This is a genomic window from Rhodococcus sp. NPDC003383 (assembly GCF_053589115.1).
Map to the genome: position 1 here is coordinate 1 of NZ_JBSFRG010000008.1, position 57,671 is coordinate 57,671.

Genomic DNA, 57,671 nt, shown 5'->3' on the forward strand with positions numbered 1-57,671 from the left:
TGGTCCCGGGGCGGGAGACCCCGCCCCGGGACCGGCGCTGTGGTTCGCGGTCGCGGACCTTCGGCTATTTCGCAACAGCCCGTCTGAGGAGACGAGCGGTACATTCGCTCGGAAAACCGCGGGCCACAACCACACCCACGACCCACAGCACGAGACGCCGAAGGGCCCCGCACCTTGCATAGGTGCGGGGCCCTTCGGCTACTGCCGTGTTACGCGAGGGTCTTGGCGATGCCTCGTTCGATGGCGGCGATGATCTGCGGACGCAGTTCGGCTGCCGGCACGATCCGGTGCACCGAACCGACCTCCTGGGCGCGCTGGATGTTGTGGATCGCCTCGAATTCGGCGGCCACCTCACCGAGCTTCTCCGACCGCACCGCGGTGCGCAGCGTCGCGAGTTCGACACCGAGGCGGGCCTTCTCGCCGTCCTCGGCGGCGGCGAGCTGAGCCTCGAGTTCGACGACACGGGGGTCCGACGCGGTGCGCTTGTTCACGTCGCGGGTGAACACGACCGCCGCGGCGGGTGCGCCACCGAGCACCGACGCGAACGAGCCCTCGACCGCGAGCACTTCCATGTTCTCGTTCAGTGCGCCGGAGAACACCACGAACGCGCCACCGTGGTAGCGGGAGACCACGACGAACACGATCGGGCCGTCGAAGTTGACGATGGCTCGGCCGATTTCGGCGCCGTTCTCGAGCTGCAGGTTGCGCAGCGACTCGGGGGAACCGTCGAAGCCCGACAGGTTCGCGAGCACGACCAGCGGCCGGTTACCGCTCGCCGCGTTGATCGCGCGGGCCGTCTTCTTCGACGACTTCGGGAACAGCGTGCCCGACGTCCACTGGTCCGGTCCGTCGGTCGGGAACCAGCCCTTGCGGGCGATCGCGCGGGACTCGATGCCGACGACCGTGACCGCGTGGCCACCGAGGTGGGCGTCGAACACCACGGAGGTGTCGGCGTCGGCCATGTCGGCCCAGCGCTCGAGCACCGCGTGGTCCTGGTCGACGACGGCGCGCATCACCGTGCGGATGTCGAACGGCTTCTTGCGATCCGGGTTCGTCTCCGAGGAGAAGATGTCCCCGACGGTCGTGAAGTCGCTGGACGGGTGCACGTGCGGGTACACCCGGACGTCGCGGTCGATCGGGTCGTTCGACTCGGCCTTGCGCGGGAAGCGTTCTCCCGGTGCGAGGTACGCGTGCTCGTAGTGCCCGAACAGGATCTCGACGGCGGCCGAGACGTTCGGTGCCCAGTACTGCGCCTGCCCGTTCGGGCCCATGACGCGGTCGTAGCCACCGATACCGAAGTTGTCCTCGGCCGAGACACCACCGGAGTAGTCGAGCGACTGCTTACCGGTGAGCACCATCGCGCTGTCGGGGGTCATCACGAGGATGCCCTTGGTGTGCATGAGCATCGTCGCTTCGGCGTTCCAGTACGGCTGCGCGCCGACGTTGATGCCGGTGACGACGACGTTGATCTCGCCGCCGTTCTGCGTGAACGTGATGATGCGGCGCAGGCCACGCGACACCCAGTCCATGTTCTCGGTGCCGGAGTCCATCGAGATGGTCGCGCCGGAGGAGAGGGCGAACCATTCGACCGGGGCGCCGAGCTTCTCGGCGAGGTCGATCGCGGCGACCATGCGGGAGCACTCGGCCTCGGCGACCGTGCCGAGCGCCTTGGTCGGGTCGCCGAACAGCGCGACACGGGTCATGCCCTCGGGGTACCGCGCGGTCTTGGTGGTGACGACGCCGACGATCAGGCCCGCGGTGTTGCGGCCGTACGGGCGGTCCACCGGTACGAGCTCGCCGGAGGCGTCGAAGTCGTATTCGACGAAGCTGCCGTTGCCCTTGGTGAGCAGCGGAACCAGCTCGTACGGGTACACCGTGCCGCGCGCCCGGGAGCGCTGGACCTTCTGGGTGTACTCGTCGAGCGGCTTCAGCGGCTCCTTCGGCGGCTCGGTCACCCGGGCGACGACGCCGGCGCCGGAGCGGTACGAGAACCGCAGCGCCACTTCGCGTGCCGGGGATTCCGGGTTGTCGCGCAGCCAGCCGATGACGGTGATCTCCTCGAGCCCGGCACCGACGGTGATCGGCGCCGCACCCTGCCCGACGCGCTTGAGCTCGTCGAGGGTCAGTTCGACGACCGGCCACACGAACAGCACCACGCGGTTCGAGTCGAGGCGGCGGTTGCCGCGGGCGGCCTGCGCCCGGCGCATGCCGTCGAGGCAGCTGGCCAGCGCCCGCTCGAACGCGGGCAGCGCCACGATCGCACCGGTCTCGTCACGCTGCGGCGCGATGTCGCGGACCTCGGCGAGCGCGATGAACCGCTCGTCGGACGGATTCTCGTTGGCGACAAGGTGGTACAGGTACGTGTCCGGGTTCGCGGGCAGGCGGGTGCCGACGAAGTTCTTCAGCCGCCACAGATCCAGTCGCTGACCGGTCAGCGGGTGGATGTCGCGGATGTTGTGCTCTTCGGCGTATCCGCTGGCGAACGGGCGGAACGTGAAGACGTGCTCCTCGGCGGTGTCGGTGTGGCACACCGTGACCGTGACGCGGCGAGCCGTGGCGGTGACCGGGCGGGCGAGCAGCTCGGTGCGCAGCGCCTCGGCCTGGGCGTCGGCGTCGGCCGGGGCGTCGTTCCACGCCACGTACAGGTCGACGACGAGGTTCTCGATGCTCGGCAGCGGCTTCGCAGCGGCCTCGACCGAGTCGAGCGCGGCCGACAGCTCGGCATGCCGTGCCTCGGCGGAGATGAGGTACAGGCGGGTGCCGCGCAGGTCGAAGTTTCCGGTGACGAACTGGCGGCCGTCGACCGTGTAGGACTGCACGTCCTCGAGGGTGCGGATCTTGTAGGCGCGGCGGGTGATCACCTCGAGCAGCGGTCCCGGCACCGATTCCGGGCGGGTGATCTGCTGCGCGAGCAGGTCGATCAGCGGCTCGGGCGTCGCGACGAGGGTCTCGATGCGCTGCGCGTAGTCGGCGGCCTGAGGGTTGTCGGCGAGGTACGCGAGGCTGCCGCGCACCCCGTCGTACACCTGCTCGCGGGCCTTGCGGATGACCGGCTCCTCGAAGAACCGGAACCGCAGGTTGCGGGCGGCGTCACCGATGAGCGGGTAGCGCACCTGGGTGGCGACGATCAGCCGGTCCAGGACCTCGTTGAGTTCGTGCGACAGGCGCGGGGTCTCGACGTTCGCGAGCCACCGCTCGAGCAGCGCCGACACCACCGGCACCGCGGTCTCGATGCGCTGCTGCGCCAGGAACAGCCGGTAGACGGCTTCCTCGAGTTCGCCGGTGCGGTCGAGCGAATCGACGTCGTAGTGACGCAGTGCGCGCGACAGGCGGGTGCGGAAGCTGTCCGGCAGGCCGCCGACCTCGACGTCGAGGGACTGCAGGTAGCCGTGGAAGTACTCGCGGGGGCTGTGCACCCGGTTGTCGCCCGACTCCTCGTCCTGCGTGGGCCTGTTGCGCGAGAGCTCGCACACGTCCGCGAACGTGGTGAGCAGCGACAGCTCGGCGCGGACCAGATCGCACTGCTTGCCGGCCTCGCTGCGCAGGCGGTCGTACTCGCTCAGCAGGGTCGCGGTGCGCTTGGCGGACACGTCGTAGCCGGTGATCAGCGCTTCGAGGGCGTCGATGCGCGCGAGGGCGTCGGCACCGGCGTCACCGGTGATCGCGGGCGCGGGGGCCGGGAACTGGACGCGTTCGACGACCGCGGTGACGGTCTCCTCGGCGACCTGGTCGACGCGCAGCAGCGGAGCGCCCGCGTCGACCTGCGAGTTCACGACCGCGAGGACTTCGCGGACCTTGCCGGCGAAGGGTGCGCGGACGGCGGTTTCCATCTTCATGGACTCGAGCACCACGAGCGTCTGGCCGGCCTCGACCTCGTCGCCGACGGCGACAGGCACGGCGACGACGACGGCGGGTGCGGGCGTGCGCACGACACCGGCCTCGTCCTGGCTGATCTGGTGGCTGACACCGTCGACCTCGACGAGGAAGTGCGCGGGTCCGGCGATGGAGACGACATGGTGGCGATGTCCGGCGACCGTCACGCGCGATTCGTACTCGCCGAGACGATCGACGTCGACATCCAGTTCGCCGCTGCCGGTTTCGACGCGGTAGCGGTGCGGGCCGACCTGGCCGACGAACAGCTCGTAGGCCTGACCCTGGTAGCTCAGCTCGATCTTGCGGCCGACGGTGTGGCCGGCGCGGGGGCGGCCGCCACGCGCGGAGGTGAGGAACGCGGCGCGCTCGCGGGCCTCGTCGGCGTCGTACACGTCGATGGCGGTGGAGATCAGCGCGACGTCCGCGACCCGGCTGGGGCCGGTGGCGGTGCCGGCGCCGGTGCGGTCGAGCCAGCCGGTGTCGGCGGAGGCGTCGATGACCTCGGTGCGGTCGAGCAGTTCGAGCAGGAACGACTTGGTGGTGGTGCCACCGTCGAGGACGACGGTGGTCTCGCGGAGCGCGGTGCGCAGACGGGCCAGGGCCTCGTCGCGGTCACGGCCCCACGCGATGATCTTGGCGACCATCGAGTCGTAGTCGGGCGGGATGACGTCGCCCTGGGCGATACCGGTGTCGACGCGCAGACCGGAGCCGAGCGGGAACTTCAGCAGCTGCACGGTGCCGGGCGCCGGAGCGAAGCCGTTGTCGGCGTCCTCGGCGTTGAGGCGGGCCTCGACGGCGTGCCCGAACTCGGTGGGGCAGTCGCCGGGCAGGGCCTCGCCGGCGGCGACGAGGATCTGCAGCTTCACCAGGTCGATGCCGGTGGTGGCCTCGGTGATGGGGTGCTCGACCTGCAGGCGGGTGTTGACCTCGAGGAACGTGAAGATCTTCAGGTCGGGCTGGTACAGGTACTCGACGGTGCCGGCGCCGCTGTATCCGGCGGCACGCACCAGGTCCGCGGACACCTTGCGCAGGTGATCGGACTGCTCCTTGGTGAGCAGCGGCGACGCGGATTCCTCGATGACCTTCTGGTTCTTGCGCTGGATGGAGCAGTCGCGCACACCGGGTGCCCACACGTTGCCGTGGTTGTCGGCGATGACCTGCACCTCGACGTGGCGGGCGTCGGTGACGAGACGCTCGATGAACACGACGGGGTCGCCGAAGGAACGCTCGGCCTCACCCTGGGTGCGTTCGAGGGCGAGTTCGAGCTCGTCCTCCGCGTACACCTTGCGGATGCCGCGACCGCCACCGCCGGAGCGGGCCTTGATGATCAGCGGGTAGCCGATGGCCTGGGCGTGGCGGCGGGCGTCGGCGCGGTTCTCGACCGGACCGCCGGACCACGGCGCGACGGGCACGCCGACCTTCTCGGCGAGGATCTTGGCTTCGACCTTGTCGCCGAGCAGGCGCATGGCTTCGGCGGACGGGCCGATGAAGGTGATGCCCAGCTTGGCGCACAGGTCCGCGAACGCGGGGTCCTCGGCGACGAAGCCCCAGCCGACCCACACGGCGTCGGCCTTCGCTTCGATGAGGGCGCGCTCGAGCTCGGCGTGGTCGAGGTAGGACGTCGCGGCCGTGGTGGACGGCCGGAGGGTGACGCCTTCGTCGGCCTGGCGGACGAACATGGCCCGCCGTTCGGCGTCGGTGTGCAGCGCGATCGTCTTGATGTCGTAGTTGTGCTCGGAGTTGAGCTCCCGGACTGCGCGGATGAGACGGACTGCCGCCTCACCCCTGTTGACCACTGCGATCCGCTTGAACATACTCGTTGCCACCGTTCTCCAAGGTTGTGCGCGCTCGTAGCGACGCTCGTCGAAACTCCGCCCCGATGAGGAAGACAAATTAACCGATCAGAACGCCGACAATGTCACGAATTGACAACGCGGACGTGTGCATGTGATCGATCGACTCCTCATGATGGGCAAGGCAGGTCATGGGTCCGAAGTGCCAGGACGACCCCGGCCCGGCGGACGGCTCTGCGGCAGGTTTCCCGCCACATTCGGCCATCGTCGTCGATGACCGCCCCTGCACGGGTAATCCTTCCGGTAACAAGCATGGACCAAACATGAGGGTTTGTCACGTTTTGGATGTCGACACCCTGGGGGTCTTGCGCATCCACCCTTCGTGTGGTGGAAAGCGTTGCGCAGAGCGCGAATTGGACTTTCGATGAAGGGTCAACCATGCGGAGTGTGGCGAGCGTCACGCACGTACTCCGGGGTAACACCGACGGGTAACCACGCGGCCGGTGCCGATCGGGAGGTTACCCGCCGGTATCGCCGTCACATGCCGTCGGCAACTTGACAAATTCATCCATCTGTCAAGAAAGAGCACGACAAATCGGGCGGAATCCGCGACTTCTGTGACCCATCTCACGCAATCCGACCCGGCGGTCTGCAAAACGACGGCACGTCGACGGGCCGCTTTCGGTGGCTCGCGGGCGGTGTCCGTGTCGCACCGTCACGGATTCTGGAACAGTGGAAGGGTCCGGACACCGCGAGGAGGCCCTGAATGATGTCCGACGAGCACACGTTCGACTCGCCCGCGCTGCGCCGCGAGCGCATCGACCGCCAGGTGCGGCAGTGGTGCGATCGCGCCCGCATCGACGGCCGGCACGCGCCGCTGAGCGACGCCGCAGCCCTGTGCCTGGCCGCCGGGCACCTCGACGAGGAAACCCGCGAGATCCTCGCGGTCCGACGCCGCACGGGCCGGCCCCTGCCCACCCTCGACGGCTTCGGAGACCTGCGCCGGCTCACCGACGAACACGCGCGCATCGCGTCGCGCGCTGCGGAACTGCGCCCCGGCGCGACACGGCTCGTGTTCGAGTACCGCGCACTCGAACTCGACAAGCGCCTGCGCGCCGCACACCGCGCGTTCGTGCACTCCCCGGCGCACTATGCGCAGGGCGTCCGGGCCGTGCGCCGCGACCGCCGCGACGGCGTGCACCTCGATCCGGCGCAGCGCGACGCGCTGTTCGCCGCGCTGCAGCGCACCCCCGTACCGGTGTCGGTGCCGGTCACCGCCCAGGCGCGCGGCGCCGTGCTCGGCGTCGCCGTCGAGCGGGTCGCCCGCTGGTCCGAAGGCACCCCCGCCGAAGCTGTGGGTCGCCGGGCCGCCGACGCGTTGTCCCGCCGGGTTCCCGAGGACGACGATCGATTCGTCGACCGTTACGACACACTTCTCTTTCTCGCGGGCAGCCTCTACGACCGCATCGAAATGTCTGCTGCGTGGAACTCCGAGCAACTCGTCGTCCAACGCGCACAACTGGATCTGGCCGACGAACTCACCCAGATCGCCGTCGACACCGTCGCCCTGCGCGGGCTGCTCGCGGAACTCGCCGACGCGGCACGTAGCGCGCCGGCCGCGCGCGCCGGGCTCGAGGCGAGGGCGACAGCGCTGGAGGCGGTGTGGGATCAGCTCGTCGACCGCGTCGCGGCGCTCGCGCGCATCGGTGATCTGCTCACCACGGCGGAGGAGCAGTTGCGTCACGACCGGATCGCCGAACGTACCGCCAGCCTGGACGAGCGCATCGACCGCCTCATCGGACGTTCGGGAGCTCGTGAATTGTCCGCGGAGAACACGCATTTCGTGGGGGATCAGGTCGACGCCGCGGCCGGCTCCATCCGGTCCCTGCAGGCAGCCCTGCGTGGCGACATCGCAGTGCTCACCGCGAGGGAGCGGCCTCCGGTCTGACCGCCCGTGGATTTGCTCCGGTCCGGGTGATAGCTTTCTCGCCGTCGTGGTGGGGGGCGAGTGACAGGAGTTACCGGAGTGGCGTCGTGCTGGGCGCGGAAGCTGACGATTCTGGGGCTGGCTGCCGCGGTGGCGGCGACGGGAGCGGCCTGCGGCGGCGGTCCGAACACCGTCGAGATCGTGGAGGACCCGGTCCTCGAAACCGCCTTCGAAAAGGTTCTGGCGGACGGAGAATCCCGCACACTCGGTGAGGTCGCCGAAGCCGCGGGCATCAGCGGATGGGACCGCATGTACTACTTCCGTGTGCCGCTGCTGATGAGCGAGGTGAACCGCAGCATCGGCACCGAGAGCACGCTCTGGGAGAACCTGCCCACCGCCGGCGCGGACGGCGTCATCATCTTCCTGTCCGGAAACTCCGTCGTGCGAGCGGTCCTCGACCATGCCCCGAGCCTCGACCTGCACGGCTACGCCACCGCCGATTCGGCCGTGACCGCTGCGCCCGGTGGGGCGCGCGGCACGATCGCTGTCGAAGCCAAGGGCAGATAGCGCGGTCAGAAGACGCGCAGGCCCAGGCGCCGACGGGTGCGCATGTCCACGAGGTAGGCCTTCCACAGCAGCGGCCACACGTGCGGGGTCACCCGGTGGAGTCGGCGGACCGCCCGGAGGTAGCGGTCGAATCGCCGCTGGTCGTCGGCGGTCCAGGGGTAGTGCATGACGTCGCGGAACTCCGGCGGCAGCGCGCCGCGTGTGACCAGTTCGAACGGCGTCCCGAGCGTGCGGTGGATCGCGCGACCCACCCGGCCGAGGCGCACCTGGAGAACAGCGAGATTGCACAGTGCGGTGAGGTATTCGCGCACTTCGTCGTTCATCGAGATCTCCGCGACCCCCTCCTTCCAGAGCCTCTCGTACTCGGTGCGGGTGGTCGGCCAGGCCTCGGGGCGCACGTTCAGCGTCGTCCCGAGGGTGCTGCCGTCGAGCAGGATCCGGTGATATTCCTCCTCGGTGAGCGGGCCGTAGAGCAGTTCGTGCTGGTCGATGAAGTACTTGAGCAGGCACAGCGCCACCCACCGCTGCAGCGCGGGGGAGTTGGCGCTGTACCGCACGACGGAATCGGGCTCGGAGGTGACACGCGCGTGGATCTTCTTCACGGATTCACGGATGAAGTCGCGGTCGTCCTCGGTGCCGAACACGGCGACGGCCAGGTAGGTGCCGGTGGTGCGGGCACGTTTGACGGGGTGCAGGTCGGCCCGGCCGGAGTCGACCTTGCTGTCGACCACGCCCTGCCCGACACCGGGATGAGCGAGTTGCATGATCACGTTGGCGGCGTTGATCGAGCCGCCGAGTGGAGAGACGAGATCTCCGAGTGTGTCGATGGTGCGCATACGCCCCCTCCATCTGATTACGACCGTAGTCAGTTGCTTTCCACTGTAGTCCTACAGCGGGGTGGAGGGAATCGGCCAGAGTCCGGCGACTCTTGCCGCGGGGACCGTCGATGTAGTACTAGCGTGAGCGTGTCCGACGACACCGAACGGAAGGCGCCACGCCGTGAAAGCTGCTGTGTTCGAAGGAAACGCACCGACCCTCGTCGTCGAGGACATCCCACGCCCGGCCCCGCGCCGCGGCGAGGTTCTGGTGAAGGTCTCCGCGTGCGGGGTGTGCCACACCGACCTGCACGTACTCCGGTCGGAGGTCGCGTTCCCGGTGCCCGCGGTCCTCGGGCACGAGGTCTCGGGCACCGTCGCCGAACTCGGTGACGACGTCGAGGGACTCGCGGTCGGCGACCCGGTCGTGTGCAGCTTCATCATGCCGTGCGGCACCTGCCGTCACTGCGTGCGCGGCGCCGAGGACCTGTGCGAGAAGTTCTTCGCGTACAACCGGCTCGGCGGCACCCTCTACGACGGCGAGACGCGGCTGTCCCGCGCCGACGGCACTCCGCTGGCCATGTACTCGATGGGCGGACTCGCCGAATACTGCGTCGTTCCCGCCACCGACGTGTTCCGAGTCCCCGACGGTGTGGGCCTCGGTGAGGTGTCGATCCTCGGGTGCAGTTCGTTCACCGCGTACGGCGCGGTCGCGAACGTCGCGCAGGTTGTCGTCGGCGACCGCGTCGCGGTGATCGCGGCCGGCGGGGTCGGCTCCAGCATCGTCCAGTTCGCGAAGGCCGCCGGTGCGACGCAGATCATCGCCGTCGACGTCAGCGACGACAAACTCGACGCCGTCACGAAACTCGGAGCGACGCACACCGTGAACTCCTCGGTCACCGATCCCGTCGAGGCGATTCGCGAACTGACCGGCGGCACCGGTGTCCGCGTCGCCTTCGAAGCGCTCGGCCGCGCCGACACGTTCGCGACCGCCCTCAACGTCCTCGACGACGGCGGACGTGCCGTCGTGGTGGGTATCGCCCCGGCCGGGTCGACCGGCGAGATCGACCTCGCTCGGCTGGTGCGGCGCAAGCTCGAGATTCGCGGCTCCTACGGCGCCCGCGCCCGCACCGACATGCCGGCCCTGCTCGCGATGGTCGCCGCCGGGACGGTCCGTCCCGAGAGCGTGATCACCCGCCGCTACGGGATCGACGACGTCGACGAGGCATACCGGGCCCTCGGACGCGGGGAGATCGTGGGTCGCGCGATCATCGAGTTCCCCTGACCTGCTCGGAAGCCACACACCCACACCGACGTATAGTTGCCCGCGCAACGAGAGGTTCTTGCGGAGGGAGCGGGTGGTGGCGCGGGTTATCGCGACGATCAACCTGAAGGGCGGCGTCGGGAAAACCACGACGACCGCGGCACTGGCGGAGTTCATGGCCGCCGACTTCGGGCAGCGGGTGCTGCTCATCGACCTCGATCCGCAGACCAACCTGACCACCATGATGGTCGGCGAGGAACGCTGGCAGGAACTCAACGAACTCGGCTGGACCCTCGCGACACTGTTCCGCAAGGCCGTCGATCCGTCGGCGCCCGACTTCGACATCGAGAAGGCGCTGCAGCGCAACGTCTCGTCCGTCAAGACGGTCAAGGGCGTGGACCTGCTCGCATCGTCGCTCGATCTCATGGACATCCAGGAGGGACTGAGCCACCAGCAGTACGCCGATCCGGTCTCGACCCGCCCGATCGAAGTGCTGTCCTCCGCGATCGCCCCGATCGCCGACGGCTACGACTACATCCTCGTGGACTGCCCGCCGAACCTCGGTATGCTCACCCTCAACGGCCTGCGGCTCGCCGACGGATACATCATCCCGACGATCCCGGACATCTTGTCCACCTACGGAATTCCGCAACTCCAGTCCCGCGTGAAGAAGTTCGCCGAGCGGGTCGGTCATCCGATCAAGGAGATCGGGCTGGTCATCACCAAGTACCGCAGCGCGTCGAATCTGCACCGCAGCACGATCGAGCGACTGCAGCGCGACGAGAAGACCGCCAATGTCGCACCGTCGTGGATCCCGGAGGCCACGCAGATCGCGCAGTCCGCGGACTTCGTGCCGTACGGCACGCTCAAGCGCAAGTACGGCAACAGCGGACAGTACGACGCACTGCGCATGCTCACCGAGGACGTGCTCATGAATGCGCAGGTAATGCTGTGACCGACATCGACCGAAGCGAGGCCCGACTACGCCTGCAACTCGGGGAGGCCGGTGCGGCCCTGCTGCGCCTGAGCGAGAGCACACCGGCCGTGGCGACCGCGTTGATCAAGCTCGTCCAGGTCGTCGCCGACGAGGCCTCGCGCACACCGAGATTCGCGAAGGCACTCTCCGGTGTCCTTGCGGCAGCGGCAGAACCGGCGAGCCCCCAGCCGGCGCCGGTCGCGGCGACGCCGGTCGACAAGCAACCGGCCGAGAGGAAACCGGTTGCGCGGCGCGGCAAGCGGTCCCCGGGCCCGTTCGACCCGTTCGCGGTGTACCGCACCGACGGTGAGGATGGACTGCGCGCGCGGCTGGCTCCTCTGGAACTCGAGCAGCTCAAGGACATCGTGGCCGAACACAACATGGACTACGACCGGCTCGCGATGCGGTGGCGCACAGCGTCGAAGCTGCACGACCGGATCGTCGAACGCGTCAAGGCTGCGTGGACAAAGGGCGACGCGTTCCGCTGAACGGCTGACTCACCGCGAGCCGCGTTTGCGCCACTCGATCGCCGGGCACGTATCCATGACCATCGGGACACCCGCCGCGATCGTCCGGTCGAACGCGTCCTCGTCCACGACGCCGAGCTGGAACCACACGGCCTTCGCGCCGACGTCCACCGCCTGGTCCGCGAACTCGCCGGCAGCCTCCGAACGCCGGAACACGTCGACGACGTCGATCGGGAACGGGACGTCCGCGAGGGTCGCGTAGCCCTGCTCGCCGAGGACCGTCGGCGCCGACGGGTGAATCGGCACGATTCGCTTACCGCGCGACTGCAACAACTCCGCGATCTCGTACGCGGTCCGGCTCGGATCACCCGACAACCCGACGACGGCCCACGTGTCGCACTCGTCGAGCATGAACTCGACGGCATCGGGGTCCTGCCACGAACTGGTCATGGCGGCAAAAATACTAGGGACTCGCCACCGCTGTCCCCGGTATGCACAGCGGCGGCGCGATCGGAATGCAGAACGGATCCGAAGGCGATGGGTTGGCCGGACCGTCGGTGAATGCGGCGGTCACGTCGGACGAAAGCTGCTCGGCCGAACCGTAGGTCGACGCGGCGACCACGAAATCCGGTCCGAACGACGCCGACGCGTGCGCGGAACTGCGATCGTCCGTCCACCCCCACTTGGTGCCGACCACTCCCGGCAACCGCGCGGTACCGAAGTTCTGGGCGGTTCCGTCCGCCGCCCGATCATTGGCCGACGACATCGCCGCGAGCACCGGTGATCCGGGGTCGGTCCGAATCTTCGTATCCAGATAGGTGACCATGTCGTAGGTCGAGGTCGTCGCGGTTCCCCAGTATCCGGAGGCGTAGGAGTCGACGAGCCCGAACTCGGCGATCGTCGCCGCGATCGCGCCCGGGTACTTCGAGGCCAGTCGCTCGGCGATCCCGTCGTGGGACGATCGGATCATCTCGACCGCGGCGTCACGATCCGCGGGATCACCGTGCCGGACCACGTACTCGGCGAGGTAGAGCTTGATGATCGACATCGCCGTGCGGGATTCGTGTTCGTTCGCCGTTCCGGTGCGGGCGCCGGACAGGGGAGCGAACGAGATCTGCGTGCGCGCGGGGGCGCTCACCGTCCCGTCGGGGGTCGGGACCGGTATCGGTGCTGCCCATGCGGACTGGGGTCCCACCATGATCGTCGTCAGTGCCGCAGCCGTCGCGAACATCTTCGCCGTCCTGCGCATACAACCGAACACTAGTCCTTCGGGCGTCCCGACGGGAGCCTACGGGTAGGTTGGGCCGAACCCAGAAGGCTCGAACCCTCTGAAAGGATGGGCGCCCGTGTCCGAGACCGGTACCGAGGAATCCGTTGTAGTCGAGCGCGACGGAGCCGTCGCGATCGTGCGTCTGAACCGCCCCGATCGGCTCAACGCATTCACCACCGAGATGTGCGACCGGCTCCTCGCGGCCTTCGACGAGATCGACGCCGACGACGACGTGCGCGCGATCGTGCTCACCGGAACCGGTCGTGCCTTCTGCGCCGGCGCGGACCTCGGGGCGGGTGGCGACACGTTCGTCCTCGACGACGATCCCGACACCGGTGGCGCACCCGCCGACACGGGCGGTCTGGTCTCGCTGCGGATCTTCCGCTCCACCAAGCCGGTGATCGCCGCGATCAACGGTCCCGCCGCGGGGGTCGGCGTCACCATGACGCTGCCCGCCGACATCCGGATCGCTTCGGACACAGCTAAATTCGGATTCGTGTTCGCACGCCGCGGGCTGGTACCGGAGGCCTGCTCCACGTGGTTCCTGCCCCGCGTCGTGGGGATCTCCACCGCCGTCGAGTGGACGGCCGGCGGCAAGATGGTGCCCGTGGACGAAGCGCTCGCGCGTGGCCTCGTGCGCGAAATCGTCCCGGCCGAGCGCGTTCTCGACCGTGCCCTCGAGGTCGCCCGCGAACTGGTGACCGGGACCGCGCCGGTCTCGGTGGCCCTGACCCGGCAACTGATGTGGCGGATGCTCGGTGCGTCGAGCCCGGAGGTCGCGCACCGGGCGGAGTCCATCGGCATCTACGTCCGCGGCACCTCCGACGACGTGCGCGAAGGTGTCGAGGCGTTCCTCGAGAAGCGGGAACCTCAGTTCCCGAACCGCATCTCCGACGGGTTGCCGGATCTGTTCGGCGAGCACGGCACCGACTGACCACGGACACCTCTTCGTGGGGTGGCCGACCAGGATTTCGTTCGGTCGGACGATGTTCCCGTGCCCGATCGCCTGACACCATCACCGGATGATCAACCCGGGCCCAGGGCGTAACGGATCGGGACGAGGAGCCTTGCTGATCGCAGCCCTCGCGGGAGCATCGGTGGCGACGCTCGTACTGTCGGTGCTCTACCTGCTCGTTCTCCGGGAGGAACCGGAAGCGCCGGAACCCGTGGCCGCACCGCCGTCGACCGTGACGGTCACGGCTCCCGCCCCGACGGTGACCGTCACCGCCCCCACCTCGCCGGTGCGGGTCGTCGCTCCGCCCACGAGTACCCCGGCCACCACACCGGTGACGACGACATCCACTCCCGGACCTCCGGCGATCGAGCAGGTCCGGGTGTTCACCGAGCGGGGCGGGCGCGGGCATCTGGTCGGACCGGACATGTACCAGGCGACCACCTACGGCACCGCGGGCGTGGTGTTCCGATGGCGATCCATCGACGAGTCCGGAGCCGAAATATGGAACGAGACCTGCCAGGTCGTGTCCACGGTGACCGGCCCCGGCGACTACAGCCACACCGACCGGAGTGCCGCGTGCTCGGGTCGCGTCCGCGCACACGAACTGGTCCTCGACGCACCGGGTGACTACACGATCACGACGACGGTGATCGGCGCCGACGGCGCCACCACCGTCGGTACCGCCGGCTTCCAGGTGATCCCCGAGTGAGGGTCGCGATCGATCAGATCAGGTAGAGCACCAGCACCGTCGCGATCAGCGTGACGAGCCAGCCGTCGGTCGCCCACTGCAACCAGCGCGGGGCCCCGCGAACCTCCATGAACGTCCGGATGATCAGGCGGCACTTCACGGCGGCCAGGGCGAGGACGAGCACGGTGATCGGTGCGCTGGCACCGACCGCGGTCGGCGAATGGCCGGGTGCCAGCCACCACGAGGCGATCGTGACGGCCGTGAGCACGAGCCACGTGACGGTGATCGTGCGCGTCGACGTTCCGGGTCGAGTGGTTGTTGTGGTCACCGGTCACCTCATGACGTAGAGCAGAGCGAAGATGACCACCCAGAGCAGGTCCACCATGTGCCAGTAGACCGCTCCGGATTCGACCATCGACACCCTGCGCCGGGCGGGATTGCGCAGTTCGCGCGCGACGACCCCGAGGACGACGAGGCCGATCAGCACGTGCAGCAGGTGGACGCCGGTGAGCACGTAGTAGAACGAGTAGAACATCTCGGAGTTGGTCTGCCCGCCGGTGATCTTGGTGCACCACTCGTAGAGCTTCAGCGCCGTGAACAGCACGCCGCACGCGCCCGCGGCGTACACCAGCCGGATCCCGTGTTCGTGCCGGCCGTTCCGGACCGCGGGGACGCTGAGTGCGACGAACCACGAACTAGTCAGCAGCACAACGGTATTGATCACCCCGATATCCACGTCGAGATGCTGCTGGGCTTCGAGGAAGGCTTCCGGCGTCATCGATCGGTAGATCATGAAGATGACGAAGTAGCCACCGAAGATGAGCATGTCGCCGAGCACCATGACCCACATGTCGCGATCGCCCGGCAGGTGCCGGCTCGGTGCGGCGGTGCGGGCGGTGACCGGGATGGCGGTCTGTGCCGGTACGGGTATCGAACTCGGACGGTTCATGACGCGGTTTCCTCGGTCCGACCCGGCGAGTAGGCGGGTTCACGTGCGGTCGCCTGTTTCAGCAGAACCATCAGCGCTCCCAGCCACACGCAGAACACGACGACGGCAAGCCAGAAGGCGATCGAGCCGTTCCAGGCGAACGGCCCCGACGCGAAGGCGAACATCTGGGTCGCGATCACCTCGGTGACGATCTGCCAGATGCTCACGTACGCAAACCATTTCGGGAAGATGTTGTTCCGGTCGTAGAGGATCGCGATCGCCAGGACCAGATATGCGGCGGAGAAGCAGCCGAGCGAACCGTTGTAGGACAGCATGCCCAGGTCGTAGAGCAGGCCGACGAGTTCGGGGTCGCGGTCGGGCCGGAAGGTCGCGGTGAGGAAGCACGCGGCGACGAGCAGGAAGCCGGGCAGCGCGCCGACCGCCATGCCGCCGATGTAGCCGTAGGCGAAGACGGAACCGACCGACATGCGTGTCATGTGGTAGGCGACCAGTCCGTTGGTGATCGCGGCGCCGCCGAGCAGCACGAGCAGCAGGCAGAATCCGATCTGGATCGTGGTGTGATGCTGCGCGAAGAACTCGACCTTCTGCGCGGTCGACACGTCCGGCCGCGGCGGTGGCGTCACCCGCGTCAGCAGGCAGATGATCACGCCGAACGCCGCGTAGAAGCCCGGGAAGATCCAGTAGACGAACCGGACGTCGGGCCTGCCGCCGCGTGCCGGCCGTGGGGTGACGTCGCGGTCCGGGATCAGGGTGCTCATCGGATCAGGCCTTCGGAGAGGGCCTGCCGGCGCAGCGTCCGGCGCAGCACGAAGAACATCACGATCATGAACAGGGCGAAGGCGCCGTTGCGCAACCAGAACGAGAGCAGTCCGTCCCACGCCAGCGGGCCGGTCTGCACGACCGCGGCACCGGCGGCCGGGATCATCGCGACCGCGGTCGCCAGCGAGTAGTGCCCCACCCAGCGCGGGAACACCGGGTCGGGTCCGTGGTCGAAGTAGATCGCGGCCGCCAGCAGCAGGAACTGGCTGACCACCATGCCGATCGGGGCGATGAACACGATCCACGCGAGGTCGTTGAGGAGCATCACCAGTTCGGGGTCGCGTTCCGGGCGGAACGCGGCGACGAGGAAGAAGATGTTCGACAGCGCGAAGATCGTTGCGCCGCTGACGATCGCGGTGAGGTAGCAGTAGGCGAACACGTGACTCTGCCGCATGCGTTTCATCTGGACCACGATCACCGTGAACAGCGGCAGGATCATGATTCCGCAGAGGTTGAACGTGACCATGCTGAACCGGATCCACGCGGTGTTCCCCCGGTAGAACGCGGCGACCTCGTCGGTGGGCAGGGTGGGGGACATCGGGGGCCGGAAGCCGGGGAACGCCAGGCATGCCACCAGCAGCACGGCCGCGACCGCGGGTGCGGTCCACAGGCTCACCCATTGCGCCTTGACGTTGCCCGCCGCGGGGGAGTCCTGGGCTTGTTCGAGTATCTGCACCGCAACCTCCACAGACTGACTTCAGTCGATTCGTGCGCGAGCCGCCCGACGGGCTTCCGGTGAACGGTAACCCGCGATCGACCTCGGCGGAAGGGATTTTCTGAGTTGAGTCAGTTTTTCTCGGCTGTCGTAAACTCGCCGCAGAGTCGAGAACGATCAGCCCTAGGCGGGCGGAAACGGGTTGTGGATGGCGACGAGCAAACCGCAGACGCGCGGATCGAAGGGGCTTCAGACGCGGGAGCGGCTGCTCGGCGCCGCGATCGCGGAATTCAAGCGCGACGGCATGGCGGCGGCCGACACCGGGGCGATCGTCGCGGCCGCAGGCGTCGCCCACGGCACGTTCTTCTTCCATTTCCCGACGAAGGAACACGTCCTGCTCGAGCTCGAGAAGCGCGAGGAGGAGCGCATGGCCGCCGAGCTCGAGCGGTTCTTCGCGACCGGGCACAGTGTGCGCGACACCCTCGCCGAAGCCGTCCGCATCCTGAAGGCGCTCGAGCGGCGCCTCGGCAACAGGCTGTTCAAAGACTTTCTGGCCCTGCATTTCTCCACCAAGCGACCGCCGTCCGAGGAGTGGCCGCACCATCCGGTGATCGTGGCGTTCGTCGACGAATTCGCGCGCGCACAGGAACGGGGCGAGATTCCCGCCGGGGTCGACACGTTCCACAACGCGGTCTCGTTCCTCGTCGGTCTCTACGCCCTGCTCATCACGATGCCCGACTCGGACGAGATCCGGACCCCCTTCATCGACCAGTACCTCACCACCTACCTGTACGGGCTGAGAGCCGTATAGAGCGGAAAGCCGGCCCGGGAGTCAGGCGCCGGGGGTGTCGCCGATCGTGTCGGACCGTCGGTCCAGAATGTCTCACTGTGCCGGGGTGCAGCCCGGCCGGGGACGAAAGGCCGGAGAGAACGTGATCGATACGCACACGACGACACTGCCGCGCGACCACCGGTGGGTCGTCGTCGACGTCGAGACCTCGGGTCTGCGTCCCAACGCCCACCGCGTGCTCAGCGTCGCGGCGCTGGTCCTGAGCGAGGACGGCACCGTCGAGCGTGAGTTCTCCACCCTCGTGAACCCGGACTGCGATCCCGGTCCCGTCCACGTGCACAACCTGACCCGCGAACGGCTCGCCGGCGCGCCCCGATTCGAGGACATCTCCCGCGACCTCGCCGAGGTCCTCGACGGCGGCACCCTCGTCGCCCACAACGCGACGTTCGACTACGGCTTCCTCGATGCCGAATTCCGCCGCGCCGGAACGTCGCTGCCCGTGCAGAAGCGGCTGTGCACGATGGCGCTGTCGCGGCGCCTCGAACTGGACGTCCCCAACTTCCGCCTCTCCACCCTCGCGCAGCACTGGCAGGTGCAGCAGCTGCAGGAGCACGACGCCTACGACGACGCGCGCGTCCTGTCCGAGGTGTTCGTGCACAGCGCCGCGCTCGCGGACAGCCTGCAACTGCCGCTGCCCGTCGTGAACTGCCGCGGCCGCAAGGCTGTCTATCCGGATTCGGTGCCGCGCGTGGCGTGCGACTGGCAGAACCCGGGCCGGCTCGCCGACGCCGGGCTCGTGCAGGGCATGAAGGTCGTGATCAGCGGCTCGACCACCACCCCGCGCCTGACGCTCGCAGCCCGCATGACCGACGCCGGCCTCGACGTGATGAACCAGGTCAGCCGCCAGACCAGTGTGCTGGTGTGCAACGACCCGCTCGTGCAGACCGGTAAGGTCCGCAAGGCCATGGCCCTGGACATCCCGATCATCGACGAACCGCAACTCGATCGGCTGCTCGCCGAGGTGCGGCCCGGTGTCCCGAAGGTCGCGACCGTCATCGACGTGGTGCCGCAACCCGTCGCGCACATCGAAACACCGATCGTCATCGAGCAGCCCGCCGCGCCGGCCGAGGCTCCGGCCCCGACATGGACGCTGGCCGGGCGGAAGCCGAAACTGTGGTCGGGACGCCGCGTGCTGCTGCTCGGCGGCACGCACCTCGACGGGGTACTGATGCGCTCGCGCATCACCCAGCTCGGCGCCCGGCCCGCGCTCAACTTCACCGCCGCGGTCACCGACGTGCTCGTCCTCGACGGCGGCCACGACGACAAGCGCATGCCGCGAGTCACCGCGCGGCAACTCCCGGTCCTGACCCGCGACGACGTCGACGCCGCGCTCGAGCGGGGTGTCGTGCCGCCGCACATGCGCCTCGAAGCGCAACTGTCCGCACCCGTGCTGGCCCGCGGCGAGGTCATCGACCTGCCCGCGAAGAACACGTCGTGGGCAGTGAACGTCGCGTGGAAGGCCGAGGCCGTGGGCAAGGAGTACGACGTGGACGTCGTCGCGTTCCTGCTCGGGCCGGACGACAAGGTCGACACCGACGACGATTTCGTGTTCTACAACAACCCCCTCGTCGACGACGGTGTCGTCGAGCTGACCGTCGACGGGCCCAGCGAACAGTGCGTGCGCCTCGACCTCGCCGGGCTCCCCGAGGACTGCCACCGCGTCGCGATCGCCGCCGCGATCGACGGCGACCGCACCTTCGGCGAGCTGGGGGCCGTGTCGGTGAGCGTCGACGGCGACGACACCACCGCCGCGACGTTCGTCCTCGACGCCGGCACCACCGAACGCACGATGGTGCTCACCGAGATCTACCGCCGCGCCGGCAAGTGGCGGGTGCGCGCGGTCGGGCAGGGCTACGACGACGGCCTCGCCGCGCTGGTCGCCCGGTACGGCGTCGAGGTCGACGAGGAAGATTGACCCCGAGCCCCGACCTCTTCGACCGACAGGACACGCCATGACCCTGGTCTCCGCGACAGAACTCGCCGACCTCCTCGCCTCGGACGAACCCGTCCGCGTCCTGGACGTCCGGTGGTCACTTGCCGAACCGGACGGCCGCGCCGCGTACGCCGCCGGGCACATCCCCGGTGCCGTCTACGTCGATCTCGAATCCGACCTCAGCGACCACACCGTGCCCGGTCGCGGCCGGCACCCGCTGCCGTCCGCCGACGCACTCGAGGCAGCGTTGCGCCGGTGGGGTGTCGACAACGGCGACACCGTCGTCGTCTACGACGACTGGAACCGCGCCGGGTCGGCCCGCGCCTGGTGGCTGCTGCGTGCCGCCGGGCTCGAGGACGTGCGCATTCTCGACGGGGGATGGGCGGCGTGGCGTGCGGCCGGAGGAGCGGAAAGCACGGAAGCGGTTCGGCCGCAGTGCGGTTCGATCACACTCGGACGCAGGGACTTCTACGCGGGCGCGCTCGCAACCCTCACCGCCTCGGAATCGGCGGACCTGGCCCGGGCCGGTGTGCTGCTCGACGCCCGCGCCCCCGAACGTTTCCGCGGCGAGGTCGAACCGATCGACCCGGTCGCCGGGCACATCCCGGGTGCGGCGAACCTGCCGTCCACGGCGCTGCTCGGGGAGGACGGCAGGTTCGCGCCCGCCGACGACCTGCGCGCGTTGTTCGCGGCGCACGGCGTCGACGGCGAACGCGGCGCCGGCACCTACTGTGGGTCCGGGGTCACCGCCGCGGTGGTCGTCGCCGCGGCCGAGGTCGCGGGCATCGATCTCGCGCTGTTCCCCGGTTCGTGGTCGCAGTGGTCGTCGGATCCGACCAACCCCGTCGAAACGGGCCCTGCGACCGCCTGAGCAACCTCCCGAACCACCGTGTGGCGGCGCCGGCCCGGTCCGACCGAAAACCGGCTCCCCATCACCCGCGGAGCCGGTCGAGGACGTACGGCCACGGGATCCGTTCCTGTTCGATCCGCAGGTTGTCGGCCCGGACCAGGTCGAAAGCCGCGCGTTCGGATTCGGTCAGGTGCTCGGGGACGTTCGAGTTCGGGGTCGGCTCGGGCACGCCCAGGTGCCGCCAGTTCTCGACGGTCACCGGGTCCATCAGCAGGCTGCGCACGTTCGGCAGGTGCCGGCGGAATCGGTCGAGGATCGCGAACCCGTGCGTATCGAGATCACCCCAATACACGACGTCCGACGCGGCGAGCCACGGCACGTCCGCGAGTTCGTGCACCGAATAACCGGCGCCGTGCAGCGCAACCGTCGACGCCAGGTCCGGCAGCGCGTGCAGGCCTTCCTTGTTCTCCAGCACGAGTGTGATCGCCGGGTGTAGCGGGAGCGCGGCGAGTTCGGCGAGCGGTGTCGCGAAGATGCGGGGCGCCGCCGGCAGCAGCGAGCGGTCGCACACCGCGACCTCGCACATGCGCGGCAGTGAGCGTACGCCCAGGTCGCGGTCGCCGCGGACTCCGTCGAGCAGTGTCTCGACCAGACCGCGGTGCCGCGACACCCATTTCGTGTCGACCCCCGGCACCGGAAGCTGACGAATGAACATCCCCGATGCGGGATGATCGGCCAGCCACCGCACCACCGCGACGAGCGTGGCGAAGTCCTGCTCCTCCAAATCCATCCAGCGGGTGTGGGTCGACGCGACCGCGGCGGCCAGCGTCGGGGTGCCGGGACCGAGTCCGGTGACGAGCCGCCGCTGCCGCATCCCGAGCAGTGCCCACTCCGAGGCGCGTCCCGCCGCGGCCGCGATCTCGGAGGCCGACGACAACACCAGTCGCACCGGAACCTGCTGGGTGCCGAAGTCGCGCCAGCGGCGGGATTCCCAGTCGACGCGCCCCGGACCGGAATACCGGTGCCACTCGCGTACCCACGCGACCGCGGCGTCGGGGTCGTCCGCCACCCGCACCTCGGACGGCGGATGCAGCGCGATCGACAGCGCATCGGACTCGGCCGCAACGGGATCGGCAATCCAGCGTGCCCGCCGGTTCCGGTACGCGGCCAGTGCCTTGGCGCTCACCGCGCCGGGTGGCACCCACTTCACTCCGTGTCCTCGGCGCCGTCACGGATCGGCAGCAACGCCAACTGCGAGTACCGCTTGTCTCGGATGCTCACCGACGCGACACCGTCGATGTAGTCGTCGAGAGTCTGCAGCAGCTTGAGCGGGGTCGCGAGCACCATGTGAAAACCGAACTGGGTGAACACATCCAGTGCGCGCCGGGTGTATGCCGGGTCGGCGCGGTCGAACGCCTCGTCGAGGATCACCGTGCCGTACCGCGGGAGTTCGTCGCCGTCCGCCGCCAGCTGATAGCGCAAGGCCGCGGCGAGACAGAAGAACACCAGCTTCTGTGCCTGCCCGCCCGACAATCCCGAACTCGAATCGTGGTAGTTCGCGTCGTTGCCCTCCGAATCGACCTCGACGCCGATGAATCCGACGTGCAGCCGGGTGTCGAGCACGAGGCGCTTCCACCGGAGGTCCGCGGGTTCGCCCGAGTCGAGGCGCTCGAGCACAGCCGCCATCTGCTCGAATCGGAGTTCGGCTTCGCCGCGATCCTCCTCCTTCCAGGACCCGCTCGTGATTCGCACCAGCTCGGCGAGGAACTCCGAGGCGGCGGGGGAGCGGCGGTCCTTCACATCGATGCGCAGGATCCGATCGGTGTCGAACGGGGAGCGGCGCAGCGACTCGTTCACCGGTTCGATGCGCGAACGGATCTCGCCGGGAGCCTTGCGGATCGCCCGCGCGAGCTCACCGATGTTCCGATGCGACTGTTCGCGCAACAGCCGGAAGAATTCGTCCTCGTAGGCGGGCAGATTGTCGGAACGCAGCCGGGCCAGGACGGCGATCGCGTCGTCGACGTATTCGGCGTCGGGACGCATCTCGGCCCGCCGCGCCTCCCATTCGGCGAGGTACGCCGTGAGAATCCGCGTGATGTGCTGTTCGGCATCGGCCGTGGCGCGCTGGGCCGCGCGCAACTCGTCGCTGATGGCCCGGCCCACTGTGCTCAGAGTGCGGTCGACGTTGTCGGCGGTGACGCGTCGTACCGAGGCGGCAAATCGCGCGCGGATCCGGGCGGCGACGACGTCCGGGACGGTGCCACCGATGTGGGTGCGCGCGTCGTCGAGGCGCTGCTGTACCGCGGCGAGTTCGTCGCGGTGCTGGTCGAGTTTGGCGCGGGCGGCGGTGTGGGCCTGCCGCGCGGCCCGGTCCTCGGCCTGGGCGCGTTCCAGTTCGGCGGTGAGGGTCGTGTACTCGGTGTTGTCCTGCATCCAGTCCTGCAGCCGGGTATCGATCGCGTCGAGTGCCCGATGGGCCGATTCGACATCGATTTCCGCCCAGGAGGATTCGCGGATCGCCGCGCCGGACTGGCGGCGTTGCTGCACATTGTCCTCGGACTGTTCGAGCGCCTTCTGCCGTCGTTCCAGACCGGCGATGTCCCCTTCGACGGTGTCGATGCGTCCGCGCAGATCGATCAGCTTGGCCTCGTTGTCGAAGCCCAGTACCCACCGGCTGCGATCGTCGATGCGGCGCCGGTCGTCCTTCTCGTGACGGTCGGGTCCGTGTTTGACCTGCCCGGCCCGGGTGACACCGCGGGAGACGCGGCGCAGATCGTCGGCGGTGTCCACGCACACGTAGTCGAACCGCTCGGCAAGATGGTGACACACCCACGCGGTGAGCGACCCGGCGCGCACATCGAGCTTGCGGACCAGGGAATTCTCGGCGGTGGCGGGCGTGTCGGGTGGCGTGGCGGCGGCGCGCACCCGCCGGTACACCAGCCGTGCGCCCAGGTGATGCGCGTCGACCGCGGCGGCCACGCGCGGATAGAACTCGTCGGGCACCAGCAGGGTCCGGCCGAATCCGCCGAGTACGCGCTCGATCGGCCCGGTCCACGCGGCATCCTCGCGACGGACCTCGAGCAGTTCGCCGGCGAAATGCAGCGCGTCCTCCCCGAGGCCGGCGGCCGAGCACACCAGCTCGCGGGCGCGCAGCAGTTCGGGGTCGAGGTTGGACCGTCGCCGCGCCAGCACCTCCCGATCTGCGACGAGTTCGCGCAGGCGTTTGCGGTGCTCGGCGAGTGTGCTCGCCACCTCGTACAGCTCGCGGCGGCGGGTGTCGGCCTGGGCGTCGAGTTCGCGGAGTTCGGTCTCGATCTGTGCCTGCAGGTGTGCGAATTCCTCGGCTGTGCTCGGCACCTGTGCCTCCCACGGCCCGAGTGATGCTTCGAACCGACTGCGCTGCTTGGTGATCCGTGCAATGTCGGTCTCCGCTGCCGCCCGTTGGGTGCGCAGCGTGGCGAGCCTGCCGTCGCCCGCGCTTTCCACCCGCACCCGAAGATCGAGGGTGCGTTCGGCAGCACGGTCGGCTTCGGCGGCGGTCTTGTCGGCAGCGGCCAGCAACAGCCCGGTCTGCGCCTTGGCTTCCTCCAGCTTGTCCTCGAGCAGGTCGACGGTCAGCGCGGCGTGGACGGCGTCGAGATGGTCGGACTCGTCCTGGAGTTCGCGCTGCGCCCGCAGTCCGCCGTTGCGGGTGGCGGCGAGATCCACGAGAGGGTCGAGGGTCTGCACCTGCCGGCGCGCATCGACGACGACTCGGTGTGCTTCCCGCAGATCGCGGAACTGGGTGGTGGCTCGCTCCGCCATCGCGAACGTGCCCGGTTCGTCGAGCATGTAGTCGCGCAGCAGCTGATCGAGGCTGTTCAGGCCTTTCGCCGACAACGTGCGGTGCAGCAGACGCTGCGCAGCTTCCGACGAGATGCCAAGCCTGGACCGGAACGCGCGGGCGAACGGCGCGTAGGTGGGATTGACCACGGCATCGGGCCACTGTTTGCGGATCGCGCGAGTGTCGATCCCCCGTGCGACGAACGGCTCGAATTCGGTCAGGTCGACGTCGATGTCGAGGATCAGATGCAGATGTGACACGTCGTTGTTCGTATTGGCGCCGCGTCGTAAGTGCATGAGCTTGACCAGCGTGACCGGAGCGGTGGTGTCGCCGGTGCGGTAGGTGAGTGCGACGGCGCTCCACGTCGCCCCGGGCCGCAGATACGACGCGGTGAGCGAATCGGTGTCGGCGGACGCCTCGCGCCGCCACGCACCGCGGATGTAGCTGACGAAGTTGCGGCCCGAGCCGGCCGCGGATTCCTGTGCGGCGGCGTTGAATCGGACATTGCCCGCGGGCATGAGCACCGTCGAGATCGCGTCGATCAGCGTGGACTTGCCCGATCCGGAAGCGCCGGTGATGAGGAAACCCTTGCGCGCCACCGGAATATCGTGGTGCCCGTGCAAGGTTCCCCAGTTCACGACCTGCACGCGTGCGAGGCGGAACTGGGTGGGGTGGATCGGCTCGCCGGTCACATCGGGCTCCCTTCGACGATGCGCCGGAACTCCGCTTCGACGGCCGCGACCTGATCCGCATCGAACAACTGCCGTAGCACCGGTGACACCTCCATGCGACCTTCCGTGGATGTCGACGCCAGCAGCGAGTACTTCTTCAGCTTCTCCCACGACGAATGCACCCGTCGCCGGAAACCGGCCGGATCGGTGCTCGTCGCCCCGCGATACATCTCCAGCTGGGCGGTGACCTCGTCGAAGTCGACGATCACCCGCTCGCCCGGTTGTGCCCGCAACAACCGGTGGCGCAGCGCCAGCACCATGGCGGTGTCCATGAACGTCAGCCGTTCGGTGCGCAGCACCGTGGGGGTCTTGTGGTCGCCGGTGTCGGCCGGACGGGTGAAGGCCAGCAGGTCGTTCTCGTCGACGACGAGGTCGAGGAACACGTCGGCGAGCCGTGAGCGCAGCACCCGTTCGTCCCGGATGATCGTCCGCCAGATCTCGGGGTGCTTCTCCGCGGTGACCAGTGGCCCCTTCAGCAGCTGCACCAGGGCACGGCGGGTTTCGAGGCCGAGCTCGCCGGTGTCGCCGGGGTAGAGCGGGATCGATTCGGTCATCAGGCGTCCTCTTGCGGGAGTGCGAACGCAGCGTCGGTCGGGTCGAACAGGTAGCGACGGATCGACGCGATCCGGACATTGCCGCGCGGTGAAGTCCACGAGATGTCCTCGGTGCCGTCCATGGGATGTCCGTGCTCTGCCGCCAGCACCAGAAGTCCGACGGCACTCGCCAGTCCCTGCGTCGCGGGATGATCCTGCAGGACGTCGCCGATCGTGGCGCGGCCACGCGCACCCAGCGTCGCAGCGACGTTCCCGGCCAGCTCGTCCAGATCGATCTCCGACTCGCGGACGATGCGGCGCAGTTCGTCGAGGTCGACCTCACCGGCCGGCTGCGATACCACCGGCTCGGCCACCAGGTCGTCGGCGGGATTGTGCAGCTGCAGTGCGGCCACCGAGTCGATGCTCATGCCGATCCGGACCAGTTCGAGGTCGAGCAGGTCGTAGGGCTTGCGGCGCCGTGCCACCTCCAATGCCTGCTGCTGAGCCGAGCGCAACAGCCGCTGCAGCCGCCGATGCTCCTCGTAGTGGCGGGACTGCACGAAATGGCGTAGCGACCGCGACAACGAGGTCATCGTTGCGTGCACCTCGCTGCCCGAGGTCTCCATCTCGGTGAGCAGCGACCTGAACCGGCGCCGCTCGGCGAGGTCGAGCAGCTGCGCGAACGACCGCTGCAGCACCACCTCGATCCATGCGTCGAGCTGGGAGGAGCGCTCCGGATCGATGATCATGTCGTAGAACCCGGTGAAGCTGCGCCCGGCGTCGGAGTTGCCGATCAGATCGACGCCCCGGAACACCTCCCCGAGGGTATCGCCGCGGTCGCCCTCGTCGTCGAGGATGCGGGCGCGCAGCTCCCGGTTGAGGGAGTCGAGCTCGGCGCGCACCCGCGCGAAGTCGCCCGGGATCTCCCCGGCGAGCGCGAGGATCTCCTTCGCCCGTTCCGCGGCGCGGGTGCCGTCCAGGACCGGGAAATCCCCGGATTCGACGGCGGCGATCTGCCGGTCCAGCGCGTCGCGTTCGGCGCGCAGCGCTGCCAACCGCGACTCGCTGCGGGGATCGGAATCGCGGGCCAGTGCCTGCAGCTGGCTGGACAGGGTCGTCAGCCGCGACTCGGTCACCGAACTGGTCGTACTCGTCAATCCGGACACGAAGGCGAGCGCGGCGAACGTCGACTCGGTCGGTTCGAGGGTTTCCTCGCGCGAGTCTGTGCTCGGCCGGCGCAGCAGGTAGCCGGCGCGCACCCAGTCCGCGCAGTAGGCCTGACCGGTGCGTGGCAGATCGAAACCTTCGTCGCGCAGTTCCTGGAGATCGGTGTCGAGCAACTCGAACAGTTCGGGGGCCGGGAGCCGCCGCGTCCCATGGTCGAAATGCCGGGCCAGCAGTGCGAGGACCACGGCGGCGTTGTCCGCCCGCAGCAGCGACCATGCCTGGTGATCGCGCTGCAAGCGGACCAGGCGATGGACATCGGCTGTGGTCACGGAACTCCCCTCGGTGTCGAGTGCAAGCCCATGCTGGCACACCGCACCGACACGGTCCGGGTGGAACTGTCGCCGATCGACCTGCCTGCACCGGCGGGCCGCCTTGCGCTCGCGTCGTGCGCTCAGTGCGGCGCTTCGGCGGGTTCGATCACCGAGATGCTGTGGGAGTGGCTGTCGGACGTGTAGACATGGTGCGTCGCGGGGTCGACGACGGGGCTGCGCGGAGCATCGCCGACCCGATGGGTCCGCACCAATTCCATTGATTCCAGGTCTATTTCGGAGACGGTGTCGCTGCTGAAGTTCGTAATGTACAGCGTCTGCCGTGCGGGGTCGATCGCCGAGTCGCCCCCGCCCTCGAAGTCGACGGGGTACGGGCCGGTGACGGTGCCGGTGGCGGGGTCGATGACCGAGATCGTCTCGTCGTACCGATTGACGACGTAGATCGTCGGACCGGCCGGGTCGAGGACGAGGTCGGGGGAACGACCGACGGTGATCTCGGTGATCACGCCGCCGGTGGCGATGTCGACGACGGCGACCTTGCCTCCGACCCAGTCGTGTTCACCGGCGATCGGAATCGGAACGTACAGACGTCCCGCGATCACGGCGAATCCCCGGGAGATCTCCGGGAACTCGTTGTCGATGCGGAAGTTCGAGGTGACGACCCTGCGGTCCGCGTCGATCACGGTGAATTCGTCCCCGGTCATCACGTACAGCGTGGGAGCCGACGGATCGGCTCGCACGGCCCACGGTTCCTTCCCGACCGGAATCGTGGCCGTGACGGCCCGGGTCCGGGTGTCGACGACGGAGACGGTGCGCAGGGCGTAATTGGCGACGTAGAGTTCGTGACGATCCGGCGCGATCGCTACCGCGCTCGCATTCGTGACGCTGGGAATCGTCGCCGCCACATCGCCGCGCGCCGGATCGACGACGTCGATCGTGCTGTCGCCACCGACACCGCGCCGCGTCACGACGTAGATCGTGTGCGTTTCCGGGTCGATCGCCATCGACCCGGGTTTCCGGTCGTCGAGCGCGATACTCGGCTCCGGTAGCGCTGCTTCATCCGCCACGGACATTCCCCCACATCGTCGAGTGAAAACGCCGGCCCCCACCGGCGCCGCCCACTCAATCACATTGGGGCGGTGGCGAACAATCGCCCGAACGATCCACACGTTTCACACGGCGCACTCACCGAGCGGCGTTGGCGGCGTCGATCAGTTGCCGAAGCCGGTCGCGATCGAACTTTTCGCCGAGGAACCCGACCATCCGGCTCAGCGGCATCGATTCGGCCATCTTCAGCACGCTCTCGTCCAGCACCGGAGCCGCGCCACCGTCGCCCGCCCCGGTGATGGATGCGAACGCCTCCATGACGAGCCCGGCCGCGACCGGGTTCGCGAGGACCTCACCGATCGACGACTCCAGCGACAGCGGCAGCTGCACCTCGTCGCCGGTCACCTCGACCGTGCACACGGCGCGGATGTCCCGGCTCGAGGCCCCCACCTCGACGGTGTAGGTGCCGCCCTCGACGACCCAGGCGTCGACGCGGGTGTCCCAGTAGGCGAGGTCGGCGCGGCGCACCGGGATCCGGACCTCCCGGGACTCGCCCGCGGCGAGGTGTACCTTCGCGAAGCCCTTCAGTTCGCGCGGCGCCCGCGTCATCGCGGAATCCGGCAGGCTCACGTAGACCTGCACGACCTCGGCGCCGTCCCGGTCACCCGTATTGGTGACGGTGACCGTGACGGTCAGGTCGCCGCCCCCGGTCCCCTCGGCACTACCGGTCACCTCGGCATTACCGGTCACCACAGCGTCGCCGTAGTCGAAGGTGGTGTAGGACAAGCCGAACCCGAACGGGTACGACACCTCGAGTTGCCGGGCGTCGTACCAGCGGTAGCCGACGTGCAGGCCCTCGCCGTACCGGACGTGGCCGTGCTCGCCGGGGAAGTTCCCGTACGCGGCGGTGTCTTCGAGCCGCACCGGCACGGTCTCGGCGAGCCGCGCCGACGGATTGACCACCCCGTAGAGCACGTCGGCGACTCCGCCGCCGCCCGCCTGTCCGAGCAGCCAGCCCTCCACGATGGCGGGTACCCGGTCCGCGAAACCGGAGAGCCGCACCACGCCACCGTTGGACAGCACGACGACGGTGTTCGGGTTCGCCACGACGACCGCGTCGAGCAGTTCGAGCTGCGAGGCGGGAAGTTCCAGGTCCTCGCGGTCGAAGCCTTCCGATTCCAGCTCGGCGGGCACCCCGAGGAACAGCATCACCGTGTCGGCGGCGGCCGCCACCGCGGTCGCCTCGGCGGTCAGTTCCGACGCCCCGGATCCCTCGGCGGAGTAGCCCGCCGCGAACGGCACCTCGACGGTCGCGAGCGCCCGGATTTCGTCGAGCGCGTTGTCCAGCCGCGTCGGGTTGATCCGCGACGACCCGGCACCCTGGTAGCGCGGGCTGCGGGCGAGTTCGCCGATCACCGCGACCTTCGCGTCCGGGGCGAGGGGCAGCAGGCCGCCCTCGTTGCGCAGCAACACCACCGACGCGGCCGCGGCTTCCCGCGCCAGCGCGTGGTGTGCGTCCGCGTCGTAGGTCGCGTCCGGCTGCGCGCCCGCGACGGCCCGGCGCACCAGGTCGACGACCCGCCCCGCGGCGGTGTCGAGGACCGCTTCGTCGAGCGTGCCCGCGCGCACCGCGGCGACGATCTCGGCGTCGGTGCGGCCACCGGTCGACGGCATCTCCAGATCCAGCCCCGCCGCCAGCGCCGCGACCCGGTCGGCGACCGCGCCCCAGTCGCTGACGACGAGGCCGTCGAATCCCCACTCGCCGCGCAGCACGTCGGTGAGCAGCCACCGGTTCTCCGACGCATACACCCCGTTGATGCGGTTGTACGAGCACATCACCGTCCACGGACGGGCGTCCTCGACGACCCGCTCGAACCCGCGCAGATAGATCTCGCGCAACGGCCGCGGATCGATGTCCGCCGACACCCGCATCCGGTCGGTCTCCTGGTTGTTCGCCGCATAGTGCTTGAGCGACGCACCGACGCCCTGCGACTGAAGGCCCCGCACCAGCGCCGCGCCCAGGACACCCGACAGCAACGGATCCTCGGAGAGATACTCGAAGTTGCGTCCGCACAACGGGGTTCGCTTGATGTTGATACCCGGCCCGAGAAGAACCCCGACCTGCGCGGCGCGGGCCTCGGTGCCCAGTGCGACCCCGACCCGCTCCAGCAGGTCCGGATCGAAGGTGCCACCCAAGGCCACCGCCGGCGGGAAGCACGTCGCGGGCTCCGCGGCGCCGAGGCCCAGATGGTCGCCGCCACCGGTCTGCTTCCGCACCCCGTGCGGACCGTCGGTCAGCATGATCGACGGGATCCCGGCGCGCTCCACGGGCTCGGTGAACCAGAAGTTCAGACCGCTCGTCAGCGACGCCTTCTCCCCCAGCGTCAGGTCGGCGACGATGTCCGCCGTCGGGCGGTCGGTCCACTCGCTCATGCTTCTCCTCGGGTCGGGCTTGTTTCGTACCGTAACGCCGGGAGTGGCCGGGATCGTGGAGGTTGCTCGCCGGGTGTTCAGCCGCGCACGTTCCGGACGTGGGATTCTGTCATTTCGGTGAGGGGATTCGAAGGGGGACCGGACATGAAGATGTCGGCGACAGTTCCTAAGGTGGTACTGCCCGTTTCCGTCAGACGGGTGGAAGCAGGGTGAGTGCAGTGGGTGTCGAGTCGAGGGAGAGCGATCCCCAGCTGAGGGATCGCGTGCAACGCCTGCTCACCTTCTTGTCCGAGCTCGTCGAAGCGCGCAGCGCGCCCGTCCGGGTCCTGGGAAAGCACCGTGCCGTGATGCCTCTCGACGAGGTGAGTCTCCGTGCGGATGCCGCAGCGGGCGACGTCGTCCTCCGCGTTCCGCGCGGTCGCCTCGAGGAGCCGCCGCCGCAACCTCCCGAGCTTTTCGCGAGGTACGTGCAGGGGGCGATCGACGACTCCAGCGTCGAACCGGTTCTCCACCCGCGGACCCCGGGGGACACCGGCGGCTTCGACACCTGGCTCGCGCAATGGCGGGCGTGGGCGGCTGCAGACCGCGAACGCCGCGCCGAGTCGCAGATCTACACGTTCCTGCAGCGCGCGATGCTCGACCTCGAAGGCCAACCGGAATCGCTGGAGCTCGTCGTCGCATCGGGATTGCTGCAGCTCTCCACTGGCGTGGCGGGGGAGCGGGTGTGCACCCACCTCATCACGCAGTCCGCCCTCGTCGAGCGCGACGCGGAGTCCGGCGACCTGTTCGTCCGGTTGAACTCCGACGCAGGTCCGTCGCTCGAGGACACCCAGCTCCTCACCGGGCTGGAGGTGTTCGACCCGTCCAGTACCCGCAACCTGCACGAATCCCTCGCCCTGCAGGTCGCGTCGCCCGTCGACCCCGCGACCCGGGCATTCTTCAAGGAGTGGGCCGATCGTGCGCTCACCGTCCGAGTCGACGTCGTCGATCGTGCCGAGGAGGCGCCGTCACCCGAGGCGTTCCTGACGCCCTCACCCGCCCTGGTGCTGCGCAAGCGCGGTGCCTATGCGCTCGTCGAGTACTACGACCGCATGATCAGGGCTGCCGCCGACGAGTCGAACCCCGTGCCGCTCGGGCTGGCGCAGCTCGTCGAGACGATCGAACCGGCCGACCGCGTCGCATGGCTCGACCGCATCGCCGCCGCAGACGGTGCTCGCGCAGCCACCCCGTCCGCCCTGCTCGCCGACGATCCGCTGTTCCCGCTGCCCGCGAACGAGGAGCAGCGCGACATCATCGACCGGTTCACCGGCGACATCGGCGTCGTGGTCGAAGGCCCGCCCGGCACCGGCAAGACCCACACCATCGCCAACCTCATGTCCGCCCTGCTGGCTCGCGGCCAGCGCGTGCTGGTCACGAGTGAGAAGGCGCAGGCACTGCGCGTGCTCCGCGGCATGCTCCCGCCCGAACTGCAGGAACTGTGCGTGTCGGTGACCGACACGGCGCGGGGCGGGTCCGAGGAGCTCACCCACAGCATCAGCGGGATCGCCACGCGCAAAGCACAATTCAACCCACGGCGCGCGGCGCAGCGCATCGGTGACCTCACCGCGCAACGCGACGAGGCACTGAACCGTCGAGCGATGCTGACGGAACAGATCCGGCAGAGCCGCGCGGAAGAGACGGTCGTCCACCCCGAGGTCCCGGCCGGCTACGGCGGGACCGTCGCGTCGATCGTCCGGCGGGTCCGGGCACAGGAAACGCGGTACGGATGGCTGCCCGGCCCGCTCCTCACCGACACCCCACCGCTGACCCCCGAGGAATTCCAGATCCTCCTCATGCTCCACCAGCGGTCGAACGTCGACCGCGCGCGGCGCCGATTCCAGGTCTTCCCGGAACTGAGCCTTCCCACCCAGCGCGAGCTGCAGTACGCGTGCAACGCGGTCGCCCAGGCACCGTCCGAGGCGACGGAGGGTCACGCGTCGGGACTTCTGTGGGTTCTCGAGGGCGCGTCACCCGAGGCGCTCGCCCGCATCAACGAACTCTGCCGGCAACTGCAGGGGGCCCTGCAGGATGCGGAACGGCTCGACCCGCGATTCCAGCGCCTCGCCGACGACGTCCTGTCCGGGCAGGCGCAGCATCTGTGGGGAAAGGCCGCCGAGTTCGCGAAACTCGTGCAGGCAGCGCAGGAGGCCGACCGGTTCGTCGGCGCCCACACGGTGGAGACACCGGTGACGGGGCAGCGTGCCTTCGAGGCCTACGACGCGCTGGCGAACAAGCTGGAAGCGGGCGACACGTGGCGCAGCGGTTTCACCCGATTCCGCAGGAGCGACGAGCAATCCGCGGTGGAGGAACTCGGTGAGCTCGCGACCGTCGACGGCGTCGCGGCCACCACCGCCCAGACGGCCCGGATCGTCGCCGAACACCTACGCGCGCTCGACGCGGTCCGGGTGGTGGGAATCGCCCTCCGCGATCTCGGTATCGACATCCCGCTCGACGAGCCGCGCAGCCGTGCCGTCGGCGCGCTGGCCTTCATCGACAGGGACCGCGTCATCGTCGCCGACCTCGTCGCCCGGGCACGGGACGTCGAGTCGGCGCTGCGGGAGATCAACCCCGGTGCGCCGCGGATCGCGAGCGTCGAACAGGCACGGTCCGTTGCGCAGTCGGCGCGGGCCATCGCCGCGGCCGGTACCGCCGAGGCGAGCAAGGCCTGGCTCGAATCGATCGGTATGTATGTGCGGGGTGAGATTTCGGGAGGTGCGTCACCCGAGGGACGCGCCCTGGCCCGGGCCTTTCACGACGCGGACCTGGACGGCATCAACGCGGCTCTGGACGCGTGGGACCGTGCGGCCGGCGAACACCGCGAGGAACTGGACCTCGTCTCCCTGCACGCGCGATTGACCGACGCCGCACCGTCCCTCGCGCACGCCATCGGGAACGATCCGTCGATACCGGAATGGCCGGCCCGCCTCGCCGACATCGAGAACGCGTGGGCGTGGCGTCGCGCCGAGGAATGGGTGCGGGACTGTCACGAGAACCGCGACGACCTGCAGCTCGACCGTGACCTCGATGAAGTCGAGCAGGACATCGCGCGGCTCACCGCCCAGCTCGCCGCAGAGAAGGCGTGGAGCACGTGCCTCGATCGCACGACCGCCGAGCAGGTCCAGGCGCTGCATTCGTACCGCGACCACGTGGCGAGCATCGGCAAGGGCACCGGCAGGTACGCCGAGCGCTATCGTGCCGCGGCACGTGAGGCCATGCAGGTCGCGCAGGGCGCGGTGCCCGCGTGGGTGATGCCGCTGCAACAGGTGCTGGCTTCGATTCCGCCGGAACAGAATTCGTTCGACGTCGTCATCGTCGACGAGGCGAGCCAGGCCGACATCAGCAGCCTGTTCCTGCTGTGGCTGGCGCCGCGTGTCATCGTGGTCGGCGACGACAAGCAGTGTGCGCCGAGTGCGGTGTCGCTGGGTGCGCTCGACGGTGTGTTCAGTCGTCTCGACTCCTACCTGCCGGACATCCCGAACTATCTGCGGGACAGTTTCACTCCGCGGTCGAGCATGTTCTCGCTGCTGCGATCGCGATTCGGGAGCGTCGTCCGGCTGCGGGAGCATTTCCGGTCCATGCCCGAGATCATCGCCTGGTCCAGCGACCAGTTCTATGCGGACGACCCGCTGGTTCCGGTGCGGCAGTTCGGGTCCGACCGGTTGCCGCCGCTGCGCACCACCTTCGTCGAAGACGGCTTCGTGACCGGGCAGAATTCGTCGCTGACGAACCGCGTCGAGGCACGTGCCCTCGTCGACACGCTCGTGCAGTGCCTCGAGGACGAGGCCTATGACGGGAAGACGTTCGGTGTGGTGGTTCTGCAGGGACAGTCGCAGGTCGACGTCATCCAGAACGAACTGCTGGACAGGCTCACCCCGGAGCAGTGGGAGGAACGCCGGCTCCGCGTCGGCACGCCCCCGGATTTCCAGGGCGACGAGCGGAACGTGGTGTTCCTGTCGATGGTCGTCGCACCCGAACAGAACATCGCGGCGATGACGCGGACCGAATACCAGCGGCGGTTCAACGTTGCCGCGTCGCGGGCGCAGGACCAGCTGTGGTTGTTCCATTCGCGGACGGTCGATACGCTGCGGCCGACGGACCTGCGGCATTCGCTGCTCTCCTACATGCAGTCGACGTCCCCGACACCCGCCGCGCCGATGCCGGAGGGCGTGACACGCGACGAGCGGCACGAGGCGTTCGGCAGCCTCTTCGAGCAGGAGGTCTTCCTCGACATCGTTGCTCGCGGATATCACGTGAACCCGCAGGTCGAGGTCAACGGCCACTTCATCGATCTGGTGGTGACCGGTTCAGCAGGCAGGCTGGCGGTCGCGTGCGACGGCGATCGTTGGCATGCCGGCCCCGACCGGCAGCGCGCCGAGCTCGAACGGGAACGTGAACTGCAACGGTCCGGGTGGAGGTTCTGGCGGATCCGCGAATCCGACTACTACTTCGATTCGGTCGCGTCGATGGCGGGCCTGTGGGGCGAGCTCGAGCGGCGGGGTATCACGCCCAACCTTGCTGAGACCCAAGTCATTCCGGCACCGGGTGTCGACTCTGCGATCACCGAGCCGATTCCGATGGTCGAGATTTCGTCCCTCGAGCTCCCCGGACTCGCTGCTTCGCCTGCGATGGCGGTGTCGGCGCGGCTCGCCGAACTGATCGTGGATGCACTCGGGAACGAGTCGCATCCGGTCGTCGAACTCGCGGGCAGGCTCGATGTGGACTGGACGATCGTGCTTGCGGTGCTGGAGGACCTCGTCGCCAAGGGTGTTGTCGACGAGATCTCCGCGCCGGGGGAGCGGACGGTATATCGCGCGGCCGGTGTAGTGCCTTCGTAGGGCGGGGTTCGCGCGCCGGCCGGACAGCCGCACAGCGATTCGAGCGCGGCCGCCCGACGATCTACGCGGGCGAGTGCGGATTCGCTCACGCTACAGTGTGGGCGGATTCCGACTCGAGTCGTGGATCGGACCGAGCCCACATGGTCACTCTGACCCCGGCTCAGGAGCGATGCGTGTGCGTATGCAGGTCGCGCAGCAGCGAGACTTCCGACAAGTGGTGGATCAGCTCGCGGTGGATGTGAAGCACCAGATCCGCCCTCGTCAGCTCCGGATACGGTTCCTTGTCGCCAACGGGGACCAGTAACCCGTCGTTGCCGAGATCCCGGACGCCGGCGAGCCACACGTCGAGCTGCGTTTCGAGCTGGTCGAGCGCGGTGGCGGCGTCGCCGGCGTACTCCCACGATTCGTACGACGCCGGTGCGGCACCGAAGTGCGCCGCGTTGCGGACGGCGAGCACCCCGACGATGACGTGGCCGAGCCGCCACGCGATCGTCGTGAACGGTGCCGGCACGGGCTCGGGGAAGGCGAAGTCGATGGTGAAGTCACCCGATCCCGCCTGAATCTGCGCCGTCGACGTGCCCCGCGGTCGCACGCTCCACGCATCGGGTACCGGGGACCAGAAGTACTCGTCGTCGGTGAGGCCATCGAGCCTGGCTCGGATCTGATGGTTCCAGTGGAATTCCCACTGCTCACGCAGCGAGTGGTTCAGGTCGAATGCGTTCATGAATCCCACTGTCCCGCATATTGCAGGACCTCCGTGCGGGATCGGCGACCCGGCGTTGTCGGTGATCCAGTGTCAGTGCCCTGGTGCCACCAGGGCGGGAACCACGAACATGCGGAGCTTGTCCCGCAGCCGGTCCAGCGAGCCGGCATCGGCGCCCAGGGCGCTGATGTAGTTCATCTCGAGCTCGGACAGCCATTCGCACAGCAGGTCCAGGTCGATGTCCGTGCGCAACTCGCCGGATTCCTGTGCCTCGGTGAGGATCGGCTCCCACAGCTCGCGGGTCAGCTCGACGGCCCTGCCGGACGTCGCGAGCAGCGTGATGGCGAGCGTGGCCTCGGCGGGAGACACGAGCAGGTGGATCATCGGATCCCGAATGCCTCGCCGGATGTTGGCGCAGAGGCCCTCCACGATCCGTTCGCCGAAGGTCGGGTACTCCCGGATGCGAGCTCGCCACGGCTCCATGTTCATGCGTGCGCGGCGGACGATCGAGGCCATGATGAGCGCTTCGCGGTCCGAGAAGTATCGGTAGAGCGTCGCCCGGGAGATGTTCGCTGCTCGGGCCACATCGGCCATGGTCGTCTTCGTGATACCGAACCGCTCGAAGCACGATTCGGCAGCGACGAGGATCGCCGCGGTGACGTCCACGGTCTCTGCATCGGTCTTCTGTGCCACGCATGAACAATACCGCCGAGTAGTCTCACTGAGACACTAGACGCCTGATGTCTCATGTGCCATCCTGAGGGCATGCAGCGTGAAGACAAGATCGAACTCACTCGGCGCTTGATCGCGCACAAGGACAACAACACCACCGACTACGCGGACGACCTGTTGCATGTGCCCTTCTCCGTGTTCAACGACCCCGAGCTGGCAAGCCTCGAACGCGACGTCGTGCGTCGGTTTCCGCACATCGTGGCGCACGTCGACGAGCTGAAGCAGCCGGGCGACTTCATCACCACCGACCTCATCGGCACGCCGTTGCTGGTGGTCAGGCAGTCCGATGGCTCCGTCAAGGCGTTCTCCAACGTGTGCCGGCACCGCGGAGCCAAGGTCGAGTTCGACGACTCGGGATGCAAGCGCATCTTCAGCTGCCCCTATCACAAGTGGGCGTACGGCCGAGACGGTTCGCTGCGCGGCCTGCCGCACGCCGAGGGCTTCGAGGGGATGGATCGCTCGCAATACGGTCTGGTGGAGTTTCCGTGCGAGGTGCGGCACGGTCTCGTCTGGGTCGTGCCGACGGTCGGGGCCGACCTGGACATCGCCCAGGTACTCGGAGACAAGCACGACGCCGAGGTCGCGGATACCGGTATCGGGGACTCGTTCCAGGTCCGCAAGGAGACCTGGAAGCTCGACATGAACTGGAAGATCGCGGTGGACGGGGTGCAGGACTCGTACCACCTGTGCCAGTTGCACACCAAGACGGTGTGCAACTACCTCGAGGGCAACATCACCGCGTTCGATCTCGTCGACCGTTCGTGGCGAATCGTGGTGGCGCGCAGGTCGATTACCGACGTACGTGATGCCGATCCGGATTCGTTCGATGTGCGCGACTACTCGCTCGCCAACTACACGATCTATCCCGGCACGATGCTCGTCACCGAGCCGAATCACTTCGAGATCTGGACGATCGTCCCCGACGTGGACGATCCCAACGTGTCGTACTGCACGATCCGGCTGCTCTCGCCGTCCGAGCCCGCCACTCCTCGTGAAAAGCGGGTCCTGGAGAAGAACTGGGAACTCCTCATGGAGACGCTCCACGCGGAGGACTGGTTCGTGACCAAGACCATCACCGACAATGTCTCGCACGGGCAGGTGGACGAACTGGTCTACGGGCGGAACGAACTTCCGGGACAGGTGTTCCACAAGATGATCATGAGCGATGCCGCCGCGATGGCGGAGGAGCGCCGGAAGAACGCCGGCGCCAAGGCATGACCCCGAGCGGCATGACCACGAGCGAACTACTCGAGTCGTCGCCCGGGCCGGGCGTGCTGCAGCTGACGCTGAATCGTCCGGAGGCGCACAACGCGATCTCCCTGTCGATGCAACGAGCACTCGATGCGGCGCTCACGCGGGCCGCAGCCGACGACACCGTCCGGGTCGTCGTGATCGCGGGGGCGGGGGATCGTGCCTTCTCTGCGGGGTACGACCTGAAGGAACTCGCCGTGCTGTCGTCGGAGGAGAACCTGGAGGCGATGCTCGAGCGCGAGGAATTGCTGTGGCGATACCTCGAATTTCCCAAACCCACGATCGCTGCAGTTCAGGGCATATCGTACGGCGGGGGAACCCTACTCGCGGCGTGCTCCGACCTGCGGGTCGGAGGCGCGTCGACGCGGTTCACGGTGACCGCCGCCAAGTACGGTGGCGCGAATCTGACGTGGATTCTCGACACGTTGATCGGAGCGGGGCAGACGCGAGATCTCCTCATGACGTCGCGCGCGGTCGCCGGCGACGAGGCCTACCGCATCGGCCTGCTCACTCGTTACGCGGGGGACGGCGACGTGCTCGAGGCCGCGTTGGAGGCGGCAGCGCAGATAGCGGCGCAACCGCCCGAGGCGATCAGGGAGATCAAATCGCTCCTGCTCGCCGGACACGGACGCGATCTGCGCAGTCGCTACGACCGCGAGAACACGGTCGCGCGCACCACCTTGCGGCCGCGCGCCGTCGGCGACATGTTCACGGAATTCTTCGGTGCCCGTGAGGAAACCGTGTGAGAGGGACATCATGGACGTTCTGAACCGTGCGAGCGCATCGATAGATATCTGGGATCCGAACTGGGATGATCCGTTCACCCCGACGGCCGAGGCCGACGACGAGTTCGCCGAACTGGTTGCCGCAGTGCGTGCGGTGCAGGAGGCTTTCACGCGATCGCGTCCCGACCCCGCGACGGCATCGGCAATGGCGGGAAAACTCCGTTCCATAGCAACGGAATTGGAGGAACACGAGGTCGGCGAGGACGACCAGATCCCGGGCCATCGATGGGATCTGGCCGGACGAGGCCAGGCCCTTGCGCCCCCGTTGCATCTCGACGAGGTGACGGAAACGACCGCTCGGGGACGGGTCACGGTCGGCCGCTTCCATTCCGGCCGCTACGCGATGAACGGCGGTGTCACGCCGCTGATCTTCGACGAGATCATGGCTCGGCTCGCGAACGGTTTCGGGCGTCCGTGGGCTCGCACGGCTTATCTCCATGTGGACTTCCGGGCGCCTGCTCCGCTCCACGTCGAACTGCGGGTGGAGGCGGAATTCGTGCGACAGGACGGTCGCAAGCGGTTCATGCGCGGAGCCATGTACCACGGCGACACACTGGTCGCAGAGGCCGAAGGCCTGTGGGTCGAGTTGAAACCCGAACAGACACTGAATATTTCCGAAAGAGGCACGGAATGAGCGGATACTCCCTCCTCGAGGGAATGCGCATCCTCGAGGTCGCGCAACTGGCACCTTCGTCGGTCGGCGGTCACCTCGCCGATCTGGGAGCCGAAGTCATCAAGATCGAGTCGGGGCCGCTGGGAGATCCGGTGCGGGTGGGCGGCAGCCGCGCGATCGGTGACGAGGACGGACCCTCGTTCATGCATCTGCGGTGGAACCGCGGGAAGAAGAGCGTGGCGCTCGATCTGCGCACCGACGAGGGAAAACGCACATTCCTGGAACTCGCCCGCACGTGCGATGCCGTCGTCGAAGGTATGCGCGGCGGCTACCTGGATTGGCTCGGCGTCGGATACGACCGACTGCGACAGGTGAATCCGAGGATCGTCTTCTGCACGGTGTCGGGCATGGGGTCGGACGGCCCGTACAGCCAACTCGGCACCGGCGGGCCGGTGTTCGACGCCTATGCGGGGCTCCGTGAGGTTCGCACGCCCGAGGAGCCGCCGATCGACGGGATCGCCGGTGGGACAACGCCACCGATGGCGATGTACGCGCTCGGTGCGTACGGCGCGATGGGCCTGCTGGCCGCGGTACACCGGGCGGGCCGCACCGGGGAGGGCTGCCGGCTCGAGGTGGCGGGAATCGACGTCGCCGCAGCGTGGATGCCCGATCTGATCGATGCCGAACTCAACAAGGACCGGTCGATCCCGCGTCCCACCTGGCTGCCGGACGGGCGCCTGCCCGACTGGCCGCGTCTCGAGGCGTACCGGACGAAGGACGGCGAAGCCATGCTGTTCGGTTCGCACGTCGAGAAGTTCTGGCGCAACTTCTGTCTCGCGGTGGACCGCCCGGATCTGCTGGAGATAGATCTCGTGAGTACCGATGCCGAGGCGTCGGCGCGCGCTGATCACGTGTACCGGGAGCTTCGGGAGATCTTCCTGCAGCGCACGCGCGACGAATGGCTCGCGCTGTTCCTCGAGCACGAGATCGCAGGTGGGCCAGTCAATTCGGTCAGCGACATGATCGCCGATCCGCACTTCGCCAGCCGTTCCAACACCTACCGCGTCGAGTACGAGGGCGTGGGTGAACTCGAATTCGTTGCGAGCCCGATCCGGGTGTCTGGGGAGGAATTCGCGCCGGCACTGCCTCCGAAGTTCGGCGCGGACACCGACGAGGTGCTCGCCGGCCTGTCGTGCCACGACGGTTCCGGCGATCCGTCCGGCAGGAGCGCGGCCGCTCGCGGTTAGGTGAGAAAATGCCCGGCAGATTCGGTTGTACCGTTTACCTACGCATGTTAGATTCGTCCCGTCCCCGGTGACCGCGCTCACACTCTCGGTGAGTGTGCATCCCGCGCCCGGGGATCTTGGACGGGTGGACAGGCTCGGCAGGAGCCGCACATTTCGACAGTCGTGAGCGAGAGCGGGCTACGCCGCCACGGCCGGCACGAGGAGACAGAATGAATCTGGCCGATCTGGTTCGATACTGGGGCAAGACTCGTCCCACCCAGCAAGCGATCGTCTTCGGGGACACTTCCCAGACCTGGGCCGAGGTGGATGCGGTCACCGACTCGCTTGCGCGGGGGCTCGCAGCCCGTGGCGTGCGCAAGGGCGATCGTGTCGCCGTGATGATGCTCAACCGTCCCGAGCTGGCACACGTCGTCCTGGCCACGCTCAAGCTCGGAGCGATCAGCGTCCCGCTCAACTTCCGGTTGGTCGGCAAGGAGTTGGCGCCGATGATCGTCGACTCGGCCCCTCGGGTCGTGATCGTCGAGAACGAGCTGGCGCCCCTGCTCGAAGTCGCGGCATCCGAAACGGATTTCGAGATCTTCGCGATCGGCGGAACCGATCATCGGCAGTACACCGAGCTGCTCGAACCCGGTGAGGCTCCCAGCGTGGAGATTCACCCCTCGGATCCGGCGTTCATCTGTTACACGTCGGGCACGACCGGGGTCCAGAAGGGCGCGCTCATCACGCACCGCAGTGCGCTCGCCCCGGGCATCGCCCAGGTGCTCAGTCACGGCATCTCCGGTCGTGACCGCGTCATGTGTTCGGCTCCGCTGGTCTACACCGGCTCCGTGTTGTCCATCTTCGCGCAACTCGTGGTGCTGCCCGGATCCACCATGGTGCTGCTCCGCGAGTTCGACCCGGCCATCGCCCTCGACACGTTCGAGCGCGAACAGATCACCGCGACCACCACCGTCCCGGTCATCTGGGAGCGCATGACGCAGCTGCCCGACTTCGGCAGGCGCAAGCTCGCGAAGTTCACGTTCGCCGGCGCGGGCGGCGCACCGATCAGCCTGGACCTGCTCGACTTCTACCAGAGCCGTGGCGTTCCGATGACGCAGGCATACGGACTGACCGAAGCATCCGGCATGGCATCGACGCTGAACTACGAGGATGCTCGAACCCGTCCGGGATTTGCCGGGCTGGCCCTGGCCGGAACGCAGCTGCGCATCGCGGGCGAGAACGGTGGATTCGCCGAGCCGCACCAGGTGGGCGAGATCCTGGTGCGCGGTGAGCACGTCATGCGGGAGTACTGGAACAAGCCGGAGGCCACGGCGGCGACGCTCGTCGACGGCTGGCTGCACACCGGCGACCTCGGCCTGCAGGACGAGGAGGGCTTCCTCAAGGTGGTCGATCGCAGCAAGGACATGCTCATCTCCGGCGGCCTGAACGTGTACCCGGCCGAGATCGAGAAGGTGCTACACGGCATCGAGGGGTTGGTCGATCTCGCCGTGATCGGCGTCAAGGACGACCGGTGGGGTGAGGTTCCCATGGTCGTCTTCCACAGCGAACGTCCGGCGGAGGAGATCGTCCGCGACATCACCTCGGTGTCGAGCGGCAACCTCGCCAAGTTCAAGCGACCGGTGCACGCGGTGGCCCTCGACGAGCCGCTGCCCCGCACCTTCTCCGGCAAGCTGGCGAAAGCTGTTCTGCGGGAGCGATTCCAGACGCCGCCGGTCGACGCCATCCCGGTGCCCAAGGATGTATCCACCGCGGACGCTGCCACGTCCCGGTCCTGAGCTCCATCCCTTCTCCGAGAGGACACGCACGTGAGCGGTACTCGCGATGTGGACATCACCGCGCTCATCGACCGTTCGTCTCTGTCGTCCCTGCAGAAGCGTGTGCTGGCGCTGTGCCTGGGTCTCGCGATCCTGGACGGCATCGACGCGCAACTCATCGGGTTCGTCATTCCGGCGATCTCCAAGGACTGGGACATCGCACCGGCATCGTTCGGCTTCGCGCTCGCGCTGAGCACAGGCGCGATGGTGGTGGGCAGTCTGTTGTTCGGCCCGCTGGCCGACCGCTACGGTCGGCGCAAGATCATCATTGCGTGCACCGTCATCTTCGCGGTGTTCACGCTGGCCACTGCGGTGGTGACCTCGATGCCGGCGCTGATCGTGCTGCGGGTGATCGCGGGCCTCGGGCTCGGTGGAGTGACACCGAATCTTGTTGCCATGGTGAGTGAATACAGCCCTGCACGGATCCGCGCGACGATGGTGACGGTGACGATCGCGGGCATGTCGCTGGGTGGGTTCATCGGTGGCTTCGGCGCTGCATTCCTCATCCCCAGGTTCGGTTGGCAGTCGCTGTTCGTCCTCGGTGGTGTGCTGCCGTTGATCCTGGTGGTCGCGGCCCTGCGATGGCTGCCGGAATCCGTGAAGTTCCTGGTGGCCCGCGGGCGCCACGAGGAGGCCGTGCAGATCGTCGGCGAGATCGCACCCGAGGCGCGTATCGACGCCGCGACCCGGTTCATCCAGGACGCGGCGGTCGCGACGAAGTCGCCGGTGGGCGCCCTGTTCCGCTCCGGCCGCGCGGCCGACACGGTCCTGCTGTGGGGCGTGTTCGTCATCAACTTCCTGGTCATCTACTTCCTGCTCAGCTGGATGCCGACCCTGTTCGGGGAGGGCGGCCGGAGTGCATCGACCGCCCTCGTGGCGGCGTCGCTGTTCAATCTCGGTGGGATGACCGGTGCGCTGACGTTCGGGCGGATCACCGACCGGATCGGCAACGGATTCGTCGTCGTGATGGCCGGCTATACCCTCGGCGCCGTGTTCACCGCAGCGGTCGCATTGCTGCTCGGCAGCGGATGGCTTCTCCTGGTGGCGGTCTTCTTCGTCGGGTTCGGCATGTCGGGAAGTTCGGCAGGCATCATCGCGATCGCGGCAACGGTGTATCCCGTCGCGGTCCGCGCAACGGGTGTCGGCTGGGCGATGGGCATCGGACGAGTCGGTTCGATCGCGGGGCCGGCGATCGGTGCGCTGCTCATCGCGGCCGGGTTGGATGCCAAGAGCATCTTCCTGCTCACGATCGTGCCGACGCTGCTGGCTGTGGTGACGCTCGGCGTCCTGGCGCTCCGAAGTCGGCGACCAGGGCGTGACGACAGCGTCGCGGCGGCCGCAACTCCAAGCTTGGTCGAAGCCGAATAGAACTGGACCACAAGGCCGTTCACCGACACCACGTTGTCGGTGAACGGCCTTGTGCTGTGTCGACGACGACGTTGCCCGCCCGACACCTTTTGCAGTGTTTAACTACAGATGTTAGATTAAGCCCGATGTGTGGTGGTGGTCACGTCTTTGCAGGGCGATTGTCTCTGCCCGAAAACCGCGGAGGGAGCAACCGGTGCCGGTGAAGTTGTCCTATTGCCGTCTGTGCCCCGCGTCGTGCGGGGTGCGTGTGGAGGTCGACGGCGACCGCATCGTCGGCATCGTCGGCGACGGCCTGCACCCGCTGTCCGGCGGCTACTCGTGCCCGAAGGGCCGTCGGGGCGGCGATTTCCTCCAGGGCCCGGACCGGCTCACCACATCGATGCGCCGAACCCGCAACGGCGACTACGAGCCCGTTCCGGTGGATACCGCGATCGCGGAGATCGCCGAGCGGATCGCCGCAATCACCGGTGAGCACGGCCCGGACTCGCTCGGTCTCTTCATGGGCACCCAGCAGAACTTCGCAGCGCTGACCGGACCGATGGCGCGAGCGTGGTTCCGCACCACCGGATCTCGCAAACTCTTCTCGACCATGACGATCGACCAGTCCGCCAAGTGGGTCGTGCAGGCGCGGATGGGGGAGTACCTCGGTGGAAGACAGCGCTTCGACACGGCGGACGTGTGGCTGCTCGCGGGCACGAACCCGATGGTCTCCCTCAACGGAGGCGACGGCGACGGCGCGATCACCCGCAACCCGTCGGTCTCGATCCGCGACGCGCGGGCCCGCGGACTGAAGCTCATCGTCGTCGATCCGCGACGCACCGAGACCGCAGTTCGCGCCGATCTGCACCTGCAGCTGCGGCCCGGGACGGATGCCGCGCTGTTCGCCGGATTGCTGCACGTGATCCTGTCCGAAGGCCGCCACGACCGGGAGTTCTGCGACCGCTTCGCGGACGGCCTCGACGCCCTCGCCGCCGCGGTCGCGCCGGCCACCCCCGAGCGCACCGAGGAAGCAACGGGTGTTCCCGCCGTCGACGTGATCCGGGCAGCCAGGCTGTTCGCAGCGGGACCCCGGGGCATGGCGACGACGGGCACCGGGGTGTGCATGGGCCCCCATTCCAACCTCGCCGAGCATCTCGTGGCGTGCCTGAACGTCGTCTGTGGCCGGTACCTGCGCGAAGGCGAGGCGACGCCCAACCACAACGTGCTCGCGCGGGACGTCCCGGCGCGGGCCGAGGCTCGTTCTGCAGCTCGTACCTGGGAGTCGGGATTCCGCAGCCGCATCGGCGGCATCGGAACGATGAACGGGGAACTGCCGTCCGGGATTCTCGCGGACGAGATCCTCGAGCCCGGCCCCGACCGGGTGCGGGCCCTGGTGGTTTCGGGAGGCAATCCCGCACGGGCACTGCCGGACCGGGTGAAAGCCGAACAGGCACTGCGTGCGCTGGACCTGCTGGTGTGTGTCGACACCCGCATGTCGGATACCGCGCAGCTCGCCGACTACGTGATCGCGCCGACCATGGCGTACGAGCGTCCCGACCACACGCTGCTGATGGAGTTCTTCTTCGCGCGGCCCTTCGCGCAGTACACCCCGCGGATCGTGGAGCCGCCGGAAGGCGTGATCGAGGACTGGGAGTTCTACTTCCGCCTCGCCGCCGCGTCCGGTCGGTCGATCAAATTCGCCGGGCGCGTGCTGGATCCGGCTGCACCGCCGACCTCGGAGGAACTGCTCGCGATGTTCGCCGAGCGCGGGCGCATTCCCGTGGCCGAGTTGAAGAAAGCGCCACGTGGCATGCTTGCGCCTCCCGACGACAAGGTGGTGGGCCCGCCATCCGAAGACGCAGCCGGACATCGCCTTTCGCTGTGCCCGGACGACGTCGCCGGGGAAATCGCCGCTGCACTCGGCGAATCGATCCGGATCAACGAGTTTCCGATGCGCCTGACGGTGCGGCGAATGCGGGAGTTGATGAACTCGCTGGGCCGGGAGATCGGCGGGTTACCACGCCACGGGTACAACCCCGCAGGCGTGAATCCGGAGGACATGCAGCGACTGGGCATCGAACACGGCGACATCGTCCGGATCCGCTCGGCCCACGGACGGATCCGGGCCGTCGCGCACACCGACCCGAGCGTCGGCCCGGGCACGGTGTCGATGACCCATTGTTGGGGTGGTTCCGACACCGAGGCGGACCCTCGGGTCGCCGGGAGCAACGTGAACGACCTGACCGGCTACGACCGGGTCCAGACCATCAACGCAATGCCCAGACTGACCGCAGTACCCGTGACCATCGAACGTGAGGTGTGTGCAAGTGCTCGCTGACAAGACCGTCGGGGTGCGCATCTGCCCGTTGTGCGAAGCCACGTGCGGATTGCTGTTCGAACTGGACGGACGCACCGTGACGTCGGTGACGTCCAACCCCGACGACGTGTTCAGCGCCGGACACAGTTGCGCCAAGGGACTGGGCCTCGCGCGGCTGGAGAACGACCCCGACGTCATCCGCACGCCCCTGATCCGCGACGGGGACGGCTTCCGCGAGGCGACGTGGGACGAAGCCTTCGCCGAGATCGGCCGACGACTGCCTCCGATCATCGCGGCGGACCCGAACAGCTGTGCCGTGTACTCGGGCAACCCTGCCGCCCACCACCTCGACCCGTCGCTGTACGCGCACCCGCTGATCGCTGCCATCGGCACCCGCAACGTCTACTCGCCCGCGAGCATCGACACCCTGCCGAAGAACTACGCGAACATGCTGCTCTACGGAACCGGACTGGGGATGCCGGTCCCCGACATCGACCACACGTCCTACCTGTTGATCCTCGGTTCGAATCCGCTTGTATCGAACGGAAGTACGATCACAGCGCCCGGCATCGGCAAGCGGCTCGACGCCTTGCGTGCGCGCGGCGGCACGCTGGTGGTGGTCGATCCGGCACGCACCCGCACGGCGGAGATCGCCGACCGCCACCTTGCCATCCGGCCCGGAACCGACGCCTTCTTCCTGCTCGCGCTCGTGTCGGTGATCGCCGCGGAAGGTCTCGCCGCTCCCGGCCGCCTGAGCGAATACACTGACGGCATCGGCGACGTTCTCCGTCTCGCCGAGCCCTTCACCCCCGAAGCGGTCGCGGGAATCTGCGGACTCGACGCCGACGAGATCCGCCGGGTCGCCCGCGAGTTCGCGGCTGCGGACGCCGCCGTTGCGCATTCCCGAATGGGTTCGTGCACACAGGAGTTCGGCAGTATCGCGAACTGGATGATCGAAGTTCTCAACGTCGTGACGGGCAATCTCGATCGGCCGGGCGGAGCGATGTTCCCGGTCCCGCCCGCCGGCGGACCCACCACGTGGCCCGCAAACCCGAAGGCACCACGTGTCTTCGATCGATGGCGATCGCGAGTGCGCGGCATGCCGGAGGCGATGGGGGAGATTCCCGCGGTGTGTTTCGCCGAGGAGATCCTCACCCCCGGGCCGGGACAGGTGCGCGGCCTGATCACGATCTCCGGCAACCCGGCCCGGTCGCTCCCGAACAGCCGAGCCGTCGAGGCTGCGCTGGCCGATCTCGACTTCATGGTGTGCATCGACGGCTATCTCAACGAGACGACCCGGCACGCCGATGTCATCCTGCCGCCCCCGCCGCTGACCACCCGCGGACACCACGACCTCGCGATCACTCACTTCCAGGTGCGCAACGTGGCCCGCTATTCGGCGCCTCTGCTCGAGCCCGGCCCGGGACAGATGCCCGAATGGCAGATTCTGTTGCGGCTCACGGCAATCGTGAGGGGTGAACCCGACCGCCCGATCGCCGAGCTCGACGAGGAGGTCGCCGCCACCGCGATCCGACGCGCCGCGAGACTCGCCGGCCGCGATCTCGACGACGTGGTCCGGGCCACCGGCGATCGCACCGGCCCCGAACGGCTGCTCGATCTGCGGCTGCGCAGCGGCCCGTACGGTGACCGGTTCGGTGCCGGGCCCGGCGGCCTGACCCTCGAGCTGCTCGAACGCAACCCCAACGGCATCGACTACGGGCCGTTGGAACCGCGAGTGCCGGAGGTGCTGCGGACCCCGAACGGCCGGATCGATCTCGCGCCCATCGAGTTGGTGGCCGACCTGTCCCGTCTGCGCGACGCACTTGAGCAACCCGTTCCCGACCTGGTCCTCATCAACCGGCGGCAACGGCGCGGCATGAACTCCTGGCTGCACAATGCGCTGCCGCAACCGGATTCGGGGCAGTGCGCCCTGTTCATGAGCCCGGTCGACGCGGCGGCGCGCGACCTCGTCGACGGCGATACGGTGCGCGTCACGTCGAAGACCGCGTCGATCGTCGCGGAACTGCACGTCACCGACTCGATGCGGCAGGGCGTGGTCAGCCTCCCGCACGGGTGGGGACACGACGGTGCGGGGCTGCGCACCACCCGCTCGGCCGCGGCGCCCGGCGCCAACGTCAACGCCCTGGTCGACGACATGGTGGTCGAGCCGTTGACGGGTACCCCGATCTTCAACGGATTCGCCGTCGACGTCGCCCGCATCGAGAGCGTGCCGGCATGACCGCGGAGCCGGGGACCCTGGCGGGCACCACGATCGGAGTCGTCGGGGCGGGGATGATCGGGGCCGCCCTCGCCTACACGTGCGCGAGGGCGGGAGCCGACGTGGTCCTGTTCGCGCGGACGCACGACGGCGCACGCAGGGGCAAGTCGTACGCCACGCGACGGGAAGAACGTGCCCTCCGTGCGGGCACGACGAGCGAAGCCGTGTCGCAGGCACTGCTCGACCGCATCCGGCCCACCGCACGTACCGAGGATCTGGCGCAGGCGGCGCTCGTCGTCGAAGCGGTCGCCGAGAACGTCGCGGTCAAACAGCAGGTCCTGCGGGCGGTCGAATCGGTCACCGCGCCGGACGCCGTGCTCGCTTCGACGACCTCGACCTTGCCGATCACCACCATCGGGTCGGCGCTGGCGCGCCCGGAGCGTTTCGTGGGAATGCACTTCTTCTCCCCGGTCGACCGGATGGCGCTGGTGGAAACCGTGGTCGGCGCGCGCACCGCCGAGAGCACCCTCGCCAGTGCGCTGGCCTATGCGCGGCTGCTGGGGAAGACACCCATCATGGTGCGCGACAGCCGGGGATTCTTCACCAGCCGGGTGATGGAACTCTACCTCGACGAGGCGATGATCGCGGTCGGGGAAGGAATCGATCCGGGCGTCGTCGAACGCGCGGCAACCGACGCCGGATACCCGGTTCCACCGCTGCAGCTGCTCGACGAGATCTCGCTGACGCTCAACCGGGACGTGCAGCGCGAGAACCGAATTGCAGTCGAGGACGCGGGCGGCACATGGCACGGCACCCGTGCGGACCGGGTCCGGGCACGCATGATCGACGACCACGACCGTGGCGGCAGATCGGTGGGCCGCGGGTTCTACGACTACGACGCCGACGGCGCGCGCATCGGGTTGTGGCCCGGCCTTCGCGAGTCGTTCGGTCCGGTGAAGCAGATCCCGATCGACGACATGCGCGACCGGTTGCTCTTCGTCGAGGTGGTCGAAGCGTTGCGGTGTCTCGCCGAGGGTGTCGTCGCTTCCGCCGCCGACGCGGACAGCGGTTCGGTGCTCGGCATCGGGTTTCCCGCACACACGGGCGGGGTCGTCTCGTTCGCCCGCGCCTACCCAGGGGGCATCGACGGGTTCACGGCCCGCGCGCACGAACTCGCCGATCGCTACGGCGACCGTTTCCTCCCGCCCGAGCCGGGTCCGCAATTCAACGAACAACCGGAGTGGCCATGACATACGTAGTGACCCAATCCTGCTGCAACGACGCGACGTGTGTCGCGGTGTGCCCGGTGAACTGCATCCACCCGACCCCCGACGAAGCGCAGTACGCCCGCACCGAGATGCTCTACATCGACCCCGATGCCTGCATCGACTGCGGCGCCTGTGCCGACGTGTGCCCGGTGGACGCGATCGTTCCCGACGGTGACCTCACCGCCGAGACCGAGATCTACCGGGAACTCAATGCCGCGTACTTCGCGGACAACCCGACCGCGTCCGGCCCCCGAGAGGTACCGGCGGAACCCGTCACCGCAACCGACCGGCCGGGTGCGCTGCGGGTGGCGATCGTGGGGTCCGGACCCTCGGCCTTCTACGCGGCCGAGGAGCTGCTGAAACGGCGCGACGTCGACGTCGAGGTGTCCATGTTCGAACGGCTCCCCGTCGCCGGCGGGCTCGTCCGCTACGGGGTGGCCCCGGACCACCAGACGACGAAGGCGGTCGAGCGGGTGTTCGCCCGTACCGCAGGACGCACCGGGTTCCGCGCCTTCTTCGGGGTGGAGATCGGCCGCGACATCGGCGTCGACGAATTGCTCGACCATCACCACGCGGTGATCCACGCGAGCGGAGCGTCCGACGACCGGAAGCTCGGAATTCCGGGCGAGGACCTGCCGGGCAGTGTGGCCGCACGGGAATTCGTCGCCTGGTACAACGGGCATCCCGACCACGCAGACCGCACGTTCGACCTGTCGGGACGCCGGGCCGTCGTGGTCGGCAACGGCAACGTCGCGCTGGACGTGGCGCGCATCCTGGCACGCGACCCCGAACGCCTCGTGCCGGGCGACATCGCCGAGCACGCGCTGGAAGCGTTGCGGCACAGTGCGATCGAGGAAGTGGTCGTGCTCGGTCGCCGCGGTCCCGAGCACGCGGCGTTCACGACCCCCGAGCTGCTCGCTCTGGGGTCGCTGCCGGAGGTCGACGTCACCGTGCACGGGGGGTACGAGGCACCCGAGGGCGCCTCGGTCAAGCTTCGGACGATCGCGGACTATGCGCGACGGGTTCCCGGCCGGGGCCGCCGGCGGATCACGCTGCGATTCGACGGAGCGCCGGTCGAGGTTCTCGGCGGCGACCACGTCGAGGGCATCCGGATCGCGCCGTACGGACGGGAGGGGACCGACGCCGACCTCGAGGCCTCGCTGGTGGTGCGTGCCGTGGGCTACCGTGGCCGCCCGCTTCCGGGTCTTCCGTTCGACGACGAGCGCGGGACGGTACCCAACGTCGCCGGTCGGGTGATCGATCCGGCCGGCGACCGTCCGGTGCCGGGCCTGTACGTCGCCGGCTGGATCAAACGGGGTCCGACGGGGGTCATCGGCACCAACCGGTACTGCGCCGCCGAAACGGTCGAGGCTGTGGTCGCCGATCACTCGCGTGCGCTGCTTCCTCGGCCGAACCGTGCACGTGACGAGCTGGCCTCACTGGTCGAGAGCCGGTGCCCGACGGCCATCGAAGTCGACGGCTGGAAGCGCATCGACCGGCACGAACGCGTCGAGGGGCGACGCCTCGGCCGTGCCCGGCAGAAGCTGGTCGACGTCGAGTCGATGCTCTCGGTGGCAGGCGGTCCGGGCGGTAGGTGAGACTTGCCCCAATAAACAACAAACATTAGATTTAACGCGCGGATGTGACCTGCATCTCACCGGGTCGGGTCCCGCGATCGACGCGATTCATCTTGGAGGTTTGCATGAGCGGCACCGTGGTAGATGCTTTGACCTACTGGGCTCGGTCGAAGCCGGATCTGGCGGCGATCGACTTCGACGGCGACGTCGTCACCTACGCGGAATTGTCCACCTGGGCGGACGGGGTCGCGCACGACCTCGCGTCCCGCGGCGTGGTCCCCGGCGATCGGGTGAGTTTCCTCGGCGTCAACAGCCTCGAGTGGGCCGTGGCGTCGCTCGGCGCGATGAAGGTCGGTGCCATCTCCGTGGGGTTCAACCAGCGCATGCTGGCAGGTGAACTCACCACCCTCGTGGAGGACTGCGAGCCCACCGTCGTCTACTGCGACGAAGCGTTGCTGCCCCGCCTCGAAGAGGTGCAACAGGCGCGCAACACGTTCTCGATCGCGGTGTTCGAGAAGGATGTTCGTCCGTTGCGTGGGGGTGCATACGAGCGGTACCGCACGCCGGTCGTCGATCTCGATACCCCCACCGCCATCGTGTTCACCAGCGGCACCACCGGACGACCCAAGGGCGTGATCTTCACCCACGCCACGATCGCCGGCGAGATGCACGAGTGGTCGCTCATGGAACCCATCCAGCCCAACGGCCTGCGGCCGCTGCTGGTGCTGCCGCTCTTCACCGCCGCCGGGATCATCTGGGGCATTTCGCGCGTCGTCCTGCAGGGCGGAACCCTGTTCCTTCAGCCCGGATTCGATCCGGCGAAGGCGCTGAAGGTGTTGTCCGAGGACAAGGCCAACACCCTCACCGGGCCGCCCATCCTGTTCGAGCAGATCGCGAAGGTGCCCGGATTCGCCGAGGCCGACCTGAGTCACATGATCACCGCGCACGTCGGTGGCGCCCGGGTCCCGGTCGACCTGCTCGGCAAGTGGCAGGAGCAGGGGGTGGCGCTGCGGCAGATCTACGGTCAGACCGAGATCGGCGGTTCGGCGACGGCGATGCCCCGTGAGGAGGCTGCCGAGCATCCCGACAAGTGCGGCTGGGGCGGGATCTTCACGAAGATCCGGGTCGTCGACGCCGAAGGAAACGACCTCCCGCCCAACGAAACCGGGCAGATCCTGCTGCGCGGTCCGGGCATGATGCCGGGGTACTGGCGCAACGAGGAGGCCACCCGCGCCGCCCTCGTCGACGGCTGGCTCCAGACCGGCGACCTCGGCAAGCTCGACGAGAACGGCTACCTCACGTACGTCGATCGTCTCAAGGACATGATCATCTCCGGTGGTCTGAACATCTCACCCGCCGAGATCGAGTCCGTCATCAACCAGATCCCCGGTGTCGAAGAGGTCGCCGTGATCAGCGTTCCCGACGCCAAGTTCGGTGAGACGCCGGCCGCGCTGGTCAGGGCCACCACGGAGATGAAGGAATCCGAGGTCGTGGACTTCTGCAACGACCGGCTGGCCGACTACAAGGTGCCGCGCTACGTCGTGTTCCTGGACGAACCGCTGCCCCGGATGGCCAGCGGCAAGATTGCCAAGCGGCAGTTGCGCGACTCCTTCGCGGACGTGCCCGACAACTACGACAAGGTACGGTGAGCGAGTAGTGGATTCACAGAAAGTTGCCGTCGTCACCGGCGGAGGACGGGGTATCGGTGCTGCCGTCTCGCGACGCCTCGCCGCCGACGGATTCGCCGTTGCGGTCAACTATTCGCGCAGTGCGCGCGACGCCGAGGACGTCGTGGCGAAGATCGTCGCGGACGGCGGTCGGGCCGTGGCGATTCAGGCGGATATCTCCAAGGCTGCCGACGCCGAACGGCTCATCGCCGACGCGACCGCGCAGTTGGGTGCCCCGACCGTCCTCGTCAACAACGCGGGGATGAACAAGGCCGGTGCGGCCCGGAAGCAGAGCCCCGAGGAATTCGACGAGGTCGTCTCGGTGAATCTCAACGGGGCGTTCTACTGCACCCACTTCGCGCTTCCTGCCATGTACGAAGAGGGCTGGGGCCGAGTGGTTTTCGTCAACAGTCCGTCGGGTGGTCGTCGCCCCGCGCCCGGCATGAGCGCCTATTCCGCGGCGAAGGCCGGCCTCGTGGGCATGGCCAAGACGATGGCCCAGGAGGTGGCGCGGCGTGGCATCACGGTCAACTGTGTGATGCCCGGGTTCGTCGCGACCGACATCGTCTCGTCGGGCGGCGAAGCGGGTGTGGAAGCACTGACGAAGCACTGGCCGTCGATCCCGCCCGAGTCGATCGCCTCGACCGTGTCGTTCCTGGTGAGCGACAACGCCGCCGACGTCTCCGGCGAGGAGATCGGGGTGTGGCGGGGCGGCCCGGTAGGCGTCTGAAACTCGATCTGAAGCTCGAACCTACTGCGACCCATGCCGATTCGATCGGCATGGGTCGCACTTCTTTGTGTCGTCATGGAGCGGGCCGGCCCACGCCGGCGAGCCGACGCCGAAACGAGGACGGGCCCCGGTCGTATCGACCGGGGCCCGTCCTCGAACCCTGTGTGTTACACCGACACCGGGGCCTTGGCGTCGTCCTGGGACCGGACCGAGGACCGTCGGCTGCGGGACAGGAGGGTGGCCGCGAAGCCGAGCAGCGAAACGACGCAGACCAGGAGGCTGAGCCACACGGTGGTGTCGTCGAAGGCAAGCGCGACCGCGATGACCGGGACGACCGCCGCACCCAGCGCATTGCCGGCCTCACGGCCGAGACCGAGCCCGCTGTATGCGTGCTGGGTGTGGAACAGCTCGATGACGTATGCGCCCATCGGGCCGAAGATGGCGGCGACGCCGATGCCGTTGCCGGCGGCCATGACCACCCAGTACAGCAGCGGGGGAGTGCCGACGCCCGACAGCAGCGAGATGCCGATCCAGGCGAACGCGGCGCTGTAGAGGAAGCCGAACATGATCACAGGCGCTCGCCCGACCCGGTCCGACAGGGAGCCGAACATCGGGATCAGAGCGGCGTTCGTGAGCTGCGCAGCGATGAGACCGACGAGGACTTCGGTGCCGCCGTAGCCGAGTTGGTTCTTGCCGAAGGTGCCCATGAACACGATGTAGAAGTAGCCGATGCCGGTCTGGCCGATGGTCATCACGAGCACGGTCAGCAGGGCGCGCGGCTGCTGCCGGATAACGTCGAGGAGCGGACGTTTCGAGACTGTGTCGCTCTCCTCGATCTCACGGAAGGCGGGTGTCTCGGGCAGGCTGCGGCGAAGCCGCAGGCCGTAGGCGAGGATCACGACGCTGCACAGGAACGGGATGCGCCAACCCCACGCGAGGAAGTTTTCCTGGGACATCAGCGACGACACCACGAGCAGCGAGAGCGTTCCGAGCACACCGCCGAGCGCCGCGCCCATACCGGGCAACGAGCCCATCAGGCCCTTCTTCTTCTCGGGTGAGAACTCGACGGCGACCAGGGCCGCACCGCCGTACTCACCGCTGGCGCCGATGCCCTGCAGGATTCGCAGGAACACCAGCAGAGCCGGTGCGACCCAGCCGATCTGGGCGTAGCTCGGCAGCAGACCGACGAGCAGGGTTGCGACACCCATCAGAACGAGGGTGAAGACGAGGATGCGCTTGCGACCGAGGCGGTCGCCGAGGCTGCCGAGGATCACTCCGCCCAACGGGCGGACGAGGAATCCGACGGCGAATGTACCGACCGCCTGGAGCGTTCCCAGGAGGGGGCTCGAGCCGGCGAAGAACACGCTGGCGAAGACCACCGACGCTGCTGAGGCGTAGAGGCTGAAGTCGTAGTACTCGAGCAGAGTCCCGACGAATGCGGCGCGGCTCGCGCGTCGCGAGTCCGCGCGGGAGTGTCCGGGATGGGTGCCTGCAGGGGAGTCTGCAGGCACAGTTGTACGTTCGGTCATGCGAAACCTCGCGTTGGGGGATGGTGGGCGAGAGGCCCGGATCGTGAAGTGACGCCGACCACATTAGCTACAGTCATTAGATTTGTCTATCGGGTGCGCTGCTCTCGCTCCGCGTGACCTCGACGTTGATTCCGGTGAGGTGCGACTGATTGCTGAGGATGTCGTACGCACCGATTCCGGTGGGGGAGAGGTTGTTCACGTTCACGCCCGGGTGATGCCGCGCCACGTCGAGGCTGCGAGCGGTGCGCTGGCCCCAGCCGTGCGTCATCGCCACCACGCCCGGTCGCAGCCCGTCGTCGTATTCCAGCACGGCGTCGATCGAGCCGTACCGGTTGCGGACGGTGACGTGATCGCCTTCGGCCAGATCGCGCCGTTCCGCATCCTTGGGGTTCATCCACAGCGGATTATCCTGGTGCACACCTTGTTTCAAGATCGAAAGGTTGTGAAGCCAGCTGTTCACCATGTACGGGGTGCGGCGGGTGACGAGCTTGAGCTGGTCCGCGCTCTCGGCACGCAGCTCCTCGAGGATGTCCTCGGCGGTGCGGTAAGCGCGCCGGAAAACAGGTGGACAGCAATCGATCAGGCCGTCGTCGTGCTGGACCGCGATGGTGAACACGTGGGACGGCACCGCCTCGGGCAGCACCGCCGTCTGACACGGCATCGATTGCAGGAGTTCGATGCTCAGACCGGCATCGCGCATCGCGGCATCGGCCGCGGCGAGAGGATCGGGATCCGGGGCGTCGAGCAGGGTCGTGACGCCCATCTCCTGCTGGATCCGAGACAGGATCCACCAGTCGTCGCGACGTTCACCCTTCGGCGGCACCACCGCGGGGGTGTACTGCACGTACGGCTCCAAGGCCACGCCCATCGTGTTGAGGAAGTTGACGTCCTCGTGCTCGAGCCAGTCGGTGGCGGGCAGAACGAAATCGGAGATCTCCCCGGTGACCGTGCGATACAGGTCGATGGTGACGATCAGCTCGACACTCGCCAGAGCCCGGCGGAGTTCTTGCTCGCCGCCCACCGACAACAGCGGGTTGCCGGAGATCACGATCAACGCCCGAATGGGATCGTCCGGATTCTCGATGTACTCCGCGAGCCGCGCCGCGGGAAGATCCCCGCCGACGGTGCGGGTCTCTCCGAGGCTGCTGGAGAAGAACGGATCCTCGCGCCTGCGCTTCGAATTCTGCACGACGTCGGTCATGCCGCGCGAGTAGATGTTGCCGCCGCGCCTGCCGAGGTTGCCGGAGAACAAGCTGATCATGTTGAGCATCCAGTACGCCAGCGCACCCTGACGTCCTTGGTTCACGCCGGTCGCCATGTAGATGCTCGCCGTGGGCGCGGCGCAGAAGTCGTCGGCGACCTGCCTGATGGTGTCGGCTTCGATGCCGGTCACCGCGGCCACCCGCTCGGCCGGATAGCGCCGCACGAATTCGAGCAGTCCGTCGATGTTGCGTGCGTGCTTCTCGATCTCGGTGCGGTCGTATCCGATCCGGAAGACGATCTCGTGCAGCATCGCCGCGAGGAAGTAGAAATCGGTGTCCGGTTTGATCAACAGCACGTTGCCGGTGTCCGGTCCCGACGACTCGATCCGCCGCGGGTTGACGAAGAGCACGGTCCCACCCCGGCGCTTCACCGCCTTGATCTTCCCCATCGGGTCCGAGACGTGCATCAGCGTCATGTGCGAGACCTGAGGATTGCTGCCCAGGCAGAGGAAGTAGTCGGTGTGCAGCAGATCCGGAATCGGGTGGGCCATCGATGCCCCGTAGATCGCCTCGCTCGCAGCGTATTTCGCGGAGGTGTCCTGGGTGCCGGCGCTGAAGCGCATCCGGGTGTCGAATCCGCGTGCGAGCGCCGCGGCGTTGGCGTAGTAGGTGCCGTTGAACGCCGACGGGTTGCCCTGGTAGATCGCCAGTGAATTGCGTCCGTGCCGTCGGCGGATGTCTTCGAGGCGGGCGGCGATCTCGCCGACGGCATCGTCCCAGTCGACCGGTTCGAAGTCGCCGGCCTCGGTCCTGCGTGGATTCGTGCGTCTGAGTGGCCGGTCGAGGCGGTTCGGATCGTCGTGCACCCGGAGATAGTGCACACCTTTGTGGCAGGAGAAGCCCTTGTGGACGGGATGGTCCTGGTCCGGTTGCAACCGGACGACCCGATCGTCCTCGACATCGGCGACGAGACCGCAACCCGGTTCACAGATGCGGCAGAAGGTGTGGACCCGGCGCGCGGTCATCCGGTCATCCACCGACCGTCGCGGCGCGCGACGACGCCGCGAGGGCTTCCTCTCGATA

General features: G+C 68.2%; 42 protein-coding genes (1 of these 42 running past the window's edge). 23 read left to right on the top strand and 19 right to left on the bottom strand.

Annotated features, from left to right (window positions below):
* Positions 1-209: 209 nt before the first annotated feature.
* Positions 210-5,687, bottom strand: a complete 5,478-nt coding sequence (locus ACWDTS_RS09570; protein ID WP_197255586.1) for an ATP-binding protein — start codon at positions 5,685-5,687, stop codon at positions 210-212.
* A gap of 745 nt (positions 5,688-6,432) precedes the next feature.
* Here ACWDTS_RS09570 and ACWDTS_RS09575 point away from each other — a divergent pair.
* Together ACWDTS_RS09575 and ACWDTS_RS09580 are read left to right on the top strand one after the other, a co-directional pair.
* The gene (locus ACWDTS_RS09575) at positions 6,433-7,614 is read left to right on the top strand and encodes a hypothetical protein (protein WP_450109090.1); all 1,182 of its coding nucleotides are present in this window, start codon (positions 6,433-6,435) and stop codon (positions 7,612-7,614) included.
* A gap of 60 nt (positions 7,615-7,674) precedes the next feature.
* On the top strand, positions 7,675-8,160 hold the full coding sequence (locus tag ACWDTS_RS09580; protein WP_248675335.1) for a hypothetical protein: 486 nt from the start codon (positions 7,675-7,677) through the stop codon (positions 8,158-8,160).
* A 5-nt stretch (positions 8,161-8,165) separates the two neighbouring features.
* Here the strand turns inward: ACWDTS_RS09580 and ACWDTS_RS09585 are convergent, their stop codons facing one another.
* Positions 8,166-8,996: an oxygenase MpaB family protein gene (locus tag ACWDTS_RS09585; protein WP_197255565.1), complete on the bottom strand. Its 831-nt coding sequence runs from the start codon at positions 8,994-8,996 to the stop codon at positions 8,166-8,168.
* A 163-nt stretch (positions 8,997-9,159) separates the two neighbouring features.
* Between ACWDTS_RS09585 and ACWDTS_RS09590 the strand changes: the two genes are divergently transcribed.
* From ACWDTS_RS09590 to ACWDTS_RS09600, 3 genes are all read left to right on the top strand, one after another.
* A complete protein-coding gene (locus tag ACWDTS_RS09590; RefSeq protein ID WP_197255566.1) occupies positions 9,160-10,260 on the top strand; it encodes a zinc-binding dehydrogenase in 1,101 nt (366 codons plus the stop codon).
* Between the two features lie 76 nt (positions 10,261-10,336).
* Positions 10,337-11,194, top strand: a complete 858-nt coding sequence (locus ACWDTS_RS09595; protein ID WP_248675333.1) for a ParA family protein — start codon at positions 10,337-10,339, stop codon at positions 11,192-11,194.
* Entirely contained in the window at positions 11,191-11,703 is a 513-nt protein-coding gene (locus tag ACWDTS_RS09600) for a hypothetical protein (RefSeq protein WP_450109092.1), read from the top strand. Before ACWDTS_RS09595 ends, ACWDTS_RS09600 begins: the two co-directional genes overlap by 4 nt.
* 9 nt (positions 11,704-11,712) lie before the next feature.
* On the opposite strand, the gene ACWDTS_RS09605 is transcribed toward ACWDTS_RS09600, so the two are convergent.
* Positions 11,713-12,132, bottom strand: a complete 420-nt coding sequence (locus ACWDTS_RS09605; RefSeq protein ID WP_197255569.1) for a CoA-binding protein — start codon at positions 12,130-12,132, stop codon at positions 11,713-11,715.
* Positions 12,133-12,145: 13 nt separating this feature from the next.
* On the bottom strand, positions 12,146-12,931 hold the full coding sequence (locus ACWDTS_RS09610; protein ID WP_248675331.1) for a hypothetical protein: 786 nt from the start codon (positions 12,929-12,931) through the stop codon (positions 12,146-12,148).
* A gap of 97 nt (positions 12,932-13,028) precedes the next feature.
* Between ACWDTS_RS09610 and ACWDTS_RS09615 the strand changes: the two genes are divergently transcribed.
* On the top strand, positions 13,029-13,886 hold the full coding sequence (locus ACWDTS_RS09615) for an enoyl-CoA hydratase-related protein (RefSeq protein ID WP_450109093.1): 858 nt from the start codon (positions 13,029-13,031) through the stop codon (positions 13,884-13,886).
* 133 nt (positions 13,887-14,019) lie between these two features.
* Complete coding sequence (locus tag ACWDTS_RS09620) at positions 14,020-14,616, top strand: hypothetical protein (RefSeq protein WP_450109094.1); 597 nt, start codon at positions 14,020-14,022, stop codon at positions 14,614-14,616.
* A 13-nt stretch (positions 14,617-14,629) separates the two neighbouring features.
* On the opposite strand, the gene ACWDTS_RS09625 is transcribed toward ACWDTS_RS09620, so the two are convergent.
* The 4 genes from ACWDTS_RS09625 to ACWDTS_RS09640 all read right to left on the bottom strand — a co-directional run bounded on the left by ACWDTS_RS09625 (position 14,630) and on the right by ACWDTS_RS09640 (position 17,039).
* Positions 14,630-14,923, bottom strand: a complete 294-nt coding sequence (locus ACWDTS_RS09625; protein WP_248675328.1) for a cytochrome C oxidase subunit IV family protein — start codon at positions 14,921-14,923, stop codon at positions 14,630-14,632.
* A 3-nt stretch (positions 14,924-14,926) separates the two neighbouring features.
* Positions 14,927-15,445 carry a cytochrome c oxidase subunit 3 gene (locus ACWDTS_RS09630; RefSeq protein WP_197255590.1) on the bottom strand — a complete coding sequence of 173 codons (519 nt, stop codon included), beginning with the start codon at positions 15,443-15,445 and terminating at the stop codon, positions 14,927-14,929.
* 95 nt (positions 15,446-15,540) lie between these two features.
* Positions 15,541-16,302, bottom strand: a complete 762-nt coding sequence (locus tag ACWDTS_RS09635) for a hypothetical protein (protein ID WP_450109095.1) — start codon at positions 16,300-16,302, stop codon at positions 15,541-15,543.
* Positions 16,299-17,039 carry a hypothetical protein gene (locus tag ACWDTS_RS09640; RefSeq protein ID WP_450118035.1) on the bottom strand — a complete coding sequence of 247 codons (741 nt, stop codon included), beginning with the start codon at positions 17,037-17,039 and terminating at the stop codon, positions 16,299-16,301. The genes ACWDTS_RS09635 and ACWDTS_RS09640 overlap by 4 nt, the downstream gene beginning before the upstream one ends.
* 187 nt (positions 17,040-17,226) lie before the next feature.
* Here ACWDTS_RS09640 and ACWDTS_RS09645 point away from each other — a divergent pair, with 187 nt between their 5' ends.
* The 3 genes from ACWDTS_RS09645 to ACWDTS_RS09655 all read left to right on the top strand — a co-directional run bounded on the left by ACWDTS_RS09645 (position 17,227) and on the right by ACWDTS_RS09655 (position 20,672).
* Positions 17,227-17,829 (top strand): TetR family transcriptional regulator, encoded by a 603-nt coding sequence (locus ACWDTS_RS09645; protein ID WP_450118036.1) that lies wholly within the window; start codon positions 17,227-17,229, stop codon positions 17,827-17,829.
* Between the two features lie 67 nt (positions 17,830-17,896).
* On the top strand, positions 17,897-19,783 hold the full coding sequence (locus tag ACWDTS_RS09650) for a TerD family protein (protein WP_450118037.1): 1,887 nt from the start codon (positions 17,897-17,899) through the stop codon (positions 19,781-19,783).
* Positions 19,784-19,820: 37 nt separating this feature from the next.
* Positions 19,821-20,672 (top strand): sulfurtransferase, encoded by an 852-nt coding sequence (locus ACWDTS_RS09655; protein ID WP_450118038.1) that lies wholly within the window; start codon positions 19,821-19,823, stop codon positions 20,670-20,672.
* Positions 20,673-20,733: 61 nt separating this feature from the next.
* On the opposite strand, the gene ACWDTS_RS09660 is transcribed toward ACWDTS_RS09655, so the two are convergent.
* From ACWDTS_RS09660 to ACWDTS_RS09685, 6 genes are all read right to left on the bottom strand, one after another.
* Positions 20,734-21,861 (bottom strand): DUF3322 domain-containing protein, encoded by a 1,128-nt coding sequence (locus tag ACWDTS_RS09660; RefSeq protein ID WP_450118039.1) that lies wholly within the window; start codon positions 21,859-21,861, stop codon positions 20,734-20,736.
* A complete protein-coding gene (locus tag ACWDTS_RS09665; protein ID WP_420752627.1) occupies positions 21,858-25,166 on the bottom strand; it encodes an ATP-binding protein in 3,309 nt (1,102 codons plus the stop codon). Before ACWDTS_RS09665 ends, ACWDTS_RS09660 begins: the two co-directional genes overlap by 4 nt.
* Entirely contained in the window at positions 25,163-25,759 is a 597-nt protein-coding gene (locus ACWDTS_RS09670) for a DUF4194 domain-containing protein (protein WP_197251430.1), read from the bottom strand. Before ACWDTS_RS09670 ends, ACWDTS_RS09665 begins: the two co-directional genes overlap by 4 nt.
* Complete coding sequence (locus tag ACWDTS_RS09675; RefSeq protein ID WP_197251429.1) at positions 25,759-27,234, bottom strand: DUF3375 domain-containing protein; 1,476 nt, start codon at positions 27,232-27,234, stop codon at positions 25,759-25,761. The genes ACWDTS_RS09670 and ACWDTS_RS09675 overlap by 1 nt, the downstream gene beginning before the upstream one ends.
* Positions 27,235-27,356: 122 nt before the next feature.
* Positions 27,357-28,301, bottom strand: a complete 945-nt coding sequence (locus tag ACWDTS_RS09680; RefSeq protein WP_197251428.1) for a YncE family protein — start codon at positions 28,299-28,301, stop codon at positions 27,357-27,359.
* 118 nt (positions 28,302-28,419) lie between these two features.
* The gene (locus ACWDTS_RS09685) at positions 28,420-30,714 is read right to left on the bottom strand and encodes a glycoside hydrolase family 3 C-terminal domain-containing protein (protein WP_197251427.1); all 2,295 of its coding nucleotides are present in this window, start codon (positions 30,712-30,714) and stop codon (positions 28,420-28,422) included.
* Positions 30,715-30,932: 218 nt separating this feature from the next.
* On the opposite strand from ACWDTS_RS09685, the gene ACWDTS_RS09690 reads away from it, so the two are divergent.
* Positions 30,933-35,588, top strand: coding sequence for an AAA domain-containing protein (locus tag ACWDTS_RS09690; RefSeq protein ID WP_450109129.1), 4,656 nt, complete (start codon positions 30,933-30,935; stop codon positions 35,586-35,588).
* Between the two features lie 160 nt (positions 35,589-35,748).
* Here the strand turns inward: ACWDTS_RS09690 and ACWDTS_RS09695 are convergent, their stop codons facing one another.
* Both ACWDTS_RS09695 and ACWDTS_RS09700 read right to left on the bottom strand, forming a co-directional pair.
* The gene (locus tag ACWDTS_RS09695) at positions 35,749-36,312 is read right to left on the bottom strand and encodes a DinB family protein (protein WP_248675102.1); all 564 of its coding nucleotides are present in this window, start codon (positions 36,310-36,312) and stop codon (positions 35,749-35,751) included.
* A gap of 72 nt (positions 36,313-36,384) precedes the next feature.
* A complete protein-coding gene (locus ACWDTS_RS09700) occupies positions 36,385-36,984 on the bottom strand; it encodes a TetR/AcrR family transcriptional regulator (protein ID WP_450109101.1) in 600 nt (199 codons plus the stop codon).
* 72 nt (positions 36,985-37,056) lie between these two features.
* Here ACWDTS_RS09700 and ACWDTS_RS09705 point away from each other — a divergent pair, with 72 nt between their 5' ends.
* The 12 genes from ACWDTS_RS09705 to ACWDTS_RS09760 all read left to right on the top strand — a co-directional run bounded on the left by ACWDTS_RS09705 (position 37,057) and on the right by ACWDTS_RS09760 (position 53,857).
* A complete protein-coding gene (locus tag ACWDTS_RS09705; protein WP_450109102.1) occupies positions 37,057-38,241 on the top strand; it encodes an aromatic ring-hydroxylating oxygenase subunit alpha in 1,185 nt (394 codons plus the stop codon).
* Positions 38,242-38,252: 11 nt separating this feature from the next.
* A complete protein-coding gene (locus tag ACWDTS_RS09710; protein ID WP_450109103.1) occupies positions 38,253-39,020 on the top strand; it encodes an enoyl-CoA hydratase/isomerase family protein in 768 nt (255 codons plus the stop codon).
* A 10-nt stretch (positions 39,021-39,030) separates the two neighbouring features.
* Positions 39,031-39,693, top strand: a complete 663-nt coding sequence (locus ACWDTS_RS09715) for a PaaI family thioesterase (protein WP_450109104.1) — start codon at positions 39,031-39,033, stop codon at positions 39,691-39,693.
* On the top strand, positions 39,690-40,919 hold the full coding sequence (locus tag ACWDTS_RS09720) for a CaiB/BaiF CoA transferase family protein (protein ID WP_248675097.1): 1,230 nt from the start codon (positions 39,690-39,692) through the stop codon (positions 40,917-40,919). Before ACWDTS_RS09715 ends, ACWDTS_RS09720 begins: the two co-directional genes overlap by 4 nt.
* Before the next feature lie 209 nt (positions 40,920-41,128).
* Positions 41,129-42,694 (top strand): class I adenylate-forming enzyme family protein, encoded by a 1,566-nt coding sequence (locus tag ACWDTS_RS09725; protein ID WP_450109105.1) that lies wholly within the window; start codon positions 41,129-41,131, stop codon positions 42,692-42,694.
* 30 nt (positions 42,695-42,724) lie between these two features.
* A complete protein-coding gene (locus tag ACWDTS_RS09730; RefSeq protein WP_420750306.1) occupies positions 42,725-44,101 on the top strand; it encodes an MFS transporter in 1,377 nt (458 codons plus the stop codon).
* A 193-nt stretch (positions 44,102-44,294) separates the two neighbouring features.
* Complete coding sequence (locus ACWDTS_RS09735; RefSeq protein ID WP_197251418.1) at positions 44,295-46,418, top strand: molybdopterin-containing oxidoreductase family protein; 2,124 nt, start codon at positions 44,295-44,297, stop codon at positions 46,416-46,418.
* Positions 46,408-48,636, top strand: a complete 2,229-nt coding sequence (locus ACWDTS_RS09740) for a molybdopterin-dependent oxidoreductase (RefSeq protein WP_450109106.1) — start codon at positions 46,408-46,410, stop codon at positions 48,634-48,636. Before ACWDTS_RS09735 ends, ACWDTS_RS09740 begins: the two co-directional genes overlap by 11 nt.
* Positions 48,633-49,865 (top strand): 3-hydroxyacyl-CoA dehydrogenase NAD-binding domain-containing protein, encoded by a 1,233-nt coding sequence (locus tag ACWDTS_RS09745; RefSeq protein ID WP_450109107.1) that lies wholly within the window; start codon positions 48,633-48,635, stop codon positions 49,863-49,865. Before ACWDTS_RS09740 ends, ACWDTS_RS09745 begins: the two co-directional genes overlap by 4 nt.
* Positions 49,862-51,481, top strand: coding sequence for a 4Fe-4S binding protein (locus ACWDTS_RS09750; protein WP_450118040.1), 1,620 nt, complete (start codon positions 49,862-49,864; stop codon positions 51,479-51,481). The genes ACWDTS_RS09745 and ACWDTS_RS09750 overlap by 4 nt, the downstream gene beginning before the upstream one ends.
* Positions 51,482-51,585: 104 nt before the next feature.
* A complete protein-coding gene (locus ACWDTS_RS09755) occupies positions 51,586-53,109 on the top strand; it encodes a class I adenylate-forming enzyme family protein (protein WP_420750311.1) in 1,524 nt (507 codons plus the stop codon).
* 7 nt (positions 53,110-53,116) lie between these two features.
* Positions 53,117-53,857, top strand: a complete 741-nt coding sequence (locus tag ACWDTS_RS09760; RefSeq protein WP_197251413.1) for an SDR family oxidoreductase — start codon at positions 53,117-53,119, stop codon at positions 53,855-53,857.
* 167 nt (positions 53,858-54,024) lie between these two features.
* Here ACWDTS_RS09760 and ACWDTS_RS09765 read toward each other — a convergent pair whose 3' ends face one another.
* The 3 genes from ACWDTS_RS09765 to ACWDTS_RS09775 form a co-directional block, all read right to left on the bottom strand.
* Positions 54,025-55,386: an MFS transporter gene (locus ACWDTS_RS09765; protein ID WP_450118041.1), complete on the bottom strand. Its 1,362-nt coding sequence runs from the start codon at positions 55,384-55,386 to the stop codon at positions 54,025-54,027.
* A gap of 76 nt (positions 55,387-55,462) precedes the next feature.
* Positions 55,463-57,613, bottom strand: coding sequence for a molybdopterin-containing oxidoreductase family protein (locus tag ACWDTS_RS09770; RefSeq protein WP_450118042.1), 2,151 nt, complete (start codon positions 57,611-57,613; stop codon positions 55,463-55,465).
* 4 nt (positions 57,614-57,617) lie between these two features.
* Positions 57,618-57,671, bottom strand: the end of a protein-coding gene (locus ACWDTS_RS09775; protein WP_450118043.1) for a glucose 1-dehydrogenase. 789 nt of this gene lie beyond the right edge of the window; 54 of the gene's 843 nt are visible here — the last part of the coding sequence; its start codon lies beyond the right edge, outside the window — the gene reads right to left on this strand; the stop codon is at positions 57,618-57,620.

What these genes read in the sequence shown, in the direction of transcription:
- ACWDTS_RS09575 (WP_450109090.1), top strand. Translation starts at nt 6,433, where the DNA reads ATGATGTCCGACGAGCACACGTTCGACTCGCCCGCGCTGCGCCGCGAG.
- ACWDTS_RS09770 (WP_450118042.1), bottom strand. Translation starts at nt 57,613, where the DNA reads ATGACCGCGCGCCGGGTCCACACCTTCTGCCGCATCTGTGAACCGGGT.
- ACWDTS_RS09630 (WP_197255590.1), bottom strand. Translation starts at nt 15,445, where the DNA reads ATGTGGGTCATGGTGCTCGGCGACATGCTCATCTTCGGTGGCTACTTC.
- ACWDTS_RS09635 (WP_450109095.1), bottom strand. Translation starts at nt 16,302, where the DNA reads ATGAGCACCCTGATCCCGGACCGCGACGTCACCCCACGGCCGGCACGC.
- ACWDTS_RS09610 (WP_248675331.1), bottom strand. Translation starts at nt 12,931, where the DNA reads ATGCGCAGGACGGCGAAGATGTTCGCGACGGCTGCGGCACTGACGACG.
- ACWDTS_RS09720 (WP_248675097.1), top strand. Translation starts at nt 39,690, where the DNA reads ATGAGCGGATACTCCCTCCTCGAGGGAATGCGCATCCTCGAGGTCGCG.
- ACWDTS_RS09695 (WP_248675102.1), bottom strand. Translation starts at nt 36,312, where the DNA reads ATGAACGCATTCGACCTGAACCACTCGCTGCGTGAGCAGTGGGAATTC.
- ACWDTS_RS09765 (WP_450118041.1), bottom strand. Translation starts at nt 55,386, where the DNA reads ATGACCGAACGTACAACTGTGCCTGCAGACTCCCCTGCAGGCACCCAT.
- ACWDTS_RS09710 (WP_450109103.1), top strand. Translation starts at nt 38,253, where the DNA reads ATGACCACGAGCGAACTACTCGAGTCGTCGCCCGGGCCGGGCGTGCTG.
- ACWDTS_RS09725 (WP_450109105.1), top strand. Translation starts at nt 41,129, where the DNA reads ATGAATCTGGCCGATCTGGTTCGATACTGGGGCAAGACTCGTCCCACC.
- ACWDTS_RS09605 (WP_197255569.1), bottom strand. Translation starts at nt 12,132, where the DNA reads ATGACCAGTTCGTGGCAGGACCCCGATGCCGTCGAGTTCATGCTCGAC.
- ACWDTS_RS09685 (WP_197251427.1), bottom strand. Translation starts at nt 30,714, where the DNA reads ATGAGCGAGTGGACCGACCGCCCGACGGCGGACATCGTCGCCGACCTG.
- ACWDTS_RS09750 (WP_450118040.1), top strand. Translation starts at nt 49,862, where the DNA reads ATGACATACGTAGTGACCCAATCCTGCTGCAACGACGCGACGTGTGTC.
- ACWDTS_RS09705 (WP_450109102.1), top strand. Translation starts at nt 37,057, where the DNA reads ATGCAGCGTGAAGACAAGATCGAACTCACTCGGCGCTTGATCGCGCAC.
- ACWDTS_RS09650 (WP_450118037.1), top strand. Translation starts at nt 17,897, where the DNA reads ATGTCTCACTGTGCCGGGGTGCAGCCCGGCCGGGGACGAAAGGCCGGA.
- ACWDTS_RS09655 (WP_450118038.1), top strand. Translation starts at nt 19,821, where the DNA reads ATGACCCTGGTCTCCGCGACAGAACTCGCCGACCTCCTCGCCTCGGAC.
- ACWDTS_RS09745 (WP_450109107.1), top strand. Translation starts at nt 48,633, where the DNA reads ATGACCGCGGAGCCGGGGACCCTGGCGGGCACCACGATCGGAGTCGTC.
- ACWDTS_RS09715 (WP_450109104.1), top strand. Translation starts at nt 39,031, where the DNA reads ATGGACGTTCTGAACCGTGCGAGCGCATCGATAGATATCTGGGATCCG.
- ACWDTS_RS09570 (WP_197255586.1), bottom strand. Translation starts at nt 5,687, where the DNA reads ATGTTCAAGCGGATCGCAGTGGTCAACAGGGGTGAGGCGGCAGTCCGT.
- ACWDTS_RS09585 (WP_197255565.1), bottom strand. Translation starts at nt 8,996, where the DNA reads ATGCGCACCATCGACACACTCGGAGATCTCGTCTCTCCACTCGGCGGC.
- ACWDTS_RS09755 (WP_420750311.1), top strand. Translation starts at nt 51,586, where the DNA reads ATGAGCGGCACCGTGGTAGATGCTTTGACCTACTGGGCTCGGTCGAAG.
- ACWDTS_RS09670 (WP_197251430.1), bottom strand. Translation starts at nt 25,759, where the DNA reads ATGACCGAATCGATCCCGCTCTACCCCGGCGACACCGGCGAGCTCGGC.
- ACWDTS_RS09645 (WP_450118036.1), top strand. Translation starts at nt 17,227, where the DNA reads ATGGCGACGAGCAAACCGCAGACGCGCGGATCGAAGGGGCTTCAGACG.